54 protein-coding genes and 1 pseudogene (2 of these 55 cut by a window edge) are annotated in these 57,671 nt (G+C 52.0%); 29 read left to right on the top strand and 26 right to left on the bottom strand.

What is annotated here, in order from left to right; genetic code table 11:
• Both KNP75_RS11535 and KNP75_RS11530 read left to right on the top strand, forming a co-directional pair.
• Positions 1 to 9 carry the end of a VOC family protein gene (locus KNP75_RS11535; protein ID WP_214797373.1) on the top strand. The gene continues 378 nt to the left of window position 1, outside the view, so 9 of the gene's 387 nt are visible here — the last part of the coding sequence; its start codon lies beyond the left edge, outside the window; it ends in the stop codon at positions 7 to 9.
• A gap of 95 nt (positions 10 to 104) precedes the next feature.
• The gene (locus tag KNP75_RS11530) at positions 105 to 905 is read left to right on the top strand and encodes a formate/nitrite transporter family protein (protein ID WP_215190480.1); all 801 of its coding nucleotides are present in this window, start codon (positions 105 to 107) and stop codon (positions 903 to 905) included.
• Between the two features lie 53 nt (positions 906 to 958).
• Here KNP75_RS11530 and KNP75_RS11525 read toward each other — a convergent pair whose 3' ends face one another.
• Positions 959 to 2,422 (bottom strand): alanine/glycine:cation symporter family protein, encoded by a 1,464-nt coding sequence (locus KNP75_RS11525; RefSeq protein ID WP_034780477.1) that lies wholly within the window; start codon positions 2,420 to 2,422, stop codon positions 959 to 961.
• A gap of 419 nt (positions 2,423 to 2,841) precedes the next feature.
• On the opposite strand from KNP75_RS11525, the gene KNP75_RS11520 reads away from it, so the two are divergent.
• Positions 2,842 to 3,816, top strand: a complete 975-nt coding sequence (locus tag KNP75_RS11520; protein ID WP_215190479.1) for a hypothetical protein — start codon at positions 2,842 to 2,844, stop codon at positions 3,814 to 3,816.
• Between the two features lie 49 nt (positions 3,817 to 3,865).
• Here the strand turns inward: KNP75_RS11520 and KNP75_RS11515 are convergent, their stop codons facing one another.
• The 5 genes from KNP75_RS11515 to KNP75_RS11495 form a co-directional block, all read right to left on the bottom strand.
• Positions 3,866 to 4,033, bottom strand: coding sequence for a hypothetical protein (locus tag KNP75_RS11515; RefSeq protein ID WP_200881508.1), 168 nt, complete (start codon positions 4,031 to 4,033; stop codon positions 3,866 to 3,868).
• Between the two features lies 1 nt (position 4,034).
• Complete coding sequence (locus tag KNP75_RS11510) at positions 4,035 to 4,238, bottom strand: YwbE family protein (protein WP_021067949.1); 204 nt, start codon at positions 4,236 to 4,238, stop codon at positions 4,035 to 4,037.
• A gap of 64 nt (positions 4,239 to 4,302) precedes the next feature.
• Positions 4,303 to 4,635, bottom strand: coding sequence for a hypothetical protein (locus tag KNP75_RS11505; protein WP_215190478.1), 333 nt, complete (start codon positions 4,633 to 4,635; stop codon positions 4,303 to 4,305).
• Between the two features lie 49 nt (positions 4,636 to 4,684).
• Positions 4,685 to 6,382, bottom strand: a complete 1,698-nt coding sequence (locus tag KNP75_RS11500) for a glycoside hydrolase family 13 protein (RefSeq protein ID WP_483299395.1) — start codon at positions 6,380 to 6,382, stop codon at positions 4,685 to 4,687.
• Positions 6,383 to 6,522: 140 nt separating this feature from the next.
• A complete protein-coding gene (locus KNP75_RS11495; protein ID WP_215190477.1) occupies positions 6,523 to 7,278 on the bottom strand; it encodes an alpha/beta hydrolase in 756 nt (251 codons plus the stop codon).
• Positions 7,279 to 7,666: 388 nt separating this feature from the next.
• On the opposite strand from KNP75_RS11495, the gene KNP75_RS11490 reads away from it, so the two are divergent.
• From KNP75_RS11490 to guaC, 10 genes are all read left to right on the top strand, one after another.
• On the top strand, positions 7,667 to 11,173 hold the full coding sequence (locus KNP75_RS11490) for a chitobiase/beta-hexosaminidase C-terminal domain-containing protein (protein ID WP_215190476.1): 3,507 nt from the start codon (positions 7,667 to 7,669) through the stop codon (positions 11,171 to 11,173).
• A gap of 122 nt (positions 11,174 to 11,295) precedes the next feature.
• Positions 11,296 to 12,501, top strand: coding sequence for an NAD(P)/FAD-dependent oxidoreductase (locus KNP75_RS11485; RefSeq protein ID WP_215190475.1), 1,206 nt, complete (start codon positions 11,296 to 11,298; stop codon positions 12,499 to 12,501).
• Between the two features lie 50 nt (positions 12,502 to 12,551).
• Positions 12,552 to 13,214, top strand: a complete 663-nt coding sequence (locus tag KNP75_RS11480; protein ID WP_214708308.1) for a hypothetical protein — start codon at positions 12,552 to 12,554, stop codon at positions 13,212 to 13,214.
• Between the two features lie 100 nt (positions 13,215 to 13,314).
• Positions 13,315 to 13,581, top strand: coding sequence for a hypothetical protein (locus tag KNP75_RS11475; RefSeq protein WP_215190474.1), 267 nt, complete (start codon positions 13,315 to 13,317; stop codon positions 13,579 to 13,581).
• Positions 13,581 to 15,398 carry a heparinase II/III domain-containing protein gene (locus KNP75_RS11470; protein WP_215190473.1) on the top strand — a complete coding sequence of 606 codons (1,818 nt, stop codon included), beginning with the start codon at positions 13,581 to 13,583 and terminating at the stop codon, positions 15,396 to 15,398. The genes KNP75_RS11475 and KNP75_RS11470 overlap by 1 nt, the downstream gene beginning before the upstream one ends.
• Positions 15,399 to 15,507: 109 nt before the next feature.
• The gene (locus KNP75_RS11465) at positions 15,508 to 17,517 is read left to right on the top strand and encodes a catalase (RefSeq protein ID WP_214754403.1); all 2,010 of its coding nucleotides are present in this window, start codon (positions 15,508 to 15,510) and stop codon (positions 17,515 to 17,517) included.
• Between the two features lie 120 nt (positions 17,518 to 17,637).
• A complete protein-coding gene (locus KNP75_RS11460) occupies positions 17,638 to 18,894 on the top strand; it encodes an MFS transporter (protein ID WP_214797368.1) in 1,257 nt (418 codons plus the stop codon).
• A gap of 139 nt (positions 18,895 to 19,033) precedes the next feature.
• On the top strand, positions 19,034 to 20,218 hold the full coding sequence (locus tag KNP75_RS11455) for an MFS transporter (RefSeq protein WP_215190472.1): 1,185 nt from the start codon (positions 19,034 to 19,036) through the stop codon (positions 20,216 to 20,218).
• A 110-nt stretch (positions 20,219 to 20,328) separates the two neighbouring features.
• Entirely contained in the window at positions 20,329 to 22,386 is a 2,058-nt protein-coding gene (locus KNP75_RS11450) for a PAS domain S-box protein (RefSeq protein ID WP_215190471.1), read from the top strand.
• 199 nt (positions 22,387 to 22,585) lie between these two features.
• Positions 22,586 to 23,569, top strand: coding sequence for a GMP reductase (gene guaC, locus KNP75_RS11445; RefSeq protein WP_214708298.1), 984 nt, complete (start codon positions 22,586 to 22,588; stop codon positions 23,567 to 23,569).
• A gap of 27 nt (positions 23,570 to 23,596) precedes the next feature.
• Here the strand turns inward: guaC and KNP75_RS11440 are convergent, their stop codons facing one another.
• Genes KNP75_RS11440 through KNP75_RS11425 form a run of 4 tightly spaced genes read right to left on the bottom strand, consistent with a single transcriptional unit; the run spans position 23,597 to position 28,839 of the window.
• Positions 23,597 to 24,034, bottom strand: coding sequence for a GNAT family N-acetyltransferase (locus tag KNP75_RS11440; protein ID WP_215190470.1), 438 nt, complete (start codon positions 24,032 to 24,034; stop codon positions 23,597 to 23,599).
• Entirely contained in the window at positions 24,034 to 24,894 is an 861-nt protein-coding gene (locus KNP75_RS11435; protein ID WP_215190469.1) for an MBL fold metallo-hydrolase, read from the bottom strand. The genes KNP75_RS11440 and KNP75_RS11435 overlap by 1 nt, the downstream gene beginning before the upstream one ends.
• Complete coding sequence (locus KNP75_RS11430; RefSeq protein ID WP_215190468.1) at positions 24,881 to 25,642, bottom strand: P-loop NTPase family protein; 762 nt, start codon at positions 25,640 to 25,642, stop codon at positions 24,881 to 24,883. The genes KNP75_RS11435 and KNP75_RS11430 overlap by 14 nt, the downstream gene beginning before the upstream one ends.
• A 14-nt stretch (positions 25,643 to 25,656) precedes the next feature.
• Positions 25,657 to 28,839 carry a bifunctional diguanylate cyclase/phosphodiesterase gene (locus tag KNP75_RS11425; protein WP_215190467.1) on the bottom strand — a complete coding sequence of 1,061 codons (3,183 nt, stop codon included), beginning with the start codon at positions 28,837 to 28,839 and terminating at the stop codon, positions 25,657 to 25,659.
• Positions 28,840 to 28,991: 152 nt separating this feature from the next.
• Between KNP75_RS11425 and KNP75_RS11420 the strand changes: the two genes are divergently transcribed.
• On the top strand, positions 28,992 to 29,303 hold the full coding sequence (locus tag KNP75_RS11420; protein ID WP_034780450.1) for a hypothetical protein: 312 nt from the start codon (positions 28,992 to 28,994) through the stop codon (positions 29,301 to 29,303).
• Positions 29,304 to 29,342: 39 nt separating this feature from the next.
• Here the strand turns inward: KNP75_RS11420 and KNP75_RS11415 are convergent, their stop codons facing one another.
• Positions 29,343 to 30,335 carry an LLM class flavin-dependent oxidoreductase gene (locus KNP75_RS11415; protein WP_214754419.1) on the bottom strand — a complete coding sequence of 331 codons (993 nt, stop codon included), beginning with the start codon at positions 30,333 to 30,335 and terminating at the stop codon, positions 29,343 to 29,345.
• Positions 30,336 to 30,610: 275 nt separating this feature from the next.
• On the opposite strand from KNP75_RS11415, the gene KNP75_RS11410 reads away from it, so the two are divergent.
• Positions 30,611 to 31,987, top strand: coding sequence for a YjiH family protein (locus KNP75_RS11410; protein WP_214797364.1), 1,377 nt, complete (start codon positions 30,611 to 30,613; stop codon positions 31,985 to 31,987).
• 73 nt (positions 31,988 to 32,060) lie between these two features.
• Positions 32,061 to 32,720 (top strand): C39 family peptidase, encoded by a 660-nt coding sequence (locus KNP75_RS11405; protein WP_215190466.1) that lies wholly within the window; start codon positions 32,061 to 32,063, stop codon positions 32,718 to 32,720.
• Here the strand turns inward: KNP75_RS11405 and KNP75_RS11400 are convergent.
• Positions 32,708 to 33,517: a hypothetical protein gene (locus KNP75_RS11400; RefSeq protein ID WP_215190465.1), complete on the bottom strand. Its 810-nt coding sequence runs from the start codon at positions 33,515 to 33,517 to the stop codon at positions 32,708 to 32,710. The genes KNP75_RS11405 and KNP75_RS11400 overlap by 13 nt on opposite strands.
• Positions 33,518 to 33,612: 95 nt before the next feature.
• Between KNP75_RS11400 and rluF the strand changes: the two genes are divergently transcribed.
• Positions 33,613 to 34,323: a 23S rRNA pseudouridine(2604) synthase RluF gene (gene rluF / locus KNP75_RS11395; protein ID WP_214754426.1), complete on the top strand. Its 711-nt coding sequence runs from the start codon at positions 33,613 to 33,615 to the stop codon at positions 34,321 to 34,323.
• Between the two features lie 28 nt (positions 34,324 to 34,351).
• Here rluF and KNP75_RS11390 read toward each other — a convergent pair whose 3' ends face one another.
• Positions 34,352 to 34,771 (bottom strand): hypothetical protein, encoded by a 420-nt coding sequence (locus KNP75_RS11390; protein WP_214754428.1) that lies wholly within the window; start codon positions 34,769 to 34,771, stop codon positions 34,352 to 34,354.
• A gap of 115 nt (positions 34,772 to 34,886) precedes the next feature.
• On the opposite strand from KNP75_RS11390, the gene KNP75_RS11385 reads away from it, so the two are divergent.
• Positions 34,887 to 35,213: a hypothetical protein gene (locus tag KNP75_RS11385; protein ID WP_034780432.1), complete on the top strand. Its 327-nt coding sequence runs from the start codon at positions 34,887 to 34,889 to the stop codon at positions 35,211 to 35,213.
• A 223-nt stretch (positions 35,214 to 35,436) separates the two neighbouring features.
• On the opposite strand, the gene KNP75_RS11380 is transcribed toward KNP75_RS11385, so the two are convergent.
• A complete protein-coding gene (locus KNP75_RS11380; RefSeq protein WP_215190464.1) occupies positions 35,437 to 36,186 on the bottom strand; it encodes an SDR family NAD(P)-dependent oxidoreductase in 750 nt (249 codons plus the stop codon).
• Between the two features lie 122 nt (positions 36,187 to 36,308).
• On the opposite strand from KNP75_RS11380, the gene KNP75_RS11375 reads away from it, so the two are divergent.
• Entirely contained in the window at positions 36,309 to 36,935 is a 627-nt protein-coding gene (locus tag KNP75_RS11375; protein ID WP_215190463.1) for a TetR/AcrR family transcriptional regulator, read from the top strand.
• 26 nt (positions 36,936 to 36,961) lie between these two features.
• Here KNP75_RS11375 and gloA2 read toward each other — a convergent pair whose 3' ends face one another.
• A complete protein-coding gene (gloA2, locus tag KNP75_RS11370) occupies positions 36,962 to 37,342 on the bottom strand; it encodes an SMU1112c/YaeR family gloxylase I-like metalloprotein (RefSeq protein WP_215190462.1) in 381 nt (126 codons plus the stop codon).
• A gap of 279 nt (positions 37,343 to 37,621) precedes the next feature.
• Between gloA2 and htpG the strand changes: the two genes are divergently transcribed.
• From htpG to ahpF, 4 genes are all read left to right on the top strand, one after another.
• Complete coding sequence (gene htpG, locus KNP75_RS11365; RefSeq protein ID WP_215190461.1) at positions 37,622 to 39,490, top strand: molecular chaperone HtpG; 1,869 nt, start codon at positions 37,622 to 37,624, stop codon at positions 39,488 to 39,490.
• A gap of 95 nt (positions 39,491 to 39,585) precedes the next feature.
• On the top strand, positions 39,586 to 40,383 hold the full coding sequence (locus KNP75_RS11360) for an SRA domain-containing endonuclease (protein WP_215190460.1): 798 nt from the start codon (positions 39,586 to 39,588) through the stop codon (positions 40,381 to 40,383).
• 331 nt (positions 40,384 to 40,714) lie between these two features.
• The gene (gene ahpC / locus KNP75_RS11355; RefSeq protein ID WP_021067918.1) at positions 40,715 to 41,278 is read left to right on the top strand and encodes an alkyl hydroperoxide reductase subunit C; all 564 of its coding nucleotides are present in this window, start codon (positions 40,715 to 40,717) and stop codon (positions 41,276 to 41,278) included.
• 12 nt (positions 41,279 to 41,290) lie between these two features.
• A complete protein-coding gene (gene ahpF / locus KNP75_RS11350) occupies positions 41,291 to 42,814 on the top strand; it encodes an alkyl hydroperoxide reductase subunit F (protein ID WP_215190459.1) in 1,524 nt (507 codons plus the stop codon).
• Positions 42,815 to 42,828: 14 nt separating this feature from the next.
• On the opposite strand, the gene KNP75_RS11345 is transcribed toward ahpF, so the two are convergent.
• Positions 42,829 to 43,242: a hypothetical protein gene (locus KNP75_RS11345; RefSeq protein WP_215190458.1), complete on the bottom strand. Its 414-nt coding sequence runs from the start codon at positions 43,240 to 43,242 to the stop codon at positions 42,829 to 42,831.
• A gap of 142 nt (positions 43,243 to 43,384) precedes the next feature.
• On the opposite strand from KNP75_RS11345, the gene KNP75_RS11340 reads away from it, so the two are divergent.
• Positions 43,385 to 44,221, top strand: coding sequence for an aldo/keto reductase (locus tag KNP75_RS11340; RefSeq protein WP_215190457.1), 837 nt, complete (start codon positions 43,385 to 43,387; stop codon positions 44,219 to 44,221).
• Positions 44,222 to 44,256: 35 nt separating this feature from the next.
• Here the strand turns inward: KNP75_RS11340 and KNP75_RS11335 are convergent.
• The 4 genes and pseudogenes from KNP75_RS11335 to KNP75_RS11320 all read right to left on the bottom strand — a co-directional run bounded on the left by KNP75_RS11335 (position 44,257) and on the right by KNP75_RS11320 (position 47,367).
• Positions 44,257 to 45,077: pseudogene (locus tag KNP75_RS11335) on the bottom strand (MetQ/NlpA family ABC transporter substrate-binding protein).
• A 25-nt stretch (positions 45,078 to 45,102) separates the two neighbouring features.
• The gene (locus tag KNP75_RS11330; RefSeq protein WP_029596402.1) at positions 45,103 to 45,765 is read right to left on the bottom strand and encodes a methionine ABC transporter permease; all 663 of its coding nucleotides are present in this window, start codon (positions 45,763 to 45,765) and stop codon (positions 45,103 to 45,105) included.
• A complete protein-coding gene (locus tag KNP75_RS11325; protein ID WP_052090249.1) occupies positions 45,758 to 46,504 on the bottom strand; it encodes a methionine ABC transporter ATP-binding protein in 747 nt (248 codons plus the stop codon). The genes KNP75_RS11330 and KNP75_RS11325 overlap by 8 nt, the downstream gene beginning before the upstream one ends.
• 116 nt (positions 46,505 to 46,620) lie before the next feature.
• Positions 46,621 to 47,367, bottom strand: coding sequence for a hypothetical protein (locus KNP75_RS11320; protein ID WP_215190456.1), 747 nt, complete (start codon positions 47,365 to 47,367; stop codon positions 46,621 to 46,623).
• A 135-nt stretch (positions 47,368 to 47,502) separates the two neighbouring features.
• Between KNP75_RS11320 and KNP75_RS11315 the strand changes: the two genes are divergently transcribed.
• Together KNP75_RS11315 and KNP75_RS11310 are read left to right on the top strand one after the other, a co-directional pair.
• Positions 47,503 to 47,931 (top strand): MarR family winged helix-turn-helix transcriptional regulator, encoded by a 429-nt coding sequence (locus KNP75_RS11315; protein ID WP_214754456.1) that lies wholly within the window; start codon positions 47,503 to 47,505, stop codon positions 47,929 to 47,931.
• A gap of 106 nt (positions 47,932 to 48,037) precedes the next feature.
• Entirely contained in the window at positions 48,038 to 48,562 is a 525-nt protein-coding gene (locus KNP75_RS11310) for a CarD family transcriptional regulator (protein ID WP_131472030.1), read from the top strand.
• Between the two features lie 89 nt (positions 48,563 to 48,651).
• Here KNP75_RS11310 and mqo read toward each other — a convergent pair whose 3' ends face one another.
• The gene (gene mqo, locus KNP75_RS11305) at positions 48,652 to 50,151 is read right to left on the bottom strand and encodes a malate dehydrogenase (quinone) (RefSeq protein ID WP_215190455.1); all 1,500 of its coding nucleotides are present in this window, start codon (positions 50,149 to 50,151) and stop codon (positions 48,652 to 48,654) included.
• Between the two features lie 223 nt (positions 50,152 to 50,374).
• Here mqo and KNP75_RS11300 point away from each other — a divergent pair, with 223 nt between their 5' ends.
• Positions 50,375 to 50,788: a (deoxy)nucleoside triphosphate pyrophosphohydrolase gene (locus tag KNP75_RS11300; protein ID WP_215190454.1), complete on the top strand. Its 414-nt coding sequence runs from the start codon at positions 50,375 to 50,377 to the stop codon at positions 50,786 to 50,788.
• Positions 50,789 to 50,808: 20 nt separating this feature from the next.
• On the opposite strand, the gene KNP75_RS11295 is transcribed toward KNP75_RS11300, so the two are convergent.
• A complete protein-coding gene (locus KNP75_RS11295) occupies positions 50,809 to 53,688 on the bottom strand; it encodes a DEAD/DEAH box helicase (protein ID WP_215190453.1) in 2,880 nt (959 codons plus the stop codon).
• A 111-nt stretch (positions 53,689 to 53,799) separates the two neighbouring features.
• On the opposite strand from KNP75_RS11295, the gene KNP75_RS11290 reads away from it, so the two are divergent.
• Positions 53,800 to 54,351 carry a histidine phosphatase family protein gene (locus KNP75_RS11290; protein WP_215190452.1) on the top strand — a complete coding sequence of 184 codons (552 nt, stop codon included), beginning with the start codon at positions 53,800 to 53,802 and terminating at the stop codon, positions 54,349 to 54,351.
• Positions 54,352 to 54,397: 46 nt separating this feature from the next.
• On the opposite strand, the gene KNP75_RS11285 is transcribed toward KNP75_RS11290, so the two are convergent.
• The 4 genes from KNP75_RS11285 to KNP75_RS11270 form a co-directional block, all read right to left on the bottom strand.
• Positions 54,398 to 55,261, bottom strand: coding sequence for a DegV family protein (locus KNP75_RS11285; RefSeq protein ID WP_215190451.1), 864 nt, complete (start codon positions 55,259 to 55,261; stop codon positions 54,398 to 54,400).
• 90 nt (positions 55,262 to 55,351) lie between these two features.
• A complete protein-coding gene (locus KNP75_RS11280) occupies positions 55,352 to 55,864 on the bottom strand; it encodes a methylated-DNA--[protein]-cysteine S-methyltransferase (protein WP_215190450.1) in 513 nt (170 codons plus the stop codon).
• Positions 55,851 to 56,750, bottom strand: coding sequence for a DNA-3-methyladenine glycosylase family protein (locus tag KNP75_RS11275; RefSeq protein ID WP_215190449.1), 900 nt, complete (start codon positions 56,748 to 56,750; stop codon positions 55,851 to 55,853). The genes KNP75_RS11280 and KNP75_RS11275 overlap by 14 nt, the downstream gene beginning before the upstream one ends.
• The gene (locus tag KNP75_RS11270) at positions 56,707 to 57,294 is read right to left on the bottom strand and encodes a bifunctional transcriptional activator/DNA repair enzyme AdaA (RefSeq protein WP_215190448.1); all 588 of its coding nucleotides are present in this window, start codon (positions 57,292 to 57,294) and stop codon (positions 56,707 to 56,709) included. The genes KNP75_RS11275 and KNP75_RS11270 overlap by 44 nt, the downstream gene beginning before the upstream one ends.
• A gap of 195 nt (positions 57,295 to 57,489) precedes the next feature.
• Between KNP75_RS11270 and mprF the strand changes: the two genes are divergently transcribed.
• A protein-coding gene (gene mprF / locus KNP75_RS11265; RefSeq protein ID WP_215190447.1) for a bifunctional lysylphosphatidylglycerol flippase/synthetase MprF crosses the window boundary here: on the top strand, positions 57,490 to 57,671 show its 5' end (the start). It continues 2,317 nt past the right edge of the window; only the first 182 of its 2,499 coding nucleotides appear in the window; its start codon is at positions 57,490 to 57,492; its stop codon lies beyond the right edge, outside the window.

Below are 57,671 nucleotides of genomic sequence, written 5' to 3'. Positions count from 1 at the left end.
ACGATGTGAACAGTTGAAACGGCTTTCAAAAAAGTTTGTGAAAACAATTGCAAACTTTTTGTAGACCTCCTAGACTTAAGTTGTCTAAAGGAGGCCGTGTTCAAATGGAAAAACAAGCTGTCGAGTATATGGAAGAAGCCGCCTATAAAAAAGCGACGTTGTTGCGTCACTCGTTCGGTCACTACGCACTCCGCTCCATCGTCGCCGGTTTTCTGATTGGAATTGGGGTCGTCTTTGCCTTCTCCGTCGGAAACATGTTCATCGATGTGCCAGGAACGATGCTGTTCGCGGGGATGAGTTTCTCGGTTGCCCTCGTCTTCATTGTTTGGACGGGCGGAGAGCTGTTCACGAGCAATACGATGTATTTGTATACGGGTGCGAAACGCGGACGTGTCGACTGGCGCGATTTAACGGCCGTATGGGGCATCAGCTGGCTCGGTAACTTGGTCGGTGCGCTCATCCTCGTCGGGCTCGTCATCGGTGCCCATAGCATGGGCGACGTCAGTGCCGACCACCTGTTATCGGTCGTCGCCGCGAAAAAAATGGGCGGAGACGTACTCGCGATTTTCTTGAAAGGGATTTTGTGCAACATCCTCGTCTGTATCGCTATCTTTATGCCGTTGAAGACGAAAAATGACGTTGCGAAGATTATGCTCACGATGCTCCCGGTCGTCGTCTTTTTCGCCGCCGGTTTCGAGCACTCGATTGCCAATATGGGCATCTTCGGGCTCGCGCTCTATTACGCCCCATCTGAGGCGATCAACCTCGGGCTGGCGTTGAACAATCTCGTGTTTGCCACGCTTGGCAACATCGTCGGAGGCGCTTTGTTCGTCGCCGGGACGTACGTCCATTTGAACGCGAAACCTGCCGAGAAAAATATTGAATCGATCCGTCAAAACGCATAAAAAGACAGGGGCCCCGATGCGCAGGGCCCCTGTTATTGCTTGATTGAATGAAATTAAGCTTTAGATGAGTCGGCAGCAGCCGCTTGGACCGCTCCTTGTGCGACTTCTTCTTCTTCGACATCCCAGCATTCCGTGTTCTCGATGCCGAGTTTGCGGGCCGAGAAGCGCGGGTTGAGACCTTGGGCACGCTGTTCTTCGTAGTCACGAAGGACTTTGAAGGCAACGCCGCCGAGAAGCGTGATGGCTACCAAGTTGATTAACGTCATCCCGGCCATGAACAAGTCGGCAAGGCTCCAAACGAACCCGAGGCTTGCGACCGATCCAAGGAAGACGAAGCCCATCGTGAGAAGGCGGAAGCCGAAGACGGCACCTTTACTCTTCTTGATGAACTCGATGTTCGTCTCACCGTAGTAGTAACTACCGACGATCGAGCTGAAAGCGAACAAGAAGACACTGACAGCGATGAAGGCCGGAGCCCATGAACCGATTTGTTCAGACAATGCGTTTTGAAGGAGTGCGATCCCTTCGCCATTCCCTGCCGCATAGCTGTCAGAGAGAAGGACGATGGCTGCTGTTGCTGTACAGACGATCAATGTGTCTAAGAAGACACCGAGTGTTTGCATGAAACCTTGTTTGGCTGGGTGTGACACTTCTGCCGTCGCTGCGGCGTTTGGTGCCGAACCCATACCTGCTTCGTTCGAGAAGAGACCACGACGAACACCCATCATGATGGCTGCACCGACCGATCCACCGAACGCTTGCTCGATACCGAATGCGCTCTTGAAGATCATACCGAGCACAGCTGGTATTTCTGCGATGTTCACAACGACCACGTAAAGCGCGATCACCAAGTAAAGAACAGCCATGATTGGTACGACGATTGCTGAGAAGTTGGCGACACGTTGGACGCCCCCAAAGATGACGAGTCCAGTCAAGACGACGAGTGCAATTCCACCAACAGCGGCTTCAAGACCGAAGGCGTTATCGAACGCTGCCGCGATTGTGTTCGATTGGACTGAGTTGAAAATGAGACCGAATGTGAAGGCAATCAAAACCGCAAACACAATACCGAGGACACGGTTGTTCAAACCTTTTTCGATGTAGTAAGCAGGACCGCCGCGGTATGCGACATCGTCTTTTACTTTATACACTTGCGCGAGTGTACTCTCGATCATCGCGGTCGCTCCACCGACGAGAGCGACAACCCACATCCAGAAGACCGCCCCTGGTCCACCGAGGGTGATGGCGACCGTAACCCCAGCCAAGTTCCCTGTACCGATCCGTGTTGCCGCTCCAATGAAGAACGACTTCGCCGAGCTGATGCTCTTACTGTCTGTGACATCTGATTTTTCGGTGACGACCCGGAACATCTCTTTTAAGTAACGGAACTGCATAAACCTTGTTTTGACCGTAAAGTAAATCCCGGCCCCGATCAATCCGACGATGAGCACGTACGACCATAAAATGTTGTTTAAAAAGTCGACGCTTCCTTGCAGCAAGTTTTGTACAGCTTCCATGAATAAGTTCCTCCCTGTTGTGTGAATCTAAAGTTGAAATGTTTTATGATGTCTTAGTTCTGAATTATACAAAGATTCTGACAATTAGCAATAATTTTTTTATAGGTCAGTTCACACAAACTTCATATGTTATATAACAAAAAGTGAGTGATAGCTTTATTTAAAGCGCTTACAAAGTTAAACCTAAGAAATAATAAATCTTTATTTCCCTACTAATTTTTGATGTCTACATTCAACTTGTTTCAAACCATTCGCTTTATGAATAGGTTTTATTATGAAGGTTATGAAACTATTTTCGTTCCCTTTGAATTATTTCCCTGATTCTTGAGTGAACCAAAACTTACCGGGTAATAAATAACTATAGGTGCGCACCTTCTATAACACCACGTTCAGTCATCAGGAGGAAAGAAGGGAACGAGATGAAGAAGCATCAAAAATGGTGGTCACTCTTGTTCGTGCTCATGTTCGTACTGTCGCTCTTGCCAATGAAAGGAGTCGTTGCGGAAGAAAGTAGTCAACAATGGTGTGTGTCGACGACATCGGACACGACAATCTATGCGGGACAAAACATCCCGATTGGTACCGTTGATTTTGAGTTCGTGACCGATGGGCTGAAGATTGTCATCGATTTGAATGACGGAGTCGTCTTGCAAGATGTACCGGAGAATATCAAGATTGATTTCCGTCTATTGAGCGGCTCATTGGAACGAGGAAACCCAGGAGGATACGACTTTAAAGCGTACTCAAACGTCGATCCGACCCACTTGCTAATTCCGTATGCGGACCTCGCGGGCTATTTAGGCGTGTTAGAGTCGACACTCAAATCGGACGGATTCCAATTTAACGTCTTCCTTCACTTGGATACGGTCGTGAACGGCTCTAGCGAGACGGCTTATCCTGGTGATCCGGGATCAGGTACCCCTTGGGTCCGCTACGTCACGTTGACGGTGGAAGAATGTACGCCACCACCGCCACCAATGGACGACTATGACGTGTATACGATCGGCTTCTGGAAAAACACATTCAACTTCGACAAAGTGACGTTCTCCTATGGAACGCTCATTACGATCGACGGCCAAACCTATAGCGTGATTGACGACCGTGAAGCACTAGCCCTGCTCATGGATCCTGCGAAAAAAGGAATGACCGAAGAGAAACGATTGATTATGCAACTGACGGCGGCAAAAATTAACGTCTTGTTAAACGGTGCTGATGTGCTCGACCTCGAACTCGTCTACGCCATAGACAATAGTGAAGTCGGGGTGACCGTCGGTGAGTTGCTTGCCGGTGCGGACGCGGCGCTCGCAAGCAAGGACATCGAACAGATGAAGTATTATCAACAACTGCTCGACCACTTCAACAATGGCTATTTCATCGGTACGTCACATGACTGAACAAACATGGACAAACAAAAAAAGCAGTCGCTCACTGAGCGGCTGCTTTTTAGATGCCCGTCCGTTTCTTCTGGTTGTTCGGCTTCTTCGTCAACTGGTTCGTCAACGGTTTCTGCTTCGTCCCACGAAGTCCTGTCGGCACTTTCGTATCGTTTTGTTTCTTCTCGGCGAGCTTTTGCTTCATCGCCTCTTGAAAACTTAATTTCTTTTCACTCATGTCATTCACCTCCAGCTTCGATCACTTTCACCCGACCGACCTGTCCATCGCTTAAGCGTACTTTAATGCCGTGCGGGTGACGCGGCGAGTTCGTCAAAATGTCTTTGACGACGCCTGACGTCAACTTCCCACTCCGCTGATCTTGTTTTAGGACAATCTGGACGTGGAGCCCTGGGCGAATGTCCGCGCGTTTCGTGCCATCCATACCCGACACCCCTTTCCGTATAGTCAACCTCTATCATATGCTCTTTTCCCGCGTTTGTCACAATCTATTCCACGATGCCGATTTGACTGACCGTTCTCGTCAAGTAACTTTGATCGGTCCTCAATCGACGCTTCGTTTGCCCCCACGCCGTCTCGACCTCGACCCGGCCGCGTTCAAATGAGATTGTCAAAATGTCTCGCCCGTCTGCATTTTGAAGCCTGGCTGCACCGTTCAACTCGTGATAGACGCGAGTCAAATCATTCGCGAACTGGACGTAATCATTTGTCCGAACCGTTTCTGGCTCCTGGTCGTGAACGAGCCGCAACGTGGTTCGTGACGCTTCCGCGATGACGAACCGGAATGTCGTCTCCTCGTTTCTAATCTCGAAGTGATGCATGATCCCACCTCCTAAAAAAAACACCTTCGACGTGAAGGTGCCTTCTCAATTATAAACGATACAACCTTGCTTCGAACGGCCGCATCATAAACGTTTCCGTCTCAATCGTCTCAGGGTCCATCTCATTCGTCAAGACGAGCGTCGCTTTGTCGAGACCAGGAAGCGTCGCCTCGGCAGGGTTTGCCGTCAAGTTCACGACGACATAAAATGTCTGTTCTTCAAACTTCCGTTCATAGGCGAACACTTGCAGATGGTCCGGCAGCAAATCACGGTAACTGCCGTACGTGAACGTCTCTTCGGCCCGACGAAGACGAATCATCGCCTTGTAGAACGATAGAATCGAGTGGGCATCCTTCGATTGGGCGTCGACGTTAAGCGTCTCATATTCTTCGTGGATTGGCATCCACGGCTTCGTCGTCGAAAAGCCCGCGTTCGGTGACGCGTCCCATTGAATCGGGGTGCGGACGTTGTCGCGCGACGTGCCCCATACGTGCTGCATCGAATCGATTTCGCTCATCCCGTTGGCAATCCGTTCGAAATATTCATTCTTTGTCGCCACGTCGTCATAGTCATGAATCGAAGGGAGCGGCACGTTTTTCATGCCGATTTCCTGACCTTGATAGATGAACGGCGTCCCGTGCATGAAGAAGTACATCATGCCGAGGGCGGTCGCGCTTTCGCGCCAGTAATGGTTCTCATCCCCGACGAGCGAGACGGCGCGCACCATGTCGTGGTTCTCGATATAGAGAGCGTTCCATCCCGTCTCGAGCAGGCCTTGTTGCCACTTGTCAAAGATTCGTTTCAATTCGACGACATCGAGCGGTGCCAGGCGTGACTTGCGCATGATGTCAACGTGGTCAAAGTGGAACGCCATGTTCATCGCCCCGTTGTCCGGTCCCATCCATAAGTCGGCGGCTTGCGGTTCAATCCCGTTCGTCTCACCGACCGTCATAATATCGTAATTGGCGAACGTCGCTTGTTTCATCTCTTGGAGATAGTCGTGGATGCCATCGATGTTCGAATACATCGAGAACGCCGTGACGTACGATTTGCCGTCTGGAGATGGCAACATCGTCTCGGTCGGCATCTTCTTGATGTGGCTGATCGCGTCGACCCGGAATCCATCGATGCCTTTGTCGAGCCACCAATTGATCATGTCATAGACGGCGCCGCGCACTTCTTCATTTTCCCAGTTCAAGTCTGGCTGTTTTTTCGAAAAGACGTGCAAATAGTATTGTTCGGTCGTTTCATCATATTCCCAAGCCGAACCACCAAAGATACTCGCCCAGTTGTTCGGGGGTCCCCCATCCGTCCCGTCGCGCCAGATGTACCAGTCGCGTTTCGGGTCGTCTTTCGAGCGCTTCGACTCGACGAACCACGGGTGCTCATCGGACGTGTGGTTGACGACGAGGTCCAAGAGCAACTTCATGCCGCGTGCATGGACGGCCTTGAGCAAGGCGTCAAAGTCTTCCATCGTCCCAAACTCTTCCATGATGTCTTCATAGTCTGAGATATCATAGCCGTTGTCATCGTTCGGGGACTTGTACATCGGGCATAGCCAAATCACATCGATGCCAAGGTCTTCTAAATAATCGAGCTTCTCGATGATGCCACGGAGATCACCAATCCCATCCCCATTTGAATCCTTGAAACTGCGTGGGTAAATTTGATACGCAATCGCTTCTTTCCACCACGTGCGGGTGACCGTTTTCTGTTTCTCTTGTTGTCTACTGACCATCGACTCCATACGCCGCCTGCCTCCTATATGTCATGATTTCTAGTTATATACTTGAACAGCAATACCTGTTTTGAGCTCAATCTAATCCTACAATAGCACTTGTGCAAGCGTTTGCAAATAATCAGACATAAAAAAATGCAGTCCGAGGACTACATTTTAGAGACGGTCGCGACTTGTTCACAAAACGCACCGATGACGTCGGCCAACCGCTCGCGATCATAATCCATCGTGGCCACATGGTACGATCGTTCGAGCACTTCCCGCTGTTTCGGTGCTTGTACTTGTTCGTAGAGCCATACCGAATCTTCTGGAGGGACGACGTTATCGATGGCGGAATGGATGACGCACGTTGGGACGGCCACCTCAGCCGCCATCGGGCGCACTTCCTCGATGAGCGCGAGCAGTTCACGGATGGCTGACGTCGGGACTTTGTCATAGACGATCTCATACACGCCCGGTGCACAGATGTCCGGTTCATCTTCATCGATGAAGCGACAGACGTCATCCGTGGCGTGACAGGCATAGCCCGGGACCGACAACGCCGCATTGATGGTGACGATCGCATCGGCATGACCGGACAAGGCCGCCTTCATCGCCAACGTTCCGCCCATCGACTGCCCAACGACGATGACATGTCGACATCGCTCGCGTAAGAGACGGATGCCGGCCTCCATCGACTCGTACCAGCAGCGGCGCGTCGAGTGCCGAAATTCTTCCGGGTCGGTCCCATGCCCTTTGAGCCGAGGCGCGTGGACGGTGAACCCTTTCTCCATCAAGGCGATCCCGACATCACGCACACTTTGAGGCGTCCCGTTAAAGCCGTGACACAATAAGATTCCTATTTCATTTCCTTCATAAAAAAACGCGCCCGCTCCCGGGATGACCGGATAAGTAATTGTCGTCATTCGTTTCCTCCCTATTTAATCCACAGTTAACCGATATACTTAATTGTATTAATGAATTGTAAGAGTTGGACGACGTCCCGTCAACCCGATTGACCTCTGCCTTGTTTTCTTCTGGCATGTAATCAAACTGTAATATGAACTTCGCGTTAAGTGGATTGAGTTCTGACGTCTGCTTGGTTATGTTTAACATGTAGTTGAAAAGTTGGTAAATGATAGTGGAATCCGTCAAACGATGGGGGAAGCATGAACGTATCTTCCTGGCATCAAGTCAAAGAATGTAAGCGCTATCATTTTTGTGTTGACTTAAAGGGGGCACCTGCTCAACAAAATGACCACACGAACTGGGACATCGTATCGGCCATCTACATAATCAAAGGGAGACTAACACATGGGGAAACCACAAGCACGTTCATTCAAACAAATGACCGGCCTCGCTTTATCGGCTGGACTCATCGTCAGCAGCATGACGCCGATTGCGGCAAACGTACACGCAGAGACGCTGAACGCTTCAGACCTATTCATCTCGGAATACGTTGAAGGCTCGAGTAACAATAAAGCGATCGAACTGTTCAATGGAACGAATGCGGCCATCGACCTCTCGGCCTATAAACTTGAACTGTATTCAAACGGCGGTACGGCTCCAGGCACGACCCTCAACTTGACAGGTACGCTCGAGCCAGGTGGCACGTATGTCATCGTCAACGCCAGCGCGAGTGATGCCTTGAAAGCGAAATCGAACACGACAAGCGGTGTGACGAACTTTAACGGCGATGACACGCTCGTCTTGAAAAAAGGCGACACGGTGCTCGACGTCTTCGGTCAAGTCGGATTCGATCCGGGTACGAAATGGGGAACTAGCGTCGCCACGGCTGACCAGTCGTTGGTTCGAAAAGATACGGTCACGACAGGGGATGCGAACGGCGCCGATGCGTTCGACCCGGCCACTGAATGGAACACACAACCAACCGATACGTTCACGAACCTCGGAGCCCACACGTTCCAAGGCGTCGACTACGGCGATGGCGGTACGGTAGAACCACCGGCACCGGTCACTCCGATCTCGATCAGTGACGCCCGTACGAAAGCCGAAGGTGAAACGGTCACGATTAAAGGCGTCGTCACGGCGAAACTGGCCAACACGATTTCGATTCAAGATGCGACAGGCGGCCTCTCGGTCCGTCCGACGTCACTCGCCGTCAACGTCGGGGATGAAGTCGTCGTCACGGGTGCCATCGGTTCGTATCGTGAACTGCTTCAATTGAACAGCGCCGTCGTCGTTTCAAAACAAGCGGCGAGCGTCCCGGCTGCGCAAGTCCTCACTGGCGAACAGATCAATGAGGACGTCGAGTCTGAACTCGTCACCGTCAATAACGTCACGCTCTCGGGCAGTGGTCAAAACTTGACGGCCACGGACGGAACGAAAGAATTCGTCGTGCGCGATGAGCGCGGCATTCTCGATTTACAGACGGACGTCAACTACTCGTCGATCACAGGAATCGTTCAACAGTTCGATAACACGTATCAAATCATCCCGCGTGACGCATCTGACACGGTCATCGACGCGTCGGTACTCCGTCCGGCAACTGCGAAGCCAGGTGCGGGCACGTTCGTCGGACCACAAGACGTGACACTCACGACGACGACAGCGGGCGCTGACATCTATTACACGCTCGACGGGTCGGACCCGAAAGTGAACGGTACGCTTTATACATCACCAGTCCGCATTGAAGAAACGAAGACGCTCAAAGTGGCCGTCAAATCAGGTGATGCGTTCAGCGCCGTGACGACGTTCGACTATAAAATCACGGACAAGATCCGCATCCACGACATTCAAGGCGCGAGCCATACGTCGCCGATGAACGGACAGACGGTCGAAGGTGTCGAAGGAATCGTCACGTACTCGTTCGTCTCGAACGGAACGACGTATTACTACATTCAAACACCTGACATGGAAGCGGACCAAGACGCACGCACGTCAGAAGGAATCATCTTGTATGGCGGCCGTTCGATTGCCGGCATCCAAGTCGGAGACCTCGTCAGCGTGAAAGGTCTCGTCAGCGAGTACGCCATCGAAGGATATAGCGACCGTCAACAGACGGACATGAAGATGACGCAAATCGATACACGTAACGGTGGTGTTGACGTCATCAAGAGCGGTGTCGTCCTCCCGACGCCAGTGAAAATCGACGAGTCGAACTTGCCGACCGAGTTCATCGACAGCGACGCCCTCGCCGTCTTCAACCCGGACAAAGACGCCATCGACTTCTGGGAGAGCCTTGAAGGGATGCGCGTCGAGACGGGCAACCTTAAATCTGTCTCCCCACAACAATACGGCGACCTCGTGACCGTGCTCGAAGGAACACCGACGGAGACGTTCAACGGTGGTGTGCTTCTTAAAAAAGATGACGCCAACCCGGAACGGATCCAATTCCGTCTCGAACCAAACGCGGAAGCGCGTGAATTCGATGTCGCGACCGGTGACCGATTCAACGGCCCAATCGTCGGAATCGTCGGATACTCGTTCGGAAACTACAAGATTCAAGCCTCACTCGACGAAATGAAAGCAGCCTTCGTCAAAGGCGATGCCAAGCGCGAGACGACGTTCATCGAAGCCGAAGAGGACAAATTGACGATCGCCTCTTACAACCTCGAGAACTTCTCGAATAACGTGAAGGAAACATCGGATGAGAAGGCACTTAAACTCGCGAAAGCGTTCGTCGAGGAATTGAACAGCCCGGACATCATCGGCGTGACCGAGGTTCAAGACAACAACGGTGAGGGCACAGGCGATTCTGCGGCCGACCAAAGCTATCAACGCTTGATTGACAATATCGTCTCGATCGGCGGCAAATCGTACAAGTACGTCAACATCGACCCAGAAAACAACAAAGATGGCGGTGCACCGAACGCCAACATCCGTGTCGGCTTCTTGTATGACCCGGAACGTGTCTCGCTCACAGAAGGCATCCCTGCCGGTGACGCAACGACAGCTGTCGGTTATGAGAACGGCAAGTTGACGCACAACCCGGGCCGCATCGACCCGCTCAACCCGGCGTTCAACAGCTCACGTAAACCGCTCGCGGCGCAATTCGACTTCCAAGGCGAGAACGTCGTCGTCATCGCCAACCACTGGAACTCGAAAGGTGGCGACACTGGCTTCTTCGGCTCGAAACAGCCGGTCGTTCTTGGCAGCGAAGTCCAACGGAAACAAATCGCACAAATCGTCCATGATTTCGTGGCCGATGTGAAGACGGACAACCCGGACGCGAACGTCGTCGCCCTCGGTGACTTTAACGACTTCGAGTTCTCAGACGCGATGCAAATCTTCAAAGGCGACTTGATGACGAACATGGTCGAAAAAGTACCTGCCGTCGACCGTTACTCGTACGTCTACCAAGGGAACTCGCAAGTGCTCGACCATATCCTCGTGTCGAACCACTTAGCGGCGACAACCGAGATCGATATGATCCACGTCAACGCGGACTTCACGGAAATGTCTGGTCGCGCAAGTGACCACGATCCGGTGCTCGCTCAAATCGACCTCACTCCGGAGCCGGAAGTGGAATTGACACGTTACACGGTCGAAAATAACCGTGCTGCTCGCCTCGTCCTTCAAGACGACTTCATCGGCGTGACGATCGGCAAGGGCACGAACTTCAAGAACGGTATCTTCGTACGTGGCGCTTACACGGAATTGACAGGTGACCCGCTTAAAAACATCGTCGTTCAAGTGAAACCGAAAGAAGCCGGTGCCATCATCGACTTCGACGGCGCAACTGTCAAAGAAGTCATCGTCGACGGCACGAACTTGGCCGAGATTCGTGGAGCCGAAAATGTGAAACGAATCAGTTACACGAAAGGCGCATCCGCGAAAACGGTCGTCATCAAGAAATAACAGTTGAATCGATTTTTCTACAGATTCCGCATGCCGCAGACAGATTGTCTGCGGTCTTTTGCGTTTTCATTCGCAAAATTCGGGGATTAAGTAGAAGATGCTGATTATCGGAGGATGACGTCATGGAGATGCATAACGGGAATTTATATTGGCCGATTACGGAATCGGAACAGATCGTCTTACAGAAACCAATCAAGAAAGAACGCTACGACGTACTCGTCATCGGCGCCGGCATGTCCGGGACACTGACGGCCTATACGCTTCACAAGGACGGTGTCGATTTCGCCGTCATCGACCAAGGGAAAGTCGGGGCCGGGAGTACGGCGGCGAACACGGGACTCATCCAATACTCGAACGACATCATGTTGCATGAACTCGCCGAGCAAATCGGCGAAGAGGACGCCGTCCGTTTCTATAAACTGTGCGCCGAGGCGGTTGATGCGCTCGACGAGGTCGCCGAGACGGTCGATGCCAAAGACGTCTACATCCGGCGCGACAGCCTTTGCTTTGCCAGCAGTGAGGCAGATGTCTCCAAATTGAAACGGGAGTATGAGATGCTGACGAAACATGGGCTTCAAGCCGAATGGCTCGACCGGGAGGCGTTACGCGCACGCTATCCGCTCGACAAACCGGCCGCCTTGATCACGAACGGGGACGCCGAGGTCAATCCGCTCACACTCAGCCGCCAAGTCGTCCGTTACTTGTCGACACAGGACGTCCCCATCTTTGAAGAGACGGACGTTACGGAAGTCGTCGCCGACGGAGACGACTGGCTCGTGCTGACTCCAGCAGGAACGTTCAAGGCGGGCCACGTCATCTTCGCGACCGGCTATCGCCCGGCCCCGCTCCTCGACACGCACCGAATCGAACTCAACCGTTCTTATGCGATTGCGACGAATCCCGTCCCTGATTTTAAAGAATGGGATGGCCAGGCGCTCATTTGGGAAACGAAACGGCCGTACCTTTATTTACGGACAACCGTCGACGGCCGCATCATCGCCGGCGGGCTCGATGAAGAGAAACCAGAGACGCCGCATAGCGAGGCGCTCATTCAAAAACGGGCCGAGCGGTTGCGCCAAGAAGTCGAGGCTTTATTCCCGATGTATGATTTGACAGTTGAATACGCCTGGGTAGCCTTGTTCGGTGAGTCAATCGACCAACTGCCCTTTATCGGGGAACACCCGGACCGCCCCAATCTCTTTTATTTACTCGGATATGGGGGCAATGGAACGGTGTACAGCATGTTAGGTTCTAAAATTTTGAGTGAGCTCGTTCGTGGGATCGACAGTCCCGATTCTCGAATCGTACGGCTCGACCGCACACGTTAATCCCCTGACATCAGGGGATTTTTTTATACATAAGAATTGGAGTGATTTAAATGACAACGAAACGTAAACCGAAATGGGTGTATCGTCTAAGGCGCAGTCTTCTCTTCATCCCCGCCATGATCTTGACCGCCTACGTCTGGCCGCATGAGTCTATCGAGGAGGAACGCGATGGCGCGATCACCCGAACAGAAGCGACACATGAGGAAGGACGCTATACGATCGAGGCGAGGCAGGCCGTGAAGGAAGACGAGGCCGTCCGCTATGCATATGACGTTATCGTCCACGGCCAACCCGACGTCGAGACACTCCAATCGATCAGCCAGGATGTGATCGACGAGGTGGCCGTACAAGACACGTTCCAAGCCGCCCTCATCCGTTTTTATGACCATGAAGCCTATATCGGTACAGAATCCCCGCTCGGCGAGGCCGTATTTGCGCCTGGTGGAGATTGGAGCCTTGCTGATACGGTAAAAGCCGGTTCTTATGAAGACATGACGTTCGGGTGGCAGTTGAAAGAAAAAGAATGGGGCACGCAACTTTCGGACAAGGAAGCACGTGTCTGGCAAGCATGGAATCGTGTCTATGAAGCGGAACAGTCGGACGATCCTGACTTGAAAGCGAAGGTGACCCGCACCATTTCCACGAAATACGACTTGAATCCGGAAACTGTCCAACAAATTGTATTAAAGCAGAATGTGTGGGCCGCTTTATAACCTGAATCCTCCAGAAAAATACATCGAATTTTCCTTTCTTTGGCTAAATATATAATTGTATAGACGTAACTGGTTGAACGGCCAAAGAAAGGAAGACGTTATGAAAAGATTGATGATTTTGTGGGTGCTGTTGTTCGTGATGGGTTCTACTATGACGCCACAGTCCGCCGTGGCTGCGACGACACCCCCTTATGAGGTGAGCGTCCCTTCCGGCACAACGCTTTATCAATTTGTCGGCAAGACACTCAAGCCGAAAGCGACGTTGCGAACAGCAAAGCGGTTCAAGGCGCTCAGCACGTCCGGTTATTACTATAAAGTCCAGGACGGAAGAACCATCTATTACGTGAAAAAAAAGCCGTCAAACTAGTGGCGACAAACCTGTCTTTGACGACGTTTTCTGGTTCGACGTATGCACGTCTGACCCACGAATATATGCGCTCGCTCACCCGTGGCCAGACGCCGTACTACTATGATGAGTTGACAGCCAAGACCGCCGTCATCCGGGCTGACGCAGCGATGAAAGGGAACTGGTATATCCCTTCCCCGCCCTATCAGCTGCGCGTCCCGAACATCGATACATACCGCTTCGACGTCAGCGTCCCGGAGGTCGACTCGAAGTCGTTCAAGTTCCAAATCCATTACTTCACGACGTTGAACCAGTTGACGCAAGCATACGCCGCGACCGGAAACACTGAGTATCTCCGTTACGGAAAGCGGATCGTGACGAGTTGGACCAAGCAATATCCGGCTGGGAACTACAAACGCTATCCATGGCCGTATCACGACCACGGCACGGCGATCCGGACGTTCCATCTGCTCAACTTCTGGAACGAGTTCCGCTCGTCCGCCATCAACACCGACCCAGCGTTCTCGCAACTGTTCGCCAAGACGCTCTATGAGCACGCGACGCTCCTCGCGACACCGAGCTTTTATAAGCCGAACAATAACCATGGCATGTTCCAAGACATGGCGTTGACCGCTGTCGCGGAGACGCACCGAAGCTTCTATCGTTCGTCGTCATGGCGTTCGCTGGCGACGAACCGGCTCACACAGCAGTTGAACCATAGCTTGAGCACGGACGGGGTCCACCTTGAGCACTCACCGTTCTATCAGATTTATTTATATGACACGCTCGCCCGTTTCAACGACTGGGCCGCCGCTAACCGGTTCGCCTTGTCGAGCCGGATGGGAGACGTCAAAGACATGCCTGGGGCGCTGACGTATATGTTGAAGCCGAACGGGACACTCCCGATGTTCGGCGACACCCCGTCCATCGTTCACCGTCCGGACGCGATTCCCTATGTCGAGCGTTATCCACACTTGTATTATGCGATGACACAAGGGAGATCTGGGGCGCAACCGTCGACACGGGTCGGCAAGTTGTCGAACCAGTACGCCTTCTTCCGTCAGCATTGGGGCGGTAATGCCGGTCCGTTCCACGACGCGGTCCAAGTGATGATGACGGCCGGCTATCACAGCAACATCCATAAACATGCCGACGATTTATCGATCGACCTTTACGGTTACGGACGCGATTTTATCGTCGAGAGCGGTCGTTACGCCTATACGAATCGACCCGAACGAAAGGTCGTCATGCAGGCAGCGGCCCATAATACCGTCCATGTTGCCGGACAGAACTTCAAATTGACGCCGAGCAACTTGCGACGCAGTCAAATCACTTCGGTCGGCGCTTCATCGACACAGTGGACGGCAGCCGGGACGAGCGGACTGCTCGGCCAGGGGATGACGCACACCCGTCGCCTCGCCTACGACCGCGACGGAACGGTGCTCGTGTACGATGACATCACGAGTCCGACCACGACCTCGTTCGTCCAGCGGTTCCATCTTGGGACCGGTTTGAACCGGGTCTCGAGCGGAAGCCGTCATGCCATGTTTAAAGACAACCAGAACCGCTCCATCCACTTGTTGCAACTCGAGGTCGGCACGACCCCGAAAGTCGCCGTCGGTGCGAGTTACGTGTCATACCGAGATTATGACTGGCAACGCCGCAATCAAGTCGTGACGACAAAGCGCGGCAAGCAAGTCGAGTATTTGACGCTGATTCATATCGGTGAAAAGACGACGAAAATCACATCCGCCACGGTCCAGACGACGGCGCGCCACTACGTCGTGCGCTACAAACTGTCGGACGGCAAGACGAAAACCTTATCCATGTTACGCTAACCTCCATTTTAAAAATGGGGGTTTTTTCTCGGTCGGTTAGGGAAAACTCGTTAAGTAGGCCAAAACGTGGCTTACAGCGCGTGTGCATACTTAAAGGGGAGGCAATAACATGGGGAACAAGAAAGAAGAGCAATTAAAACAACATATGATCGATAACGAGCAGCAAGCCGGGCTCACGACGAACCAAGGTCTAAAGATGGCGGAAGATGAGTTTTCGCTCAAAGCCGGGCGACGCGGACCAACGCTCATCGAGGACTTCCACTTCCGTGAGAAGATGACGCACTTCGACCACGAACGGATTCCTGAACGCATCGTGCATGCGCGCGGCGTCGGGGCCCACGGGGAGTTCCAAGTGTACGAGTCGCTCGCTGACTATACGAAAGCCGACTTCTTGAACGACCCGTCGAAAGTGACGCCGGTGTTCGTCCGCTTCTCGACGGTGCAAGGCTCGCGCGGTTCTGGGGACACCGTCCGCGACGTCCGAGGCTTCGCGACGAAGTTCTACACGGATGAAGGGAACTATGACCTTGTCGGGAACAACATGCCCGTCTTCTTCATCCAAGACGCCATCAAATTCCCGGACCTCGTCCATGCCGTGAAACCGGAACCGCACACGGAAGTGCCGCAAGGCGGAAGTGCCCACGACACGTTCTGGGACTTCGTCGGTCAAAACCATGAGGCGGCTCACCACGTGATGTGGGCGATGAGCGACCGCGGCATCCCGCGCAGCCTGCGCATGATGGAAGGGTTCGGCGTGCACACGTTCCGACTCGTCAACAAGGAAGGCAAGGCACATTTCGTCAAATTCCATTGGAAACCAAAACTTGGCGTCCATTCGCAAGTGTGGGACGAAGCACAGAAGGCGCTCGGGAAGAACGCCGACTTCCACCGCGTCGACTTGTATGAAGCAATCGATAAAGGCGATTACCCGGAATGGGAACTTGGGCTTCAAATCATCGCGGAAGAAGATGAGTTCAAGTTCGACTTCGATATTCTCGATCCGACGAAACTTTGGCCGGAAGAAGACGTGCCCGTCAAACTTGTCGGCAAGATGATGCTCAACCGCAACGTCGATAACTTCTTCGCCGAGACCGAGCAAGTCGCGTTCCACCCTGGCCATCTCGTGCCTGGGATCGACTTCTCGAACGATCCGCTCCTGCAAGGACGCCTGTTCTCGTACACCGATACCCAGTTATCACGTCTTGGAGGACCGAACTTCCATCAACTCCCGATCAACAAACCGGTCTGCCCGTTCCATAACAACCAGCGCGACGGCATGCATCAGATGGCCGTTCATAAAGGACAGACGAGCTACCACAAAAATGCGCTCAACAACAATCAACCCGAGCCCGTCCCAGCCGAGCAAGGTGGGTTCGAGCACTATCAAGAGAAAATCGACGGGCACAAGATTCGTGGCCGAAGCGACAGCTTCCTCGACTTCTATTCGCAAGCGAAGCTCTTCTATAACAGCATGACCGACGTCGAAAAGCAGCACATTCAAGACGCTTACAGCTTCGAGCTCGGCAAATGTGAGTCGGACATGGTCAAAGAGAACGCCGTCGATTTGTTGAATCGCATCGACCGTCACCTCGCCTCTGTCGTCGCTGACAACTTAGGCGTCGAGCTTCCGGACGAGAACAATGAAGTCGTCTCGGACAAGACCTCACCGGCGCTCAGCATGGCCAATACAATCGCGAAACCGGACACGAAGAGCGTCGCCGTCCTGCTCGCCGGAGACGTCGATGCCGCGCAAGTGAAGGCGTGGGTCCAGGTGTTCGCTGACAACAAGGTCAATTACAGCCTCGTCGGGAAGAAGTCGTATACGCTCGGCGACCTTAAAGTGAAAGAGACGTATGATACGGTCGATTCGAGCCTGTTCGATGCCGCTTTCCTCGTCAGCACCGCGACCTCGGTCGAGGACGACGTGCTCGAATTCATCGAGAACACGTATAAGCACTTCAAGCCACTCGCGCTACATTTGCACCACGATGAAGTGCTCGACCGCTGCCGGGTGAAGACAGATCAACCAGGCGTCTACACGTTCAAACAACATAGTCTCGATGGTTTCGATACGTTTATCGACGGCATCGCGCAAGGACGGTTCTGGGACCGCGCCTAATGTGAACAGTTCAAGGATTCGACCCAAAACGACGGGTCGAATCCTTTTTACGTGCTTCCCTTCCCCTCCTCTCTAACGATATACTAGGTGGGGTATATAGCGTAAAGGAGGAAAGACTGGATGCGAAAAGAGTTTGCTACATATGTGGAAAACCTTGAACTGCAACGACAATTATACAAACGAACGTTAGTCACTGTCGTGCTCTCACAAATATTTGGAGGGGCCGGCCTCGCCGCCGGGATCACGGTCGGCGCCTTGCTGGCCCGTGATTTACTCGGGACCGACGCATATGCGGGCGTTCCGACGGCACTGTTCACGCTCGGTTCCGCCGCCGCCGCTTTTTTGATCGGGTTGATGTCACAGCGGGTCGGACGCCGCTTCGGACTCGCGACCGGGTTCTTGACCGGTGCGCTCGGAGCGGTCGGGGTCATCATTGCCGCGACGCTCGAGAGCGTACCGCTCTTGTTCATCTCACTTCTTATCTACGGGGCGGGGACAGCGACAAACCTCCAAGCCCGTTACGCCGGGACAGATTTGGCGAATGCGACGGAGCGAGCGACCGCGGTCAGTATCGCGATGGTCTCGACGACGTTCGGGGCTGTCGCCGGCCCGAATTTGGTCGAGCCGATGGGACGTGTCGCCGACGGGCTCGGGTTGCCGACACTATCAGGACCGTTTTTGCTTGCGGGGGTAGCCTATCTCTTCGCCGGCCTCATTTTGCTCGTATTCTTGAACCCTGACCCGCTTCTCGTCGCCCGTGCCATCGAGGCGAAACGGCAAGAAACCATCGACACATCAGTCCATCCGGTTGAATCGACGCATGACCGCCGTGGTGTCTATGTCGGTGCGTTCGTCATGATCCTCAGCCAAATCGTGATGGTCGCCATCATGACGATGACGCCCGTTCATATGCGCCACCACGGACACGAGCTCGGTGCCGTCGGGCTCGTCATCGGGTTCCATATCGGGGCGATGTACTTGCCGTCCCTCGTGACAGGCGTGCTCGTCGACCGGATCGGTCGTGAAATCATGGCGATCGCCTCGGGGGTGACCTTGTTCTTCGCCGGGGTCGTCGCCGCTTTTGCCCCAGCCGACTCTCTCTTCTTGTTGATTGTCGGGCTCGTCCTGCTCGGTGTCGGGTGGAACTTTGGTCTCATCAGCGGGACCGCCATCCTCGTCGATGCGACGTCGACGGAGACGCGCGCGAAGACACAAGGCTCAGTTGATGTTTGGATTGCCTTAGCCGGCGCATCAGGAGGGATGCTCTCGGGCGTCATCGCCGCCCAGTCGAGTTATCTGACCTTGTCACTGCTCGGCGGCGTCATCTCCCTCGTGCTCGTCCCGCTTGTCCTCTGGTATCGCCGTCATCTAGCCTGACGACCGACCGATGCGTGAACGCGCATCGGTTTTTCTAGTGACAAGCGTCTGTTCGGACAAACCTCCATCCTTTTGTTATACTCCTTTAGTTATGTTTGTTAACTATTTAGAATCAAATGGATAAGGAGGCGGGCCGACGATGCAACTGACCGCACAAAAACTATGGACGAAAGATTTTCTCATCATCTCCCTCGTCAACTTCTTCTTGACGCTCATCTTCTTCTTACTAATGGTAACCATCGGCGTTCATGCCGTTTCCACATATGGGGCTTCGACGAGCGAGGCCGGGCTTGTCACCGGCATTTTTATTATCGGGACGCTCGTCGGGAGACTCTTCATCGGACGCTTGATCGATTCGATCGGACGGCGTAAGACGCTTCTCATCGGTCTCACCTTCTTCACGGCGACGATTTTGCTCTATTTTATCGACCTCGGCGTTGGCTTTTTACTGTTCACCCGCTTCGTTCACGGTCTCGGAATGGGACTGTCGAGTACGGCGACCGGAACGATCGTCGCCCAGGTCATCCCCGGCTCTCGAAAAGGCGAAGGCATCGGCTATTACAGCATGAGCTCGACGCTCGCCACCGCCATCGGCCCGTTCGTCGGCTTGATGATGAGTCAGTACACGAGCTTCTCGGTCATCTTCCTAACTTGTCTCGTCGTTGGACTCATCAGTCTAGGAAGTGCCTTGTTCGTGAACGTCCCTGAGGCAGACAATCCGGAAGTTGTTCGGGGCTTGTCACTGAGTGCCTTCGTCGAACCAAAGGCGTTGCCAATTGCACTCATCATTGGCGTCGCGGCCCTCAGTTACTCGAGCGTGTTGTCTTATATCAATTTCTATGCGAGTGAACTCGATCTCGTGGAAGCGGCGAGTATCTTCTTCCTTGTCTATTCTATTGCGGTCCTGATTTCGCGGCCGATCACCGGGCGCCTGATGGACGCGCGAGGGGCCAACATCGTCATGTACCCGGCCATCGCCTTCTTTGCGATCGGCATGCTCGTCTTGAGCCAAGCCAACAACGCAGTCATGCTGTTACTCGCCGGGGCGCTAATCGGATTAGGATTCGGGAATATCCAATCCGGCACACAAGCGATCGCCGTCAAAGCGGCGTCCCCTCACCGGATGGGCATGGCCACGTCGACGTTCTTCATCGCCTTGGACGCGGGTCTAGGATTTGGACCTTATTTTATTGGCTTGCTCATTCCGTTGACCGGTTTTTCAACGCTCTATCTGTTGCTTGCCGGCGTCGTCTTCCTTACGTTGTTCCTCTATTACTTGATGAACGGTCGCCACGAGCGATCCGAAATGAAACAAGCTGCCTGACAGGACTTTTTACAGTCCTGTCTTTTTTAGAATGTTCACACATTTCATCGTCACTTACGGTAATATGAGAATGACGCGCCGAAAAGTTTTTGATTGAAATGAGGGACATGATGCACGCCGACCAGACAATCCAACACTATTCCTCCGTCCTCCTCCGAACGTTCGACAAAATCTCTGATTTTGTCTTCTTCATGGAAGTGGACGGTTCAACTTATCGCTATATATTTGTAAACGAGCCGGGGAAGCAGGCGATCGGCTGGACAGATGCCGATATCGGGAAACGTGTAGAGGACATGGTCCCGCCCGAGACAGCCGCTCTCGTCACACGACATTACGAGGAGGCTGTTCGGGAGCGAAAGAGTATCGTCTTCGAAGACTACCGCCTGGCCGAACCTTCTTACTCGGTCCAACCCGTCTCACATGAGATTCAACTACCGGTCCATTACTACGAATCCGAGGTGACCCCGGTCTTCGACGAGGCAGGCGTCTGCACACACGTCATCTCGGTCGTCCGGGAAGTGACGGAGCGGAAGCGTCGTGAACTCGAACTGTCGATTCTGAAAGACCAGCACGAGTCGCTCCGGCGCTACTCGCCGCATGGCATCTTCGTCCTCGATGACGCGTTTCGCGTCCAATCGATCAACCCCGCTGCCACGCAAATCACGGGTTACGGAGAAGATGATTTGTTAGGCGAGTCATTTTTAGCATGGTTGCCAGAGTCAGAACGAATGCTCGTCGACGACGGTCTCCGCTTTGCCTTGTCCGGCACCCCGCACAAATACGGGATCACGGCGCTTCAAAAGACCGGGGATTTCCTCGACTTGGCCATCTTGAATATTCCGATTGAAGTCGGAGGCCGAATCACGGGTCTGTTCGCCATCATTATTGACCATACTCCGGAGAAAAATGCCGAGCGTGCGACCCAAGAGAGCGAGCGTCGCTATCGCCAACTGATCGAGACGATTCCGGAAGGGATTATCGTTCATAAAGACGGCGTCATTCTATACGCCAACGCCCTAGCGCTAGAAACGATCGGAGAGACGAATATCGAGCGCGAATCAATCTTTAAATTTGTCGCCTCGGAATTTCATGAGACGACAAAGGCGCGCCTCCAAGCCTTACGGCAAGGTGATCCCGTTCAAGACACGGAAATCGTGCTCCTCACGCCGGGAGGACGAAGACTACATATGGACATCGGCAGCCTGCTCATCGATTACGAAGGCACGACTGCCGTCATGACTTTGTTGCGCGACGTCACCGAGAAGCGTGAGATGGAGCGCGCCCTGCACCAAAGTGAGACGCAATATCGCCTCATTACGGAGAACATGAGCGACCTCGTCTGTATCCTCGAGCGTGACGGTCAAGTGCGCTATGCTTCGCCGTCCCACAAGACCGTGCTTGGATATGCGCCCGAGCTTTACGAGGGTAAAAATACGCTCGACTTCATCCATCCGAATGACGTCGAGTCCGCGAGACGACAACTCGACACGATGACAGCGTCGAGCGAACCGCTCACCCTCGAATTTCGTCACCTGCACCAGGATGGACGTTGGATTTGGCTCGAGACGAAGATTCAAGCGATTTACGACGACGTCGGCCAGCTGCTCCATTATTTGACGGTCACGCGGGAAATCATGAAACGCAAAGTGTTGGAGAAACAGCTCAAGCACCTGGCTTACCATGACACGTTGACCGACTTGCCGAATCGGCGCTACTTCCTCGCCTACTTGGAAGAGACATTGGTGCGATTGGATGAAGGAGACGAGTCTCTCGCCGTCCTCTCGCTCGATATCGACTGTTTCAAACAGATTAACGACACACTCGGACATGACATCGGCGACGAACTGCTACGCCAATTCTCTGCTCGCCTGACCGATGTCCTGCGAAACCAAGACGTGATCGCTCGCTTTGGCGGCGACGAATTTTCGGTGCTCATCCGTTACACGGAATCCGATGCGCCGAGACGGGTGGCCGAAAAGCTTGTCACCGCGCTCCAACTTCCGTGGTTAATCGAAGGACATACGTTCGTTACGACCTCGAGCGTCGGGGTCGCCCCGTACCGACCAGGAATGTCGACGAAACAATTGCTCAAACACGCGGATTTGGCACTATATGAAGCCAAGGCCAATGGACGAAATCAATATGTCGTTTTTAAAGACCGCTCCTGAGCGGTCTTTTTTCACGTGAAACACAGAAGATAGTACCTAAACACGAACATTAAAGAGGATTAACCAGCGATCATCAAGAATTTTTATCTTTTATCGCTATATCCCTTTGACATATGCTCTAATTTACGTTACATTACCGAATGGGCGAAGTATTTATCATTCAATGAATCTAATTGTTCGTAAATAGGGGTGTGACAACATGGATAAAGTATTTGATTATGAAGATATTCAATTGATTCCCGCAAAATGTATCGTCGACAGCAGGTCTGAATGTGATGCGAGCGTGACGCTTGGGGGCTTTACGTTCCGACTTCCGGTCGTGCCTGCCAACATGCAGACGATCATCGATGAGAAAGTCGCCTTATCGCTGGCCGAGAACGGTTACTTCTACATCATGCATCGCTTCCATCCAGAGACGCGGCTCAAGTTCATCGAAGACATGCATGGACGCGGGTTGTATGCATCGATCAGTGTCGGTGTGAAAGAAGATGAGTATCGTTTCGTCGAGATGCTGGCCGAATCCGGGCATACGCCAGAGTTCATCACGATCGATATCGCGCACGGCCATTCGAACGCGGTCATCCGCATGATTCAACACATCAAACACCACCTTCCAGGCTCGTTCGTCATCGCCGGAAACGTCGGGACCCCGGAAGCAGTCCGGGAACTCGAGCATGCCGGGGCGGATGCGACGAAGGTCGGCATCGGGCCGGGCAAAGTCTGTATCACGAAAATCAAGACAGGCTTCGGCACGGGCGGTTGGCAACTAGCCGCGCTCCGTTGGTGTGCCAAGGCGGCGACGAAACCGATTATCGCGGATGGGGGCATCCGGACACATGGGGACATCGCCAAATCGATTCGCTTTGGGGCATCGATGGTCATGATCGGTTCGTTGTTCGCCGGTCATGACGAGTCACCGGGCGAGACGTTCGAACAGGACGGGAAGTTGCTCAAAGAATACTTCGGGTCGGCTTCTGAATTCCAAAAAGGGGAACGGAAAAACGTCGAAGGCAAGAAAGTGTTCGTCGAGCATAAAGGGGCGCTCCAAGACACGTTGACCGAGATGGAGCAAGACCTCCAATCGGCCATCTCTTACTCGGGTGGGGACAATCTCGATGCATTGCGCACCGTCGATTACGTCATGGTGAAAAACTCAATCTTCAACGGGGATAAAGTGTACTAAAAAAGCGGCTCGCGTGAGCCGCTTTTTTTATGCATCAATCAATCGTTTCGTCATCATATAGTAATCAGAGCCCGGCGGATAGTCGTATAGGACGCCCGCCACCTCATAACCGAAGCGCTCATAAAACGTCTTCGCCTGAAACGAGAACGTCGTCAACTTGACGCGCGTCGCCCCGAGTTCGCGGGCCAACCGCTCCCCTTCCTCGAGCAGACGGCTTCCCAGGCCTGTTCCCGCATGTTCTGACGCGACCCATAACCGGTCCAAATCGAACCAAACCCAATAGACGCTCCCAAACAACCCTGCGATCACTTCCCCGTCGTGTTCCACTTTCAGCTGAACGACCGGGACGTCAGCATTGCGAATCTCACGATGGTGCATCGAGTGAGCGTCATTGAACGTCCGCAACTGACTCGTCAAAAACTGTTGAAACGTTTCGTCTTCGTCGTGAATCCGTTTGATTTCCATCACGCTTCCCCACTCGAGCCGTTCACGAAGAACGAAATCAGCTCTTGTTCTTCCTCGTCGACCGAGCGCCCCGTCAAACGTTCGTACTGTGCGGTTATCTTTTCCTTATTTCCTGGGAAATCGATAGTGATTTGGGCCAAACTCCGTAATATGTCTCGGTCTTTCTCATATTCGAGACGGGTCACGACTTGACCGTGCGACCAGACGTACGCCTCGGCCTCGAACTGGTCGAGTACCTCTAAAAGGCGAAGCGTCTGGGCCGGCGTCATCCGCCAAGACGGCGCGTACAAGTTCGCATAGAGGGCATCCCCTAAAAACAGTACCTTTTCCTCTAGTACGTAAGCCACGACCGCATCTGCAGCATGATCTCCACCGACATGCTTTAAGAGGACGTGGACCCCGCCAAGGTCGAGCGTGATTGTATCATCGAACGTCACGGTCGGTAAGACGACACGCATCGACCTGTCTTCACCGTATTCGAGTTGGATCGCCTCCGCGCAAAACGCGATTTCACGTCCGTCCTCGACCCGTTCGGCCAACGCCTCATCGTCCCACGTGTAGGGAAGCAGTCGCTCGATTCCGGCTTTTGTCGCCGTGCTTGCGATCGAGACAGTATCGGTCAATGCCGACAATCCAAAAACATGGTCCCAGTGCCAATGCGTCAACGCCACGAGCGTTGGGCGCTTGATTCCTTGTACGGTCAAGGCGTCTAAAAATAAGTTCGTATGCGCCTCGGAGTTCCCTGCATCAATCATGAGTGTATGCGTGTCACCGACAACGGCTCCTAAAATCGGACGATCGGTCTCGGCGACAGGGGTCATGTACCAAAAGCGGTCGGAATATTGTTTAAGCGTCTGCATGACCGGCTCCTTCCTTATTCCATAATTTGTCGAACGCTTCGAGCGCTCTCCGTTCATCATTGACGATCCGAATCGTTCGGAGCGGCAAATGACTCAACACCTTCAATTCACGTTGTTGCCGTTCTTCTAGAAGTCGAATCGTTCCTTCGATTCCATCCAATCCGTTCGCCTGGGCATACGCACGAGTCGTATAGTAGTCGACGAAACCTTGTTGCCACTCGGGCGGACGTTCCGCATACACATTACGAAACACAGCCGGGACATCGTTCGTCTCCAAGTACACAACCGTCGGATCAAGCGTAGTGATCAGGCCCGCCACGGTCTCAATATAACGCTCAATCTGTTCGTTCGGAACGTGTTGTGACACCATGCCGATCGTGAACGGATTTTGAAGAATGGCACACTCGAACACATAGTCTACCTCATCCCTTTGTGCACGTTCCACGAACCGATGCCAGCGGCCGATCATGAGGTCGACATGTTTCTCGAACGGTAACTCATAGACGTCCGTGCCGTAGATGGTCTCTCCAGCCCGATAGCGGACGAATCGACCGTCTCCATCTTGATCGATGACCTCTCCCTCGAACCGTATGTCCCCTTCGACCCAATGGACGTCATGCAAATCGACCGGGTGGGATGCATCGATTTCCGAATAGAATTTGTAGGAACTCCCTCTCGTCACAAACGTTTCGGCGAATGTCGTCTTTCCGCTCCCAGGCAATCCTTCAATCAGCCACAACTTCCCCATCGTCCGTCTCCTTTTCAGTGTTCTTGATATGAGTCGTACACGTAGTATCCGTCCCCGCCACAGTTTTTCGCGACGTACATGGCCGCGTCCGAGTGATGGATGATCGCATCAAGGGATGCTTGGTCCATCCTAGAGTAGGCGACACCGACACTGGCTGATAATCTAAGTCTCAAGCCGTTCCCGACCGTCATTTCCTGGGAAATGACATGATTCAACTCGCCAAACACGGTTGGATCGAGCGCTTCCGGCTCCGCTTCGATGACGATTAAAAACTCGTCGCCCGCAAATCGGTACGCTTTCCCTGAAACCGTTTGGCTGAACGTGCGGATTCGTTTCGCCGTCTCGATGAGCACCTCGTCCCCGATCAAATGACCGTAGGAATCGTTTACTTGTTTAAAGTCATCTAAATCGATAAACAACAGAGCGACCGTTTGCTTCCGATTCATTTTCTGTCTCAAATCGGTCATGAGCGAATGCCGGTTCGCCAGCTTCGTCAACCCATCTTGGGTGATGAGCTCAATCACTTCTTGATGCTTGCGTTCACGTCGAATCTCGTTCTCCATCCAGCGGGTCACGAGCAGGATCGTATCGGTCATCTCGTTGATCGTCACCGTGTCGACGACATCGTCCAAGCTGCCTTGTTCAGCCAAAAAGACGACCCATCCGAACGTCTTCCCTTCGTTCGCTAGTGGCAGGCTGATCATCGAGGCAAACTCGATTCCATCGATGACGAATTCGTTTCGACCCAGCTTTTGATGACCGATCGTCGTCAACGCGTGCAGTTGCTGCAACTCGTCTCTCGTCCAATCGAGTTTGCTTTCCCCATCCTCTGATAAGACGCGATAGGTGGATTCCGTCGAGAAAACGAGTGCGTGGGAATATCCAATCCAGTCACGGAGCACCGTCTGAATCCGTTTCAATTTATCACTGAACGGTTCGTGAATGGCCGTCACTTCATAGAGCGATTCGAGCGTCTGTTGCCGTCGGGCTTGCGCTCGCGCTTGCTCGGTCAATTCGATTTCCGCCATGACCCATCGGGCGAAATCTTCGAGCGTTTGCAACGCCTCGGTATCGAAGCGACGCGACCGTTCGTCGGTCACGCATAGCGTACCGATGACGTGGCCGCTTCGCGTCAAGAGCGGCACACCGGCATAAAAACCAATCCCTTCGAGTAACGGATTGTCCGACATCGTCTCGGCCGTCCGTACATCCTCGATGACGAGCGCGGATTTTCCTGTCACGACACGGTCGCACAACGTCCACTTCCGCTCCACGCTCGAATTTTCAAGCGCGACCCCTTGGCACGATTTGATCCATTGTTGATCCGTCGTCAAAATCGAAATCAGTGCGACCGGCATGTCCAACGTCCGGGCGACAAGCCGTGAGATCCGATCATACCTCTCTTCTCGCGGGGTGTTCAAAATTTCAAGACGAAGGATTGTCTTCAGTCGTTCGGCCTCCGTCTCATCGAGTGACGTCACCGCCATGGCTTTATCTGACTCGCCCTGACGCAACGCCGCATGTTGTGAGACGAGCGCTTCAAGCGCCTGCTTGAGGTCAGAGGGTGGAAGGGGCCGACTGAAGAAGTATCCTTGAACCTCGTCACATCCGAGCTGATCAATCGCACGATACTGTACTTCAGTCTCAACACCTTCAGCCGTGACCTCTAAATTCAATTTCTTGGCGAGCGAGACGATCAGTTTGACGATTTCGTACTCTTTCAGCCCGTTGTCTTTGTCCAATTGATTGATGAACGAACGGTCGATCTTGATGCCATCGATATCAAACATTTTTAAATAGTTGAGCGACGAATAGCTGACCCCAAAATCGTCAATCAAAATCCGGAACCCCTTCGCTTTCAAATAATCGACTGTTTGAATGCCGAGGAGCGGTTCTTGCATGAGCGTATGCTCTGTGATTTCAAACTCGAACTGTTCCGGCAGCAGGCCATACGCCGAGAGAATCGGTAACAACTGCTGAATATAGTCTTGGCGGAACAATACCGGCGAGACGTTGATCGCGACACGTCGGCCTTCAAATAAGTCCGGCTGGTCCATCATGTCACGGCAGACCCGATCAAAGACGAACTCGGTAATATCCTCGATCAAAAGTGACTTTTCGGCAATCTTAATAAACGTTTCCGGCGAGACGTTCCCGAGTGCCGCGCTTTGCCAACGCACGAGCGCCTCGAAATGAACCGTTCCGTCCTGACAGCCGACTTTCGGCTGGTAGACGACGCTCAATTCATCCGCCTTCAACCCTTTGACGAGTTCCATCTCAATCGTCATCTCATCGATGTAGTGCTGCACGTAGTCATCTTTCTCGTACACTTTGATGATTTGTTTCCCAGCCTGTCTGGCCTCGAGGAGTGCTGTTGACGCGTTCATGATGACCCGGTCTGCATCCTCGGTTCCCGCACTGATTCCGAGGCAGCCGGACAAGGCGAATTCCGTCTCGGCAACTTGGTACGTGTAGTCGGCAATCGCCGCGAGCAGGCGCTCCCCGTGCATCGTCGCCGTTTCGACCGACGTGTATGGTAAGACGGCGATAAAATCCTCCCCGTCGACGCGACCGATGATTGAGCCTTTCGGTAATAGGTTCGACAAGTGCCGAGTCATCTCTTTAATCAGGCGATGTGACCGCTCCACGCCTTGGAGGGACAGAATGATTTTGAATCGATTGATGTGCAGGCGAATGACGCTCGTCGCTTCCGTTTCTTGTTTCAGGAACAATTTCTCGAGTTCGAGCTTCACCTTCATCAAGTTCGGCATCCCGGTCAAGTAGTCGATATTCTCGATGCTACTCAACAATTTCATTTCCGCCTCTTCCGATAAGTCCGTCGTCAAGCCGAGGACGTAACGCACCTCTCCCGCCTCGTTCTCAAGTGGCATGAGGACGGATGAGGCGAATCGGGCCGTGTTGGCGTCGATGTTCATCTTCGACATGAAATAGACGGGTTCATGCGAGGCGACGACTGCGTCGTAATGCACAATCAGCTCGTTGGCGACCTCGGCCGCGTACATGTCATGCAGATAACGTCCGCCTACGTCTTCCGGAAGTGAGGACGCCAGTTTCCCCTGCTCACTGACGCGCACATAACGGTAACCGTCAGGCGTCACTTCCATCAAAAACACCATCCGGTATAAATGAACGAAAACATCAAACAAATAATGCGGGTCAATCTTCATCTGCTGCATACTGTACCTCCAGGCAATCTCCGTTTCCTCTAGTTTAGTTGTTTTAGACGATGTTGTTCACGAAACCGTTCAAAAAAAGGGGAAGCATTTTTTGAGATGTACTGAAAATCGGGTATAGATAGGTAAAAGTTGAAAAAGCGAGGTGAACCATCATGCTCAGTCGAAACGTCTACCCACAGACACGTCCAGGGAAATGGTCGGTCCTCTTGTTGCTCGCTGTGTTCTTTCTCTTAATCATCTCTGCCCTCATTGTCCAGTCGGGTCAACCATTCAATTTCGACACCCTATTCGACAACACGTGGGCTGCCGTGGTGTCGATATCGGCCGTCGTCGCCGCGTTCGGTGCGTTTGTCATTGGACTTTACACGATTTTCCGTAACCATGAGCGCTCGGTCGCCGTCTTCTTTACCGTCTCACTCGGTGGACTGGTCGCCCTGTTCGTCCTCATGCAACTGTTTCTCTAATCGAAAACGCACCTATCCGTTGGGACAGGTGCGTTTTGGTCAGAGAAGCTCTTTGGCGAGGAGGCGGTAGACGTTCAGACGACTCTCTTGCGTATGTTGGATGCTGCAAATCATCGCCTCATCAAATCCATAATGGGCCGACTCTTCTTGTAGCTGCGTCGCGATTTGCTTCGGTGTCCCGACAAGATGAATCTTGCGGTTGTTGGCGATTTGAATCTTATCGACTTCGGTGAGGGGGTAATCGTGCGCCGCTTCCGGACTAAGCAGTTGACGGAGCTGGCCTTTCATCAAGAACAAGCGCGACAAATCCGACGGACGAGCCAAATACTCGGCTTCCTCTTCTGTCTCGGCCGTCGTGACGAGATACGTGACGCTAATGTCGGGCTTCTCCATGAACGCCGATGGAGTGAAGTGATGGCGATACGCATCGAGCGCATCGACGCTCAGTTCACCGTTGAAAAACTGGGCGAACGAATAGCCGAGCCCCATCCGTCCTGCTTGAACGGCGCTGTTTCCGCTCGATCCGAGGAGCCACGCCTCAGGAAGCGTCACCCCGGTCGGAGCGGCCGGCGTGTTCTTATACCATCGCTCTTCCGGGGTCTCGTCGTTGATCAGTTGCAACGTCGTTCCAAGTTTTTCATACAAACCGTCCATCATCGGTTTTTGACCTTGTGACATCGCGTAGATGGCGTTAGGGTCTCCCCCCGGTGCCCGGCCGACCCCGAAGTCGATACGGCCCGGTGCGAGCGCGCTGAGTGTCTTGAACACTTCGGCCATCTTGAGCGGCGAATAGTGCATCATCATGATGCCACCCGACCCAAGACGAATCCGTTCCGTCTTCGCGGCGATATACGCTGCGACGACTTCCGGGGCCGAGCTCGCGAACGACATGCCTCCGTGGTGTTCGGCCATCCACATCCGGTAATATCCTAGTTCTTCTGCCACTTGGGCGAGTTCGACCGCGCTTTGCAACGCGTGTTCTGACGTATGGCCGGATGTCACCGGCGCTTGATCGAGTACACTTAATCTCATCTGTATCGCTCCGTTCCTAAAGTATATATGGTGAATATCTCGAATTTGTAAGACTCGCCGTCATCATACTAAAGTGAGCCCGAGAATACGAGCAGTTCGCTCGTGTGACCGTTTTCTTTTTTTCAGAAAATTGCAACGAGTTGTTGCCTGCTACGTATCCGCTTCTCTATAATGAACGAGAAGAAACTATTCTTTCATAGCGATTCACTCACGCATGATGGGGACATGCGAGTGAGGCGCGCCAACTACTTTTTCGGGGAAAAGGGGTAAAAAACATGAATCAGACACCAAACAAGCCTGACCAAGGCGGGACGTCATTCACGTCCAACGACTTTCTGAAATTCTTAATTCCTTCTTTGATCGGCCTCATGTTCTTCATCGTGCCCGTTCCGACCGAGGACGGATTTACGATTCCGGTCGCACTCTTGTCGAATCAGCTGATCGACCTCATCGGCGGGATCGTTCCGACGCTTGCCGTCATCATGATGGGCATCTCAGTGCTTGGATCATTATGGACGTATTTGGCTAAACCGGCGTTCATCCTAGAACGGCCACACTTCAATTCCCTGTTCAACGTCACACCGTTCTGGTTCGGGATGCGAGTCGTCGGTTTTATTGCCGGGGTGATGACGCTTCTCGTGATCGGACCGGAGATGATCACATCCGAATTCACTGGCGGACTCTTGCTGTATGATTTGATTCCGATTTTATTCGCGACGTTTTTATTTGCTGGGATGTTGCTCCCGCTCCTCTTGAACTTCGGTCTGCTCGAGTTTGTCGGGACGATGCTCATCAAAGTGATGCGCCCGCTCTTCAAACTTCCGGGCCGGGCCTCGCTCGACTCGCTCGCATCTTGGGTCGGGGACGCGACGATTGGGATTCTTTTGACGACGAAACAATATGAAAACGGCTACTACACGAAACGAGAAGCTGCCGTCATCGCCACGACGTTCTCCGTCGTCTCGATCACGTTCACCATCGTCATCTTGTCGTATATGGAGCTCGACGCTTACTTCCTGCAATACTACGGAGCGATTGTCTTATCAGGGATTGTCGCAGCGCTGATTATGCCTCGGATTTACCCATTGTCGAAAAAGGCTGATACACCGTACGAAGAAACTGAACTAAAACCGGAAGAACCGGTGCCGGCCAACGTGAAGATGCGGACGTGGGCGTTGCGCCAAGCGCTGTTGAAGTCGAAATCTAGCAAAGGTGCCGTCGCCACGTTCAAGGACGGTTTCCAAAACGTGCTCGACATGTGGCTCGGCATCTTGCCGGTCGTCATGGCCGTCGGGACGATTGCGCTCGTCATTGCAGAATATACGCCGCTCTTCACGATTCTCGGTAAACCGTTCGAACCGATTTTGATGTTGCTCCAAGTTCCTGAAGCCGAAGCGGCTGCTCAGACGATGGTCGTCGGGTTCGCCGATATGTTCTTACCGGCTGTCCTCGGGAGCGGGATCGAAAGTGAGCTGACGCGGTTCGTCATCGCCACTGTATCGGTCACGCAGCTCATCTTCATGTCGGAAGTCGGGGGACTGCTGCTCGGATCGAAACTGCCGATTTCATTCTTTGACCTCGTCCTCATTTTCTTACTCCGGACGTTTATCACGTTACCTATCATCGTCGGGATCGCCCACTTGGTCTTTTGACGCCCCAACGCCTCTTCTCGTAGTTTCCTGAGAAGAGGCGTTGTTTGTATACTAAAGAAAAAGGAGGTGCGTCATGGAGCATCATTACGCAGGTCAGCTCGAGGTTGCGAAAAAAGGCTATGCCGGGATCGTCGACCCTGTGGCTTATGTGAACGACCGCTATCACGGCCATTGGACGATCAAAACCGAAAAGCGGATTGAAGGAGTTCCGGCGCTCCTGCAAAAAACGTTCAACGGCGGCAAAAACAATTGTACGCTCACTTCGATGACGACCGTCTTTCGTTATTACCGTGACCAAGGCTATGACCAAATCCCTGAGGACGTGTTCAAGATTCAACAGGATGCCCGCGAGATCGCCCTCGCCCATCAGTTCAAAGACGAGAAAGGCACACCCCCGACCCGCATCGCGACAATCGTCACGAAACTGTGGGCCCACTATGGCTATGACGGGCGCGGTAGCTCGCGGTATCTATGGAAATGGTCGACGTTCGAGCGCGAACTCGCGGCCGACCGTCCCTTCATCTTGAATATGGCGAACGGGTTCTATAAAAATCACTCCGTGACCGGGATCGGGTACATCATCTTCCGCAAACCCGGCTTTCCCGACGTCATCTTGCTCGAGGTGCTTGATAATCGGGTACGTGACGTCCGTTATATCGATTTCAACGAGTTCAACTTTTGGGGCAGCATCACGCGCGTCCATCCGCCAAAGCTTGACGTTCAGGCAAAATAACGACGAGCGCTCGTCTCGATGGCTGCCCCGATTCGAATCAGATGGTCTCGCTTCGCGTACGAACCGTGATGGAGTCCGAATACGTCTCGACCGTTCCCGAGACCGACGAACACTTCGGATGGTTTGAAATGCAGTCCGACCATCGGGACACCGAGCGTCGTATGATAACCGAGCTCGAACCGGGCACTCGGATACGCCTCGATTCGCTCACTGTAAGTGAATCCTTCAAACGACGCGCAGTTGTCCCGCCCAAGGACAATCAGACGAGACGGGTTCACATAACGGATTGTCCGTTCCAGCAAATCGAGTGACGTCGGGTGCTCCATCCATTGTCGCCCCGTCCGCAACCGGCCCATCTGACGCCACGTCGCATATTTGAAGAAGTCGACATGGAGCGCGGATTCGTCATAAAATGAGCGCCCCATGCCCTCAAGCAACGCTTCCAGTTTCGCTCCATTCCGCTTGCCGAACCAACTCGTCGTCGCTCGTCCGGCCTCAAAATAGGCCGCGGCGTGTTCAAGCGTCGCTTCGTACGCCCTTTCGTCTTGAAGATAGGCATCGAGCGATTGGTCACGCCAATAAAATTTTTGCGACTCCCCGCTTCTGACGTTACCGTCCCGTTCGAAAAACTCGCCGCGCGACGGGTTTGTCCCGACGGTGAGCCATTGTTCCTCCGTCGGTCGCCCGTACCATAGAACCGGGGACGCCCCATCAATCAGCTCTGCCTGAAACGACGACGTCATGAGCGCTTGTTGAAATCGTATCGCGTCTTGCAATAGCAAACGTGCCTGCTCCATCGTGCCACATCCTCTCTACTCGGTCGTTTCCCGCTTTCAGGCACCTCTAAAATGCGTTATAGTGAGAGGACGAAGCCAAAAAAGGACGTGGATCTATGCGTATCAACAAATTTATCAGTGAATCCGGCAAGGCGTCCCGCCGCCAAGCCGACCGCCTCATCGAAGAAGGACGGGTAACCATCAACGGGAAGAAAGCGAAAATCGGCGACCAAGTGAACCCAGGAGACGAAGTGCTCGTCAACGGTTCGGCCGCCCGTGTCGCGCGAAACAACGTCTATATCGCCGTCCATAAACCGGTCGGCATCACGAGCACGACCGAGAAGAAGGTCAAAGGCAACTTGGTCGACCTCGTCAACCACCCGCTCCGCATCTTCAATATCGGCCGTCTCGATAAAGACTCGGAAGGGCTCATCTTGATGACGAACGACGGTGATATCGTCAACGAGATTCTTCGCGCCGAGGGCGAGCACGAGAAAGAATACATCGTCTCGGTCGATAAGCCGATTACCCCGGAGTTCGTCGAACAGATGGAAGCCGGCGTCAAAATTCTCGGCCAGAAGACGTTGCCGTGTAAAGTCCACCAACTGTCGAAGTTCGATTTCAACATCACGCTTACGCAAGGACTCAACCGCCAAATCCGTCGCATGTGTGAAGTGCTCGGCTACGAGGTATACCGTCTTCAACGCGTGCGTGTCATGAACGTCACGCTCGGTAAGCTCCCGCCAGGACAATGGCGCGACCTATCGAAGAAAGAGCGCGAACAGTTGTTCCGCGAATTGAATTACGAACCGAAAGAATGGTATTGAAAAGCAGCCTGAGACATCTCGGGCTGCTTTATTCTGGTCGGAGCGATGCGACATGGTCGGTCTCACGACGGATGAAACGTTTGAGCTGGGCGCTCAGATCATCGAGCTGCCCCATCGTCGTCTCGAACAAGAAGGACGCGTTCATGTCTCCCCCATCGCCTTTCATTTGTTCGACCACGGCGTTGACTTGCACGGTCCCTCTCGCATTCGCCAGTTCGAACGTCAAGGAGACGTGGACGAGCGGAACATTGAGTCTCCACGTCTGGGGCGACTTCCCGTTCCGGGCATTGAACGCCCGTAACGTGGAGACGAGTGATTCGATGTCGGCGTCTGTGACATATTCGTCCACCGTGACCTCGCACCATTTCCCTTTCAGCGTCAATACGACTTCCATTTCCAACACGTCTTCCCAAATCCGTCTCAGTTTGAACTGTTCCACCATAGCCATCCCTCACTCTCTCATTTCGACTATATCATGTCGTTTCAACGAAATCCGTCAACATTTCGCCAAAACGGGAATAGTCCTATACAGATGATTTCGTAATGAAAAGAGGTGAATCGTCATGAATGGCGCCTTGTTCCCACGCACCTCGGTCGGCAAGTGGTCGATTATCCTCATCGGCTTGTTCCTCGCCATGTACGTGCCGTTCCTCCTGCTCGATAACTTCGATACGACCTTCCACTCGACGCTTTGGAGCGACAACGCCGCGAACATGCTACGGCTCAGCTACATGACCACATTCTTCGTCCTTGGGCTCGGAGCGTTCGTGACCGGATGGTGGGCCATCTTGAAACAAAAAGAGTACGCCGTGCTCGTCTTCTTCGCGGCCGTTCTCGGCTCCGGACTGTTCGTTTTATTGGTCATGGAGCTCCTCGGTATCCTCGAGTAGAAGGCAAAACAAGGAGTTCGCTGCGGCGAACTCCTTGTTTCATATGTCCTTATTTGGCGACGACGTGTTTCATCTGACTCGCGCGACCTTTCGCGTCCTCGATGTGGACCGAGAGGCGCTATTTTAGGAAACGCTCAATTTGTCTATCTCTAATATGGTTTTTTCGAAAAATAATATGAAAAAGGTCAGAGGAGTTTCCTCTGACCTGGACAAATGATTTTTCTTATTTGGCCGTGACACCACCGTCGACGGGTAGTTCGATTCCGGTGATGTGGTTCGCCTCGTCCGATGCAAGGAACAAGACAGCCGCAGCCACTTCCCCCGCCTGACCGAGATTCGGCAAAGCGATTTGATTCAGGAAATGCTGTTTATAGTCCGGGTGCTCCATGTGCGGCGCACTCATCGGTGTCACGATATAGCCCGGATGGACCGAGTTGACGCGAATGTTGTGCTTGCCGTAATCGACGGCTGCCGCTTTCGTGAGCGACCGGACGGCTCCTTTCGAGGCCGTATAGGCACCGGCACCGGCCATACCTGTGAGCGCTGAGATGGACGAGATGTTGATGATCGACCCGCCGCCGTTTTGCTCCATGAGTGGAATCGCATATTGCGTTCCGAGCATGACGCCATCGATATTGATTCGATACGTCCGCGCCCAGTCGTCCTCGGTCTGTTCCAAGAACGGTTTTGCAAGCGCGATGCCCGCATTGTTGACGAGAATATCAAGCTTCCCGCACACCGATTGCACTTCATCATAAATTCTTTCCCAATCACTGCGCGAAGTGACGTCGTGCTGAAGTGCGAGCGCCTCTCCTCCGTTCGCCCGGATCGTTTCGACGACACGTGTCACCGCGTCTACATTGATGTCTGTCGCGACAACCGTCGCTCCTTCGCGTGCGAACAGTTTGGCCGTTTCTTCACCCATACCGCTGCCTGCCCCCGTAATGACCGCTACTTTCCCCGTTAACCGCATTGTTCCAGCTCCAATCTTAAATTATGATAGTCTAACTATCATAATAGTAGTCGATGCACATTCGATTCTCAACGAAACTGCTTCAAAGCGTTATAATGACAAGAGAACAAAGAGGTGATGATATGAGTAAACGTCAACAAAACAAAGAAGAACGATTAAATCGCATCATCAGTCAGGCTGAAACCCTGTTTCTTAAAGACGGATTCGAGCGCGTCCAAATGCAGGATATCGCTGATGCCGCCGAAATCGGGGTCGCGACACTGTTTCGCTATTTCCCGAAAAAAGATCAATTGATTGTCGCAGCGGCTGTCCGTAACTTGGCACCGACGCTCGACGCGTTCAAGGAATTGACGAGCCGGACGGGAGATGCGTACTCGCGACTCGAGGCGATCATTGACTACTTGCTCGACCAACAAATGAAGCGGACAAGCCACTCTCGCTTCCGTGAGGCGTTCGAGAGTTATGCCTCGTTCGTCGTAAGTCCCCTTCCCGGAATCGATAACTACATCGGACTACAGCGCGAGATCATGGAGACGCTCGAACCGCTCATTGAGCATGGGAAGACGGACGGCTCGCTTCGAGGCGACATCGATGTGAAAACGACCGTCGTCACCATCATCAACGCGTTCGGGACGTTCGGCAACAATATCATTTTGAAGTCTCACATCAGTTATTTAGAGGACGATATCGAGCCATTGATCCAACAACGGGTGTTGCGAGAGATGCTCTTGTCGTATGTGCGCTCATAACAAAAGCCCCTTCGCGTGAAGGGGCTTTATTCATGTAGCTCGAGTGGCAGACCGTCTGGGTCGAAGAAGAACGTCATCTTCTCGCCCGTGAACGTGTCATGCCGAATCGGTTCCGTCGTGACACCGTGCGTATTCAGTTCAGCGACGACCGACTCGATGTCGTCGACTTTAAAGGCGAGATGACGGAGCCCACACGCCTCCGGGAAGCTCGGCCGTTTCGGGCTATCCGGTTTGATGAACAACTCGAGCTCGTACGCGCCGAGCCGCAGGTCGATCTTGTGATCGCCTTTGTCCGGACGATGATGCTCGCGGATGACGTCGAAACCGAGGATATCGATGTAGAACCGCTTCGCCTCGTCATAGTTCGAGGCGATAATCGCCACGTGATGGATTGTATGTAACTCCATAAAAATCCCCCATATACAAAAAAATGAGCACCTCTCACTAGAGGTGCTCTCGAAAAGTCTACCGCGTCGAACCACGCTCCACAACGTGCTCCCGAAGGAATGTCCGCCGTCTTACATAGACCAGCTCATCGCATGTACTCAACTATATGCGAATCCGGCCCCCGCGTCAATCTTTTGTTTGAATCGGGTTGACATCTTCCTAAAAATTAGGATAATCAATAGTGTTAGCACTCTTATTGACAGAGTGCCAAAATCGAACAAATAAAAAGGAGAACGATCATGACAAAGAAACAGTTTCAAGCCGAATCGAAACGAATTTTAGAGTTGATGGTCCACTCAATCTATACGCATAAGGACATCTTCCTCCGTGAGCTCATCTCGAATGCGAGTGACGCCATCGACAAGATGTATTACCGGGCCTTATCAGATGAGGCGATCGACTTCAACAAGGACCACTACTTCATTAAAATCGAACTCGATAAAGACGCCCGCACGATAACCATCCGCGACACCGGAATCGGGATGACGGACGACGAGCTCGAGTCGAACCTTGGGATTATTGCCAAGAGCGGCTCGCTCGCGATGAAGCAGGCGACGAAGATGGAAGAAGACCACAGCCTCATCGGTCAGTTCGGTGTCGGCTTCTACTCGGCGTTCATGGTCGCCGACCGTGTGACGGTCCGCACCCGCTCGGTCGACAGCGAACAAGGCTACTTGTGGGAGTCGGAAGGCACGGACGGCTATACGATTGAGCCGACGGATAAAACCGACATCGGGACTGAGATCACGTTGCACGTGAAAGCCGACACGGACGACGAGACGTACTCATCATTCCTCGAAGAGTACGAGATCCGTTCGCTCATCAAGAAGCATTCGGACTTCATCCGCTATCCGATCAAGCTCGACGTGACGAAGCACCGTCAAAAAGACGACTCAGAAGAGTACGAGGACTATATCGAAGAAGAGACGGTCAACAGCATGGTTCCGATTTGGCGCAAACGGAAGAGCGAACTCTCGGACGAGGACTACAAGGCGTTCTATCACGAGAAGCGCTACGGCTTCGACGAGCCGCTCAAGCATCTCCACTTGAACGTCGACGGCACGATCCGGTATCAGTCGATCCTCTACATCCCATCAACGGTCCCGTTCGACTATTACACGAAAGAGTTCGAGAAAGGACTCGAGCTATATTCAAACGGCGTCTTGATCATGGAGAAGTCGCCTGACCTGCTCCCGGACTATTTCGGTTTCGTCAAAGGGATGGTCGACTCGGAAGACCTATCGCTCAACATTTCCCGGGAGATGCTGCAACAGGACCGCCAACTTCGCGTCATCGCGAAAAACGTAAAGTCGAAAATCAAAGGCATGCTCGAGAAGATGCTCCAAAACGAGCGCGAGGATTACGAGACGTTCTTCGAGTCGTTCGGCCGTCAGCTCAAGTTCGGCGTCTACGATCAGTTCGGTGCCGCCAAGGACGAGTTGAAAGACTTGCTCCTGTTCCACTCATCGAACGAGAACAAGCTCGCCACGCTCAAAGAATACGTCGAGCGCATGAAAGACGACCAGAAGTACATCTATTACGCGACGGGTGAATCGATTCACCGCATCGACCTTCTCCCTCAGGCGGAACGCTTGAAAGAAGAAGGGTTCGAGATTCTCTACTTCACCGAAGAAATCGACGAATTCGCGATCAAGATGCTCCAGTCGTATGACGACAAAGAGTTCAAGTCGATCGCGAGCGGTGACCTCGGTCTCGATGACGAGGCGGCCAAGTCGCTCAATGAGGACAACAAGGACTTGTTCGCCTTCATGAAACAAGAACTAGGCGACCGCGTCAAAGAAGTGCGCGCATCGACACGTCTCAAATCACATCCGGTCTGCTTGACGGTCGCCGGTGACGTCTCAATCGAGATGGAGAAGATTTTGAACACGATGCCGAACGGCGGCGGTATGAAAGCTGAAAAAGTGCTTGAAGTGAACGCCGATCACGCCATCTTCCAGACGTTACAGCGCATCTATAAGGAAGATGAAGCGAAAGCGAAACAGTATACCGATTTGCTCTATCAGCAGGCGCTCCTTATCGAAGGGCTACCGATTGAAGACCCGGTCGCCTATTCGAATGCGGTGTGTGCGTTGATGGCAGAATAATGGAAAGACAGAGGGCGACCTCTGTCTTTTTCGTTTATTCAGTGAGAGACGTGATACAATTTATATAGATGAATTTTTTGGGGATGAGGTGTCGTATGCTGTTCGAAAAAAATAAATTGTACAAACGTTCGGAACTCCATGATCGGTATGGCGGAAGTCGACAACGAGGGATTAGTACACCCAACAAACATAAACTTATCTTTATATTCGATAGTGGAATGGACGAAGAGTTTGGATACAAAAATGGTTGGAACGAAGATGATGGCCTCTATTATTACAGCGGAGAAGGACAGGAAGGAAATCAATCGTTCTCGTTCGGCAACAAAGCGCTCCTTAACCATGTAGAGAACGGCGAAGACGTTTATTTATTTGAATCACTCGGACGAGGGACTTATCGCTTTGTCGATCAACTCATTTTAATTGGATTCGATATTCAATTTGGAATTGATAAATATCATAATCAACGAGAAGTCATCGTCTTTGCTTTTGAACCGTTACACGTGATTCAGGAAGAGGCCCATCAATTCTCATCGACGATGCGTTATAAACCGATTGAAGAGTTAGAGGAAATTGCATCACGCGATCCCAAACGAGCCACCGGCTTAAGTATGTCCGCACGAAAGCTACAAGTTCGCGAACAAACAGCAGCGCTTCTTTATTATGTGCTGGCTCGTGCCAATAACTGTTGCGAAGCTTGTGGGCAACCTGCTCCGTTTGAAACGGAAAACGGACCTTATCTCGAGCTCCACTCGCTCTATAAAGAATCCGATGATGGCTTATCGCAACCGGATCAAGTCGTAGCAGTTTGTCCGAACTGTCACGCTCGCCTGCATAAAGGTATAGACAGAGTAGAATTTAATCAACATATCATCAATAAGATTCAACAACCTTAATCTGCTTTAGATTGAGGTTTTTTATTTGTAATTGATAATGTGACGATTTATTACGAGAATCATGTGTTCATTTCTTCAGCAAATCTATATCTATGAGTAAGGTTTTATTTTTTTTGCATAGGTTATTGAAAACAAACTCACATTTATATTGTAACCGTTTTCTTCCCTTTTACCATGCGTATTATCCATTTACCGTTGATATATCAACTTTTTACCAAGCATGCAAACGCCTTGACATTTTTGGCGGGTTATATGAAGTTAGTATTACATTATAATTATTCTAGTAGAGACGAAAGTCCACTAGAGTAAAAAACCAAGGAGGACATATCCCATGTCATTAATCGGCAAAGAAATCTTACCTTTCAAAGCACAAGCATTCCAAACAGGTGAATTCCTCGAAGTATCAGACAACGACTTCAAAGGTCAATGGAGCGTCGTTTGCTTCTACCCAGCTGACTTCACATTCGTCTGCCCGACTGAACTTGAAGATCTTCAAAACGAATACGCGACACTTAAAAACCTCGGCGTCGAAGTCTACTCAGTATCGACTGACACACACTTCACGCACAAAGCATGGCACGAAACATCAGAGAAAATCGGTAAAATCGAGTACATCATGATTGGTGACCCATCACACACAATCTCACGTAACTTCGACGTCTTGAACGAAGAAGATGGCCTTGCTGACCGCGGTACGTTCATCATCGACCCAGACGGCGTCATCCAAACAGTTGAAATCAACGCAGGCGGCATCGGCCGTGACGCGAGCACACTCGTTAACAAAGTCAAAGCGGCACAATACGTCCGCAACAACCCAGGCGAAGTTTGCCCGGCTAAATGGGAAGAAGGATCTGCAACACTTCGCCCGAGCCTCGACCTCGTCGGCAAGTTGTAAGGAGCGGATTTCATGTTAGAAGCAGATATTAAACAACAGTTGGACCAATATCTCCAGCTCATGGAGGGCGATGTCGTCCTCCGTGTCAGCGCTGGAGACGACGCGGTCTCAAAAGAGATGCTCGACCTCGTGAACGAACTCGCGAGCATGTCGTCACGCATCTCGGTCGAGAACGTCACGCTCGAACGCACACCGAGCTTCAGCGTGAACCGTCCGTCTGAAGAGACAGGGATCGTCTTCGCAGGGATCCCGCTCGGTCACGAATTCACGTCACTCGTCCTCGCATTGCTCCAAGTGAGCGGCCGGGCGCCGAAAGTGGACGCGGATGCGATCAAACAGATTCAAAACATTCAAGGCACGTACCACTTCGAATCGTATATCAGCCTCAGCTGCCACAACTGCCCGGACGTCGTCCAGGCACTCAACGTCATGAGCGTCCTCAACCCGAACATCTCACACACGATGATCGACGGTGGCGCGTTCAAGGCAGAAGTGGAAGCGAAAGAGATCATGGCTGTCCCGACCGTCTTCTTGAACAGTGAGGCGTTTGGCAACGGACGCATGTCACTTGAAGAGATTTTGGCGAAACTCGGAACTGGTCCTGACGCTTCGGCATTTGAAAACAAAGACCCGTATGACGTTCTTGTCATCGGTGGCGGCCCAGCTGGTGCGAGCGCAGCGGTTTACGCGGCTCGTAAAGGTATCCGGACCGGTATCGTCGCGGAACGCTTCGGTGGTCAAGTGATGGACACGATGGGGATTGAGAACTTCATCGGCACATCTTACACGGAAGGCCCGAAACTCGTCGCGAGCTTGGAAGAGCACGTGAAAGAGTACGGCATCGACGTCATGAACCTCCAGCGCGCGAAGCGCCTCGAGAAGAAAGACCTCGTCGAAGTCGAACTTGAGAACGGTGCCGTCTTGAAGAGTAAGAGCGTTATCCTGTCGACTGGTGCACGCTGGCGCAACGTCAACGTCCCAGGTGAAGCTGAGTTCAAAAACAAAGGTGTCGCCTACTGCCCGCACTGTGACGGCCCGCTCTTCGAAGGCAAGCGCGTCGCAGTCATCGGTGGCGGCAACTCTGGAATTGAAGCAGCGATTGACCTCGCTGGAATCGTCAAACACGTGACGGTGCTCGAGTTCGCTTCTGAACTCAAAGCCGACCAAGTGCTTCAAGACCGTCTCCACAGCCTCCCGAACGTGACCGTCGTCACGAACGCACAGACGACAGAAATCACGGGTACGGACAAAGTGAACGGCATCTCGTACTTGTCGCGTGAGACGAACGAGACGCATCACGTCGAACTCGAAGGCGTCTTCGTCCAAATCGGACTCGTCCCGAACACGGACTGGCTCGACTCGGTCGAACGCAACAACTTCGGTGAGATCGTCGTCGACCGTCATGGCGCCACGAACGTCCCAGGTGTGTTCGCAGCAGGCGACTGCACGAACAGCGCCTACAAACAAATCATCATCTCGATGGGATCTGGTGCGACTGCCGCACTCGGTGCTTTCGATTATATGATTCGCAACTAATAGGAAACGCGTCCTCACATTTGAGGACGCGTTTTTATAATGTCTCCCGAGTCTGGTAGAAACAAGATTTTGTCTCCAGAATCGATTTCAAACAAGTAGACGCGATTCGGTCGAAATGGGCTCCATCCCCTGTCCGATACACCGAGATCATTCACATATGTCACGTTCTTGTGTTCTCTTTTCAAAGTATGTTCCGCCTCGGCGACTGAATAACTCGGCAACCCAAAGTAAATCGCTCCAGCAATCAATAATGAAAAGATGACTCCCATTCTTATCCGATATCGGTTTTCTAAACTCTTTAGGCCAATCAACGCCACGATAATCATACTGGTCGCCGTTCCAAACGCCGCCGAGTTTCCATACCAAGCCTCATTGACGAACATCATTCCTCCAATGGCCAATATCCCGAACATCCACCACCACTTCATCCCCATCACCTCATGTCAATTATCCCAAAAACAGGAAAATAGGCAACTCCATTTTAATTAACTCCGACCGATTCAAACGTTTGATTCCCCGGGAAAGTGGAATATCGGACAAGAGAACGGATTTTGAATGAGGAGGCATTTCATGAACATCCCAACCATCAAACTACATGACGGCTACGAGATTCCGGCCATCGGGCTCGGCACCGTTTATTTACGAGGCGAACCTGGCGTCGACGCGATCACGAGCGCTATCCGCAACGGCTATCGTCTCATCGATTCGGCAATTCGCTATGACAATGAAGGAACGGTCGGCGAGGCCATTCGCCAATCCGGCATCCCGCGCGAGCAACTGTTTTTGACGTCCAAGCTTCGCGCCCAATACTTCGACTACGACGATGCGCTCGAGATGATTCGTGAGTCGCTTTATCGGGCGAATCTCGACTATTGGGACTTGTTCTTGTTGCATTGGCCGAACCCGAAACAAGACAAATACGTCGAGGCGTGGCGTGCCCTTATCCAAGCGAAAGAGAACGGGTGGATCCGCTCCATCGGAGTCTCGAACTTTATGCCCGAGCATCTCGACCGTTTGATTGAGGAGACGGGTGAGACACCGGTCATCAACCAAATCGAGCTCCACCCATACTTTTCCCAAGTGGAACAGCGTCAGGCTGACAAAGAGCGAGGAATCATTACCGAAGCATGGAGTCCGTTGAGCCGAGCCCGGACCGTCACGCATGACGAGACAATCGCGGAACTAGCAAGACAAAAAGGCAAGACCGTGTCCCAAGTCATTCTGCGTTGGCACGTCCAACTCGGTGTCATCCCGCTCCCGCGTTCGTCGAGCGAGTTGCACCAAAAAGAGAACCTCGACGTCTTCAACTTCGAATTGACCGAGGACGAGATGGAGACGCTCAACGCCCTGACGAAGCCAGACGGCCGCATCGATAATCAAGACCCAAGAGAATACGAGGAATACTAAAAAAGATTGAGCCGTCTGGGCTCAATCTTTTCTCGTTAAAACGCCGGAATCGCCGTTTCTTCGTAATTTTCATCCAAGAACGCACGAACTTCGTCACTTGTGAGTGCTTCGCCGAGTTTCTGGATGGCTTCTTCATCTTTGTTGTCTTCACGAGCAACAAGCGTGATGGCGAAGTCGTTCTCGACACCTTCCGTCAAGAGCGCATCGCTCTTCGGCGTCAAGCCGAGTGGAGCCGCATAGGCCGGCGTCATGAGGACCGCATCGACATCATCGTACGCACGCGCGAGCATGAGCAAATCGACTTCCTCGAACTTGAGGTTCTCTTCGGGTTTTCTGTGATATCTGCTTGCGTGTAATACGAACCGTTCTTCTCACCGAGCTTAATCACATCGTGTTGCGCGAGCAATGAGAGCGAGCGGTCGATGTTCGACACGTCGTTCGCGATGGCGATGGTCGCGCCTTCCGGGATGTCGCCCATGTTGTCATACTCTTTCGAGTAGACACCGTAGTTGGCGAAGTAAATCGGTTCGATTGGGACGAGGTTGGCGTCATTGCTGCGGTTGAACTCTTCCATGTACGGGACGTGTTGGAAGAAGTTCGCGTCGACTTCTTTTGCTACGAGCGCCGTGTTCGGTTGGACGTTGTCACCGAGGACGACGATTTCGAGCTCGATGTTGTCTTCTGCGAGTTGCTCTTTCGCGATTTCAAGCATATCCGTCATCGGTGGGATGAGCGATGCGACTTTGAGCGTCTGCGGCTCGTTTGACGGGGCTTCCGTCGTGTTCGTTTCTGAATCGTTCCCACACGCCGCGAGGACGAGTGTGAGTGAGGCGAAAAGCGCCATTAATTTTTTCATAAGTTTTCCTTCTTTCTGTAGGTAATTAGCGTTTGTCGATGAGCCGAGCCACCGTTGTACCGGTGAACTGAATCATCTGGACGAAGACGAGCATGATCAAAATCATGTACATCATCAGCTCCGTCTTGAACTGTTGATAACCGTAGCGGATGGCAAAGTCGCCGATGCCACCGCCCCCGACCACCCCCATGATGGTCGAGTACGAGATGAAGCTAATGATTGATGTCGTCAGCCCGAGGACGAGACCGGAACGGGCCTCGACGTATAAGAACTTGAAGATGACGTCTTTGATGGACGCCCCCATCGACACGGCCGCCTCGACGACGCCGCGCGGGACGTCAAGGAGTGACTGCTCGACGAGTCGCGAGTAATGGGCGATGGCGATGATGGCGAGCGGCACGGTTGCCGCCGCCGTCCCGATGGCCGTTCCGATGATGAGCCGCGTAAATGGAATCAAAAACACGACGAGTAACAGGAACGGGAACGAGCGGACGATATTGACGATCAAGTTGAGCACGGAGAAGACGGCCCGATTCTCGAGCAGTTGTCCTTTTCGTGACAAATAGAGCCACGTCCCGAGCGGCAGACCGAGGAGGACGGCCGCGAGAATCGAGACGCCGACCATGATGAACGTCTCCCCGATCGATTGCCAAATCTCAGTCTGATATTGCAGGAGCACCTCAGGCATGTGGTTCACCTGCCTTCTTCAGTTGATCGACGAACCAGGACGGATTGTCGTCGATGTCTGCGACCCCGCTCGGAATGACGTCAATCGTCTCATACACCGAACCGTCCGTCATGACGGTCACGCGGTCGCACACTTGTTTGATGACGTCCATCTCATGCGTCACGATGACGATGGTGACGCCGAGCCGCTCGTTAATCGACTTCAACACGCCGAGCACTTCGGCCGTCGTGTTCGGGTCGAGCGACGACGTCGGCTCATCACATAACAAGACGTGCGGTTCGTTCGCGAGTGCCCGGGCGATGGCGACGCGCTGTTTTTGACCACCGCTTAGTTGCGCCGGATACTTGTCTTTGAACGACTCGAGCCCGACGAAACGAAGGCACTCGAGTACCCGGGCCTCATGCGTCGAGCGCGGTCGACCGGCCAATTTCAGCGAGGCTGCCACGTTGTCATAGACGCTCTTGTTCGCGACGAGATTGAACTGTTGGAAAATCATGCCGATGACGTGGCGCTTCTCGCGTAGCTGTCGATTCGACAGGCCCGTCAATTCGTCCCCATCGATCGTGACTTGCCCTGTATCCGGTGTCTCGAGCAGGTTCATCAACCGGAGCAACGTCGACTTACCGGCCCCGCTCGCGCCGATGATGCCATATACCTCGCCACGCTCGATCTGAAGCGAGACGTCACGGACGGCTAAGTCGCGGCCGAACTGTTTGCTGACATTCGTTAACGTGATCATAGACGGTTCCTTTCTCTCATGGGAAAACTGGGTCAACCTCGTACCCCATTTTAGCGAACTAAAGAAAACTTGTCAGGTGAGGTGCTTCACAAAAAAAAGAACCGCACGGTGACGGCTCACTTCAGCGGATGCTGTTTGAAATGGTCGGCGATATGACGGTGCATCGATTCACGGTTCTCGGCAAAGATGCGATGCCGATGGCCGTTCCCCCCTGATGGATGGGGGAATCCGCTCACGACGCGCTCCGGCGCGATGATGCCCTTGTCGACGAGCGTCTCGACGGCCCGACGGACGTTGATGCCCATCGGCAAGATGAGCGCATCCTCGAGGACGGCCATCTCGTCGGCGAAGCTGCCTTCGACATAAGACCGGAACAAGTCCGTCTTCAACATGTCTGGACTCGACCCGTTGTAGTTCTTCCCTTTATAGAAGACGGGATAGGGCAACACCGCCGTGTTCTGCACAAGATGGTTCGCCTCGCCAAATAAGTCGAGCGTCGTCGGGAGACCGAGGTGACGATGCAACTCCAAGTCGTCGAGCATCGTCACCAAGTTCTTGCGGATCGGTCCCGAGAAACTGCCCCGTTGCTTGACGGCTCGGAGCGCTTCCTCGTCGGGCGCGTCCGCCAAATCGCGGATGGCCTCGAATGATTGCCGCATTTGATACAGTCCTGGCGTAATCCCTGCGATGACGACTTTGGCGTTCGGATTGATGTATTCGAACGGAGCGTAATAGATTGTAAGTTGCTTGTTCGGGTCCTCCTCGAGTAAGAACGGTTCACTCTTCAGTGTCGCTTCCTCCAGGTCGGGCAGTTCGAGAATATGTTGTTTATAGCGTTGAAACAAGTCAGTACGTGTCGGCATGAAAGTCCCTCCTCTGTTTTTCTGTTCCCTAAATCAGTAAATCTTATTGGAGGATGACGATCTCGTTTGCGCATTGACGCGACACATCGGCTTTTGTATAGTTAGGAACGACAAAAACGAATAGGAGTGACCAATTTGACTCCAACAGAACCGACGACACGACTCCTCGATCTCCTAAGCGAGCGTCACGACCAAATCCGTCGCATCAGCGAACGGGCTTGGAACGAGCAACACGATATCTACATCTCCAACTCCGAATGGTACGTGCTCGCCCGCATCTATAAGACGAAGCCGACCATTGCCGAAGTGACACGCAACGTCCACATCTCCCGCCAAGCGATTCATAAGCTCATCAAGAACTTGAAGATGAAAGAACTCGTCACGGTGACCGATCATCCGACGAGCCGAAAAGACAAATGTATCGCATTGACCGAACTCGGGGTCCGTTGCTACGAACAGAACGAGGCACTGAAAGCTGAACTCGAACAAAAAATCGCCGAATCACTCGGTGACGACGCGTTCCGTCAACTGAAAATGTTGTTGAAGGCCGACTGGAATTTGTAATCTCTCCTAACGATTGGGAGGGATTTTTTTGTCTCATATCTCACCTCAAATGTCAACCGAGTTGACATTTCGTGTCATGAACTACTATACTTGATGAAAGGAAGAGGTGATCGATTTGTTCAAAACTGGTGATTTAATCATCTATTCGACCCACGGAGTTTGCCGCATTGACGACATTTCCGACATGACGGTCGCGGGTGAGACGAAGTCGTACTATACGCTCCATCCCATCAACAACGCACAGAAGTTGCAAATCAGTATCCCCGTCGATAGTGATAAAGTGATGATGTTGACGCTCCTTGAAGCGAAAGAAGCAAAAGAGATCCTCGAATCGTTCCGCTCGCCGGGTGTCGAATGGAATCCCCATCCGAACAACCGCAATCGCGAATTCTTGAACGTCGTACACTCGGGTAACCGTCACGACATCGCTCAAGTCATCAACACGCTTGCTCGCCGCCAAAGCGAAGCTATCTTGTTGAACAAAAAGTTATATGAACAGGACCGTAAGATTCTAGAGAACGCTAAAACGATCCTCGTGAAAGAACTTTCGCTCGCGCTTGAATTGTCGGAAGAAATTATCGATCAACAAATTGCTGCTTATTTGAGCGAAGAACCTGTCGCCACTACTTGATTGGCCCCTTCCGTGCGAAGAGGTCTTTTTTTTATGCAAAAATCAAAAAGAAAAAGCGAGAATATTTTCATATCCTCGCCTGAACTCGCTTAATTGTGGACGACGCCTTTTTCTTTCAAGCCGAGCGCCATCGCTGTCGATTCGTGAATCGTCTTGAACAATTCCGGGTGATCGGAGAGTGAGACGCCATAAGACGGCACCATCTCTTTGATTTTCGGTTCCCATTCCGGCATCCGGTTCGGGAAACACTGCTCGAGCACTTTTAACATGACGTGCACGGCCGTCGAGGCTCCCGGTGACGCACCGAGCAGCGCTGCGACCGATCCGTCTTCGGCGCTGACGACTTCCGTCCCGAACTGGAGCGTCCCTTTGCCATCCGGCGTGTCTTTAATGACTTGGACTCGTTGTCCGGCGACGACGATTTCCCACTCCTCGTTCTTCGCGGTCGGGATGAATTCGCGGAGCTCGTCCATCCGTTTGTCATGCGACAAGAGCACCTGTTCAATCAAATATTTTGTGAGCGGCATCTCTTTCGCCCCGGCCGCGAGCATCGTCACGACGTTGTACGGTTTGACCGATTGGATGAGATCGAGGTTTGAGCCCGTCTTCAAGAACTTCGGCGTAAAGCCGGCGAACGGTCCGAACAACAACTCTTTGCGCCCTTCGATGAAGCGCGTGTCGAGGTGCGGCACAGACATCGGCGGTGCGCCGACTTTCGCTTTGCCGTATACTTTCGCGTTGTGCTGTTCGATGACGTCACGGTTCTTACAGACGAGGAACAGACCACTGACCGGGAATCCGCCGATATGCTTCGACTCCGGGATGCCCGTCTTTTGAAGGAGCGGCAGGCTGCCGCCACCGCCGCCGATAAACAGGAACGGCGCCGTGTGCGTCTCGATCGTGTTCGCCTCGATGTCTTTCACTTTCACTTCCCACAAGCCGTTCGCCAACCGTTTGACGTCCTCGACGCTATGCTTGTAATTGACCTCGACGCCTTGGCCGATCAAATGGTCAAACAGCATCCGTGTGAGCGCACCGAAGTTGACATCGGTACCTGAATCGATTTTCGTCGCCGCGATCGGCTCATCGACGGAACGTCCTTCCATGACGATCGGCATCCAGTCACGGAGTTGTTCTGGGTCATCCGATAAAACCATCCCTTCAAATAACGGATTATTTGTTAGCGCTTCCAAACGTTTTTTCAAAAAGCGGACATCGTTCTCGCCTTGGACCATACTCATATGTGGAATCGAACGGATGAACGCTTCCGGATTTTGAATCAAACCTTTATTGACGAGATGCGCCCAAAACTGACGCGAGATTTGGAACTGCTCGTTCACGTTGATCGCTTTCGAGATGTCGAGCGTGCCATCCGGCTTCTCAGTCGTATAGTTCAACTCACAGAGGGCCGCATGTCCCGTCCCGGCGTTGTTCCATTCGTTCGAACTCTCTTCCCCTGCACTTTCGAGCTTCTCAAACACTTTGACTTCCCACTCTGGTACGAGCTCTTTAAAGAGCGACCCGAGCGTCGCACTCATGATGCCTGCACCAATCAAAATGACGTCTGTTCTCTTTTGAACACTGCTCATGAAAACCCCATCCTTCTCCCCTGGATTTGTGTATGAGACGATTCGGTAAATCCCCATTCGCCGACTCGCCCCGTTTATAATTGTTATATTGATTATAACGCTTTTGTGATGTTTGATAAGGGTTAAGTACAGAAAACTTTTAGAGATTCTAACGAAGTCATCTCGCGGAACTAGAGATGTTATGATGAATACAATCAATACTTAAGAGAATGAGGTAGCTATGATGAAAATGAAAGTAAAAGTAGTTGCAGCAGTGATTGAAAATGAAAATCAAGAAATTCTCTGCGCCCTTCGCTCAACGAATATGATGATTCCAAACATGTGGGAGTTTCCTGGTGGAAAAGTTGAAGACGGTGAGAATTTGCAAGAAGCACTTGAACGTGAGATTTCTGAAGAGTTAGCTTGTGAAATCACTGCGCACGAAGTGATTAATGAACATGTACATGAATATGAAACGTTCATCATTCAATTGATTTCATTGCGTGCTGAGTTAAAATCAGGAACGCCTACCGCGACAGAACACGATGCGTTAATTTGGTTAAAACGCGATAACTTACATTCCCTTGTGTGGGCCCCAGCAGATATTCCTGCCGTCAACGACGTCATCAATCAAACGACAAAAGCCGAGAACGTGTAACCATCACGTCTCGGCTTTTATTAATGCGTTTGTTCGTGTAAGTAGTCGTAAATTTGTTGATCAACACGTTCTTGGAGGAGTAAGTTCATCGTAACAACAGACAATTCCTGTCCGTCTTGATTCAGCATTGTCGTATCTTGAACAGATTCGCGATCCGGTTTGACTTCCCCCAAATAGTAGAAATCTCCGCCTTCATCATCATCCTTTTTCACAAAGAGATGAATATCGATTTCTCTTTCCTGTGCTTCAATGATTTTACGTACTTCTTCCGATTTTGTCGTTCTTCTGCTTCTCGTATACCAATGAAACACTTCTGGATTAATAAAGGAGTCTCCATAATTGACGCTAGCTTCAACGTCTTCACCCTTATGGTATGTGACAAAAATCGGACAAGTTTGATGTTTTATTTTGTAGCCATACATCGTCGATTGTTCTTCTTTATCCCAATTTAATAGGCGGCAAGCATCTTTCCTCGTGTACTTTTCAAGTCGGGTTAATGGTTTTGTTTGATCGTATCGTTGACCTCTAGCTAAGGAAGCTGTTAATACATCTTTAAACAGCTGAGTGAACCATTCATCTTTTAATAAAGAGTGCATATGAGATGAGAATCTATACACCTCACCTTCCCAAGAAATTAAGGCGTGTCCTCCATACTTCAATCGATCAGCCTCTTTAAAGAAGTTTAGTGATAATACGTTTTCTAAAGAGTGAATGGTAGCTTTATCACTTCGGATGCCCTGCTCACGCAAGCGATTAATAAAATCTTGTTTGTTCAAACTTTCCTGCTCCAACAGAAGTTGCATTAACAATGCCTCATGTACTCGTTTTCCTGATAATAACTCTTGGGTCACCATCAACAGAACTTTCGAATGAATGGAAGGAAGATCAGGGAGATCAGGCTCCACTATATTCAAAAAGGCACCGTAATGACCCTTCTTTGTTCCAATAACAATTGGATCCATTGAATAATGTTCAACAAAATCACTTAGCATCGGAGGTCGGCCTAAACGGTTTTTCAAATTGTGATAAGCCTCTTTTAACACTTTTAAGTCCGTTAGTTTTGCTTGATTAATCGATTCGTAAATTCGCTCTTTTGCGATGGCTTCAAAATTAATAGTCGACGTACCAGAAATATAGCTACGATCGATCACTTTTCTCCGAATCGAATCTTTATTTTGAGAGCGGTCTCCGGATAAAGCGATTGGAATCAAATAGTTATTTTTATAGTTAGCAATGAAATCGATAACGGTCACGTATTGTTTTGAGCTGTGTTTTCTTAATCCCCGTCCTAGTTGTTGAATAAAAATAATACTTGATTCTGTCTGTCGCAACATGACGACTTGATTAATGCTTGGAATATCAATACCTTCGTTGAATATATCAACTGTTAAAATGTAATCTAGACGACCCTCTTCCAAATTAGTCACTTCAACTCGTCTCTTTTCTTGCGAATCATCTCCCGTTAAAGCACATGTTCTAAAACCTCGATGATTCAATTCCTCAGAAAGTCGTTTCGCTTCTCGTTTTGAACTACAGAACATCAAACCACATAAACGCTCTCCAGAAAAACCATAGTAATCAATCTTCTCGATAATCCGTTCTACACGCTCCTCTGACACGAGCTGAGTGAATACATCAAACTCAACTTGATTTCCACTCACTTCAAGATCTGTCACTCCAAAATAGTGGAAAGGACACAACATGTCCTCTTCAAGCGCTTCTTGTAACCGAATCTCATATGCAATGTTGTAATTAAACAACTTAAATAAATCATATCCGTCTGAACGTTCAGGAGTTGCTGTCATTCCTAATAAAAATTGTGGTGTGAAATGTTCTATAATTCGTTGATATGTAACCGCTCCTGCTCGGTGACTCTCATCAATCAATACGTAGTCAAATGCGTCTCGGTCAAACTGATCTAATGTTTCTTGTTTAGAAATTGTTTGGATCGTTGCAAAGACATACCTAGCCCCCATTGCTCGGCTCGAACCTGACAGGATACCAAAATCACTTTCATCACCACCAATGACTCGATGAAAATCATTCTTTGCTTTTTGCAAAATCTGTTCGCGATGCACTACGAATAGCATTCGCTTCGGTCGATAGCGACGAACATCAAAAGCGGCTAAATATGTTTTTCCCGTGCCCGTCGCTGATACGACGAGCGCTCTTGTATTTCCATGCGCACGAACGGCCTCGATTCCATTTAAAGCTGCTAGTTGCATCGAATTAGGTTCTACCTGTAACGCTTCTTTTAATCGATTGACTCCATACGAGTCTGGAAATTCAGCTACACGTTCTCCGAAGACTGGACGATACGAACGTTCGTAAGCTGAAATCCATTCAAGTGTCAATGGAACTGAAACACTCCACATTTCTTCAAACTGATCGAGGAAGTGTCCGACAATTTCTCCATTCTCGTGAGAGGTCAACTTCAGATTCCACTCGTAATTTGTCTTTAACGCTCCAGACGTCAAATTAGAGCTTCCAACAATTAATGAGTAGTACTCTTCGTGTTGAAAAATGTATCCCTTAGAGTGGAATGCCTCAACTTCTGAAATGCGAATATCTACATTCTTCAGTTTTAATAGTTCTTTAAAGACTTTAGGTTGATTAAAGTATTGGTACGTTGAGGTCATGATTTTTCCACGGATACCTTTGTCATGTAAGTCGGAAAGCGTAGATTTTAACGTAGCTAAGCCAGCTTCCGTAATAAACGCAACAGAGAATAAGAAAGATTGGCATCCCTTTAGTTCGTCTAGAAGCGAAGTGAGTACATCTTGTCGTTTATGTTTTTCATTCATTAATAACTCAGGTTTAAATGGACTCACGTGATGATGATGCTTATCAATGAACCCCTTTTCTAACGAATTTTTGAGTTGTTCTGTAAAATGAGTCATATGTACCTCCAACATGATTTATACTAAATTCAAATAATTTCAATACCAGTATTTTATTTTACATATATTTCATTATTATCTTCTGCATAAAAATGATCAAGGAGGAACTTTATGTCTACGTTCTATCTCATCCGTCATTGCTCGGCGACTGGCCAAGAGCCGGACGCCCCACTCACTGAAGCCGGCGAACAACAAGCACTCGCCCTCGCTGACTTCTTTCGAGACATTCCCGTCGACCGCACCATCTCGAGCGACTATACGCGAGCCATCGCCTCGATTGCACCACTCGCCACGTCCAAACAGCTGACCATCGAGACGGAGCCGAAGTTGCGCGAACGCATCCTCTCGCTCGAACCGCGCGACGATTGGTTCGAGTTGCTCCGTCATTCGTTCACCGATGCCTCGTTCCGTGTGCCAGGTGCCGAGTCAGGTCAAGATGCGACGGACCGGATTTTGAGCGTCATCACTTCACTCGACGACGTAAACGGCACGACCGTCCTCGTGACACACGGCAACCTGCTTGCGCTACTTCTTCAACATGTGGATAACCGCTTCGACTTCGACACGTGGCGCACGCTCAGCAATCCCGACGTCTATTGCCTCGAGATTGTGGATAACTCTTGGTCCGTGGAACGCGTCTGGTCCGTCCCTGCCTGTGGATAACGTTATCCACAGAAAAAGCCGTCTCATTCCCGAGACGGCTTTCGTTTTATTTTTCCACAAAGAACATCGAGATGGCTCCGAGGCCGACGTGCGTCCCGACCGAGACGCCCATCTGCATAAGGTAAATCTCACCTTCGAAGTCGGATTCGGCTTGAATCTTCGCCTTCAAATTCTCAGCAATCTTTTGATCCGACGTATAGCCGATGATGACAAAGTTGGTGATGTCCTTGTCGCAACGTTTGATGAACTCGTCCGTATAGTGCTTGAGCACTTTACGCGTTCCCCGTTCTTTCGCGACGATGGCCCCTTTGCCGTTCTTCATGCTCATAATCGGTTTGACCATCAACAGCTTGCCGATGATCGCACTGGCGTTCGAGATGCGACCGCTTTTAATCAAGTGGTCCAAGTCGTCGACCGATAAGAAGTGCTTCACTTTCAGCTTATACTTCTCGTTGAAGTCGACGAGCTCCTCGAACGTCGCCCCGGCTTCACGCATCTGGGCGCTCTTCATTAACAACCAGCCGCTCCCATGGCTCATCGAACGTGAGTCGACGATATGAATCTTCACCGTCGAATCGGGATGCGCCTCTTCGAAATATTCTTTACCGAGCACGGCCGATTGATACGACCCGCTCGTCCCGCTCGACATACAGATGCAAAGAATCTCGTCATGTCCGTTCTCGACGGCCTCTTCCATCAGCTTCATAAATGTCGCTGGGCTCGGCATCCCTGTCGTCGGGAATTCCGGTAGCGCTTCCAACATTCCGTAAAACTCATCGGGCTGGATGTCGACACGGTCCTCATACGATTTATTGTCAATCGTGATGATGAGCGGTGCGACGCCAATCTCATATTTTGCTAAAATCTCATCGGATAAATCACAAGTTGAATCTGCTAGTAATTTTATCATGGTACCCTCCAAATAATCGCCCTTAAATGACGAGAATCGTCCTAGACCACTACGTCGATTCAGACGTCACGATAGGACTTCTCCATTGTATCAGATATGGAGGGGTAGATGTTTTTTTGCCAGGCTCGGATATGCGTTTGTTTGCTCGTGTCGAAGCAGCCATTCCTTTCGCCAGAGTCCGCCCGCATAGCCCGTCAACGTCCCGTTCGATCCGATGACGCGATGGCACGGGATGACGATGCTCAACCGGTTGCGCCCGTTGGCACTGCCGACGGCCCGCACGGCGCGGTCACGGCCGAGTGTCACGGCCAATTCGCGATACGAGGTCGTCTCGGCGTATGGAATCATGACCAGCGCTTGCCACACGTCCTGTTGAAACACCGTCCCCTGAACCTCATACGGGAACGTGAACGATTGGCGACGTCCGTTGAAATACTCCTCGATTTCTCGGTGGCACGTCTTCAACACGTCCGGCGTCATTTCATCCGCTTCAAAGCGGACATCATCGCGTTCGACGAACAGGATGGAGCGGATGGCCGTCTCTGTCCCGACAATCTCCAGAATGCCAATTGGACTCACATAGTCCAGTCTATACGTCTCCATACAATGACCTCCATAAATAGAATGTGGCGTACGCCTCCCATCCGGCAAAGCGCTCCCCGTACTGTCTCACTTCGTCTGCTGTCAACTTGTCGCTTCGCCCAAGATGATGCTTCAACGCCTGATGCAGACCAGCGTCCGCAGCCGGGAACGCCGTCGGATCTTGGAAACACTTCATCCTTACATACGCGGCCGTCCACTCCCCGACACCGCGCAAGCTCAGCAACCGTTCATGCATCACGTTGGGTGACTTGTTGCGTAACTGCTGTTTCGACAATCGTCCGTCCGTCATTTCCTGGGCGATGCCGATGATATATTCTGCTTTCCGGGTGCTGAATTGAAGCTGTCTCAGTTCACTCGGATCGAGGAGCGCAATCGTCTCTGGGGTCGGGAACGCCCAGTACGTCACGCCGTCCACTTCACGGGATGGTCCATATTGCTCGACGAACCGTCGTTTCAACGTATAGGCGAACGACAGCGTGATTTGTTGGCCAATGACGGCCCACGCGAGCGCCTCGAACAAGTCTGGGAACCCGATCAGGCGTAGCCCCTCGTACTCTCGGACGAGCGCACGCAACAGTTCATCCGTCTCGGCCATCCGCACGAACGCCGCGACGTCTTGGTCGAGGTCGAACCAGTCGCGGACGTAGCGCTCCACGTGTTCCTGTTCTAAGCTCGTGATGTCGTCTTCCGGGAAGCCGATGACGATGCCCTGAGACGTCTCCATGATGTCCCCTAGCAGCAACCATCCGTCGACGTCGAACAGCTTCGAGACGGACGTTTCACGGGCGACATGCATTACTTCATCGTTTGAGCGTCGCAAAAACTGTAGACATTGCTGAAAATCAAACGGAGCGGTGACGTGAATCTCGAACGATGAGCGACTCATCGGCTCCCCCCTTTCGATACATGCTCGGTGAACAACCCTTGAGCCGTCGGAAGACGCGATAAAAGTTGGATGGGGTTTGAAAGCCGACCTCATAACAGATGGCGAGATTGCTCATGTCCGTCGTCCGCAACAGATGGGCCGCCTTGTCGATGCGAACCTTTTCGAGCAGACGGCGCGGCGTCTCGCCCGTCGCTTGGGTGAACGTCCGCTCGACATAGAACGGGCTCAAGTTGACGTGCTCGGCAATCTCCTCAAGCTTGAGCGGTCGTTTGTAATGCGTGAGCACGAACGCCGTCACGTCATGGACGAGCGCGCTCGCCGGACTACGGTCGACCTCGGGCTGACATCGCTTGCACGGCCGAAAGCCGGACGACTCCGCTTCCGCTTTCGTCTCATAAAAATCGACATTCTCCCGCTTCGGCTTCCGCGAGCGGCACGAGGGCCGACAGTAAATCCCGGTCGTCTTGACCGCGGTATAAAACTGTCCGTCATACGCCGCGTCACAGGCGAGCACTTTCTCCCACTTCTCTTCAAACGTCAGCATCTCAGTCCACCCCCTTTGTTCCAATGTATCAGATTGATTTTCGTTCACTCGTCCTGTTTCTTGCCCTTACAGTCTACATTCCCGCGATTCACGAATCTCATTGATTTTGAATCCGTCTCCCCCTTTGACTCGTACTATGATTACGCGACTCGATTGAGTACACTTTAGCTAATCAAGTCAGAAGGAGTACATACGATGCAAAAGCGATTTTCCTGGAAACAACTGAAATGGTTGCTTCCATTCCTATTGATTGGATTGATTCTTTATCAGAGCGGCCAGGAGCTCCAAAACCTGTCGCTCGCCGCGGCGTTTCAAACGTTAGAGGCGTTGACGGGCTTTGAACAAATCGCCTTGATCGGACTTGGCCTCGTCGCCGT

Origin of the sequence: Exiguobacterium sp. s6 (assembly GCF_018618155.1) — a bacterium.
Taxonomy (GTDB): domain Bacteria; phylum Bacillota; class Bacilli; order Exiguobacteriales; family Exiguobacteriaceae; genus Exiguobacterium; species Exiguobacterium mexicanum_A.
Note: the sequence above shows the minus strand (reverse complement) of the source record. Positions and strands in the feature narration are given on the sequence as shown.

Coding starts and splice junctions, on each gene's coding strand:
- KNP75_RS11390 (WP_214754428.1), bottom strand. CDS start 34,771: ATGGCTATGGTGGAACAGTTCAAACTGAGACGGATTTGGGAAGACGTG.
- KNP75_RS11520 (WP_215190479.1), top strand. CDS start 2,842: ATGAAGAAGCATCAAAAATGGTGGTCACTCTTGTTCGTGCTCATGTTC.
- gloA2 (WP_215190462.1), bottom strand. CDS start 37,342: ATGGAGTTACATACAATCCATCACGTGGCGATTATCGCCTCGAACTAT.
- rluF (WP_214754426.1), top strand. CDS start 33,613: ATGCGTATCAACAAATTTATCAGTGAATCCGGCAAGGCGTCCCGCCGC.
- KNP75_RS11385 (WP_034780432.1), top strand. CDS start 34,887: ATGAATGGCGCCTTGTTCCCACGCACCTCGGTCGGCAAGTGGTCGATT.
- KNP75_RS11300 (WP_215190454.1), top strand. CDS start 50,375: ATGAAAATGAAAGTAAAAGTAGTTGCAGCAGTGATTGAAAATGAAAAT.
- KNP75_RS11400 (WP_215190465.1), bottom strand. CDS start 33,517: ATGGAGCAGGCACGTTTGCTATTGCAAGACGCGATACGATTTCAACAA.
- KNP75_RS11320 (WP_215190456.1), bottom strand. CDS start 47,367: ATGCCGACACGTACTGACTTGTTTCAACGCTATAAACAACATATTCTC.
- guaC (WP_214708298.1), top strand. CDS start 22,586: ATGGATAAAGTATTTGATTATGAAGATATTCAATTGATTCCCGCAAAA.
- ahpF (WP_215190459.1), top strand. CDS start 41,291: ATGTTAGAAGCAGATATTAAACAACAGTTGGACCAATATCTCCAGCTC.
- KNP75_RS11325 (WP_052090249.1), bottom strand. CDS start 46,504: ATGATCACGTTAACGAATGTCAGCAAACAGTTCGGCCGCGACTTAGCC.
- KNP75_RS11270 (WP_215190448.1), bottom strand. CDS start 57,294: ATGCTGACGTTTGAAGAGAAGTGGGAGAAAGTGCTCGCCTGTGACGCG.
- KNP75_RS11490 (WP_215190476.1), top strand. CDS start 7,667: ATGGGGAAACCACAAGCACGTTCATTCAAACAAATGACCGGCCTCGCT.
- KNP75_RS11360 (WP_215190460.1), top strand. CDS start 39,586: ATGCTGTTCGAAAAAAATAAATTGTACAAACGTTCGGAACTCCATGAT.
- KNP75_RS11480 (WP_214708308.1), top strand. CDS start 12,552: ATGACAACGAAACGTAAACCGAAATGGGTGTATCGTCTAAGGCGCAGT.
- KNP75_RS11275 (WP_215190449.1), bottom strand. CDS start 56,750: ATGAGTCGCTCATCGTTCGAGATTCACGTCACCGCTCCGTTTGATTTT.
- KNP75_RS11485 (WP_215190475.1), top strand. CDS start 11,296: ATGGAGATGCATAACGGGAATTTATATTGGCCGATTACGGAATCGGAA.
- mqo (WP_215190455.1), bottom strand. CDS start 50,151: ATGAGCAGTGTTCAAAAGAGAACAGACGTCATTTTGATTGGTGCAGGC.
- KNP75_RS11410 (WP_214797364.1), top strand. CDS start 30,611: ATGAATCAGACACCAAACAAGCCTGACCAAGGCGGGACGTCATTCACG.
- KNP75_RS11375 (WP_215190463.1), top strand. CDS start 36,309: ATGAGTAAACGTCAACAAAACAAAGAAGAACGATTAAATCGCATCATC.
- KNP75_RS11460 (WP_214797368.1), top strand. CDS start 17,638: ATGCGAAAAGAGTTTGCTACATATGTGGAAAACCTTGAACTGCAACGA.
- KNP75_RS11430 (WP_215190468.1), bottom strand. CDS start 25,642: ATGGGGAAGTTGTGGCTGATTGAAGGATTGCCTGGGAGCGGAAAGACG.
- KNP75_RS11290 (WP_215190452.1), top strand. CDS start 53,800: ATGTCTACGTTCTATCTCATCCGTCATTGCTCGGCGACTGGCCAAGAG.
- KNP75_RS11530 (WP_215190480.1), top strand. CDS start 105: ATGGAAAAACAAGCTGTCGAGTATATGGAAGAAGCCGCCTATAAAAAA.
- KNP75_RS11295 (WP_215190453.1), bottom strand. CDS start 53,688: ATGACTCATTTTACAGAACAACTCAAAAATTCGTTAGAAAAGGGGTTC.
- KNP75_RS11450 (WP_215190471.1), top strand. CDS start 20,329: ATGCACGCCGACCAGACAATCCAACACTATTCCTCCGTCCTCCTCCGA.
- KNP75_RS11280 (WP_215190450.1), bottom strand. CDS start 55,864: ATGGAGACGTATAGACTGGACTATGTGAGTCCAATTGGCATTCTGGAG.
- KNP75_RS11500 (WP_483299395.1), bottom strand. CDS start 6,382: ATGGAGTCGATGGTCAGTAGACAACAAGAGAAACAGAAAACGGTCACC.
- KNP75_RS11420 (WP_034780450.1), top strand. CDS start 28,992: ATGCTCAGTCGAAACGTCTACCCACAGACACGTCCAGGGAAATGGTCG.
- KNP75_RS11345 (WP_215190458.1), bottom strand. CDS start 43,242: ATGAAGTGGTGGTGGATGTTCGGGATATTGGCCATTGGAGGAATGATG.
- KNP75_RS11475 (WP_215190474.1), top strand. CDS start 13,315: ATGAAAAGATTGATGATTTTGTGGGTGCTGTTGTTCGTGATGGGTTCT.
- KNP75_RS11525 (WP_034780477.1), bottom strand. CDS start 2,422: ATGGAAGCTGTACAAAACTTGCTGCAAGGAAGCGTCGACTTTTTAAAC.
- KNP75_RS11440 (WP_215190470.1), bottom strand. CDS start 24,034: ATGGAAATCAAACGGATTCACGACGAAGACGAAACGTTTCAACAGTTT.
- KNP75_RS11505 (WP_215190478.1), bottom strand. CDS start 4,635: ATGCATCACTTCGAGATTAGAAACGAGGAGACGACATTCCGGTTCGTC.
- KNP75_RS11405 (WP_215190466.1), top strand. CDS start 32,061: ATGGAGCATCATTACGCAGGTCAGCTCGAGGTTGCGAAAAAAGGCTAT.
- KNP75_RS11465 (WP_214754403.1), top strand. CDS start 15,508: ATGGGGAACAAGAAAGAAGAGCAATTAAAACAACATATGATCGATAAC.
- KNP75_RS11285 (WP_215190451.1), bottom strand. CDS start 55,261: ATGATAAAATTACTAGCAGATTCAACTTGTGATTTATCCGATGAGATT.
- KNP75_RS11455 (WP_215190472.1), top strand. CDS start 19,034: ATGCAACTGACCGCACAAAAACTATGGACGAAAGATTTTCTCATCATC.
- KNP75_RS11515 (WP_200881508.1), bottom strand. CDS start 4,033: ATGAGTGAAAAGAAATTAAGTTTTCAAGAGGCGATGAAGCAAAAGCTC.
- KNP75_RS11380 (WP_215190464.1), bottom strand. CDS start 36,186: ATGCGGTTAACGGGGAAAGTAGCGGTCATTACGGGGGCAGGCAGCGGT.
- htpG (WP_215190461.1), top strand. CDS start 37,622: ATGACAAAGAAACAGTTTCAAGCCGAATCGAAACGAATTTTAGAGTTG.
- KNP75_RS11425 (WP_215190467.1), bottom strand. CDS start 28,839: ATGCAGCAGATGAAGATTGACCCGCATTATTTGTTTGATGTTTTCGTT.
- KNP75_RS11510 (WP_021067949.1), bottom strand. CDS start 4,238: ATGGATGGCACGAAACGCGCGGACATTCGCCCAGGGCTCCACGTCCAG.
- KNP75_RS11330 (WP_029596402.1), bottom strand. CDS start 45,765: ATGCCTGAGGTGCTCCTGCAATATCAGACTGAGATTTGGCAATCGATC.
- KNP75_RS11340 (WP_215190457.1), top strand. CDS start 43,385: ATGAACATCCCAACCATCAAACTACATGACGGCTACGAGATTCCGGCC.
- ahpC (WP_021067918.1), top strand. CDS start 40,715: ATGTCATTAATCGGCAAAGAAATCTTACCTTTCAAAGCACAAGCATTC.
- KNP75_RS11435 (WP_215190469.1), bottom strand. CDS start 24,894: ATGCAGACGCTTAAACAATATTCCGACCGCTTTTGGTACATGACCCCT.
- KNP75_RS11495 (WP_215190477.1), bottom strand. CDS start 7,278: ATGACGACAATTACTTATCCGGTCATCCCGGGAGCGGGCGCGTTTTTT.
- KNP75_RS11415 (WP_214754419.1), bottom strand. CDS start 30,335: ATGAGATTAAGTGTACTCGATCAAGCGCCGGTGACATCCGGCCATACG.